48 protein-coding genes (1 of these 48 running past the window's edge) are annotated in these 57,671 nt (G+C 40.6%); 21 read left to right on the forward strand and 27 right to left on the reverse strand.

All coding sequences use genetic code 11. The annotated features are described in order from the left end of the window. Positions 1-72 precede the first annotated feature (72 nt). The 3 genes from DRW42_RS25575 to DRW42_RS25585 form a co-directional block, all read right to left on the reverse strand. On the reverse strand, positions 73-1,368 hold the full coding sequence (locus tag DRW42_RS25575; protein WP_113951718.1) for a RagB/SusD family nutrient uptake outer membrane protein: 1,296 nt from the start codon (positions 1,366-1,368) through the stop codon (positions 73-75). A gap of 17 nt (positions 1,369-1,385) precedes the next feature. Then, entirely contained in the window at positions 1,386-4,523 is a 3,138-nt protein-coding gene (locus tag DRW42_RS25580; RefSeq protein ID WP_113951719.1) for a SusC/RagA family TonB-linked outer membrane protein, read from the reverse strand. Between the two features lie 188 nt (positions 4,524-4,711). After that, complete coding sequence (locus DRW42_RS25585) at positions 4,712-5,908, reverse strand: anhydro-N-acetylmuramic acid kinase (protein ID WP_113951720.1); 1,197 nt, start codon at positions 5,906-5,908, stop codon at positions 4,712-4,714. A 152-nt stretch (positions 5,909-6,060) separates the two neighbouring features. Between DRW42_RS25585 and nagB the strand changes: the two genes are divergently transcribed. From nagB to DRW42_RS25605, 4 genes are all read left to right on the forward strand, one after another. Beyond that, positions 6,061-7,986 (forward strand): glucosamine-6-phosphate deaminase, encoded by a 1,926-nt coding sequence (gene nagB, locus DRW42_RS25590; RefSeq protein WP_113951721.1) that lies wholly within the window; start codon positions 6,061-6,063, stop codon positions 7,984-7,986. A 199-nt stretch (positions 7,987-8,185) separates the two neighbouring features. Then, the gene (locus tag DRW42_RS25595; protein WP_113951722.1) at positions 8,186-8,692 is read left to right on the forward strand and encodes a transposase; all 507 of its coding nucleotides are present in this window, start codon (positions 8,186-8,188) and stop codon (positions 8,690-8,692) included. A 218-nt stretch (positions 8,693-8,910) separates the two neighbouring features. After that, on the forward strand, positions 8,911-10,008 hold the full coding sequence (locus DRW42_RS25600) for an acyltransferase family protein (RefSeq protein WP_244215368.1): 1,098 nt from the start codon (positions 8,911-8,913) through the stop codon (positions 10,006-10,008). A gap of 28 nt (positions 10,009-10,036) precedes the next feature. Further along, positions 10,037-11,053 (forward strand): LacI family DNA-binding transcriptional regulator, encoded by a 1,017-nt coding sequence (locus DRW42_RS25605; RefSeq protein WP_113951724.1) that lies wholly within the window; start codon positions 10,037-10,039, stop codon positions 11,051-11,053. Positions 11,054-11,299: 246 nt separating this feature from the next. On the opposite strand, the gene DRW42_RS25610 is transcribed toward DRW42_RS25605, so the two are convergent. Continuing rightward, the gene (locus DRW42_RS25610; RefSeq protein ID WP_113951725.1) at positions 11,300-12,844 is read right to left on the reverse strand and encodes a glycoside hydrolase family 10-like protein; all 1,545 of its coding nucleotides are present in this window, start codon (positions 12,842-12,844) and stop codon (positions 11,300-11,302) included. Positions 12,845-13,047: 203 nt separating this feature from the next. Between DRW42_RS25610 and DRW42_RS25615 the strand changes: the two genes are divergently transcribed. Then, entirely contained in the window at positions 13,048-13,950 is a 903-nt protein-coding gene (locus DRW42_RS25615) for a hypothetical protein (protein ID WP_113951726.1), read from the forward strand. Between the two features lie 40 nt (positions 13,951-13,990). Here the strand turns inward: DRW42_RS25615 and DRW42_RS25620 are convergent, their stop codons facing one another. The 4 genes from DRW42_RS25620 to DRW42_RS25635 form a co-directional block, all read right to left on the reverse strand. Next, positions 13,991-17,662: a sensor histidine kinase gene (locus DRW42_RS25620; RefSeq protein WP_244215369.1), complete on the reverse strand. Its 3,672-nt coding sequence runs from the start codon at positions 17,660-17,662 to the stop codon at positions 13,991-13,993. A 149-nt stretch (positions 17,663-17,811) separates the two neighbouring features. Next, positions 17,812-18,693: an ACP S-malonyltransferase gene (gene fabD, locus DRW42_RS25625; protein WP_208643645.1), complete on the reverse strand. Its 882-nt coding sequence runs from the start codon at positions 18,691-18,693 to the stop codon at positions 17,812-17,814. A gap of 195 nt (positions 18,694-18,888) precedes the next feature. Next, positions 18,889-19,524 carry a GTP cyclohydrolase I FolE gene (folE, locus tag DRW42_RS25630; RefSeq protein ID WP_113951729.1) on the reverse strand — a complete coding sequence of 212 codons (636 nt, stop codon included), beginning with the start codon at positions 19,522-19,524 and terminating at the stop codon, positions 18,889-18,891. Positions 19,525-19,536: 12 nt separating this feature from the next. After that, positions 19,537-19,947: a 6-pyruvoyl trahydropterin synthase family protein gene (locus DRW42_RS25635; RefSeq protein ID WP_025141810.1), complete on the reverse strand. Its 411-nt coding sequence runs from the start codon at positions 19,945-19,947 to the stop codon at positions 19,537-19,539. 158 nt (positions 19,948-20,105) lie between these two features. On the opposite strand from DRW42_RS25635, the gene mqnB reads away from it, so the two are divergent. Together mqnB and DRW42_RS25645 are read left to right on the forward strand one after the other, a co-directional pair. Continuing rightward, positions 20,106-20,729 carry a futalosine hydrolase gene (mqnB, locus tag DRW42_RS25640; RefSeq protein ID WP_113951730.1) on the forward strand — a complete coding sequence of 208 codons (624 nt, stop codon included), beginning with the start codon at positions 20,106-20,108 and terminating at the stop codon, positions 20,727-20,729. A 118-nt stretch (positions 20,730-20,847) separates the two neighbouring features. Continuing rightward, on the forward strand, positions 20,848-21,687 hold the full coding sequence (locus tag DRW42_RS25645) for a menaquinone biosynthesis family protein (protein WP_113951731.1): 840 nt from the start codon (positions 20,848-20,850) through the stop codon (positions 21,685-21,687). A 372-nt stretch (positions 21,688-22,059) separates the two neighbouring features. On the opposite strand, the gene DRW42_RS25650 is transcribed toward DRW42_RS25645, so the two are convergent. The 3 genes from DRW42_RS25650 to DRW42_RS25665 all read right to left on the reverse strand — a co-directional run bounded on the left by DRW42_RS25650 (position 22,060) and on the right by DRW42_RS25665 (position 25,372). Continuing rightward, entirely contained in the window at positions 22,060-22,755 is a 696-nt protein-coding gene (locus tag DRW42_RS25650; RefSeq protein WP_208643646.1) for a response regulator transcription factor, read from the reverse strand. Positions 22,756-22,923: 168 nt separating this feature from the next. Next, complete coding sequence (locus DRW42_RS25655; RefSeq protein WP_113951732.1) at positions 22,924-24,753, reverse strand: sensor histidine kinase; 1,830 nt, start codon at positions 24,751-24,753, stop codon at positions 22,924-22,926. Between the two features lie 253 nt (positions 24,754-25,006). Then, on the reverse strand, positions 25,007-25,372 hold the full coding sequence (locus DRW42_RS25665; RefSeq protein ID WP_113951734.1) for a DUF3127 domain-containing protein: 366 nt from the start codon (positions 25,370-25,372) through the stop codon (positions 25,007-25,009). 70 nt (positions 25,373-25,442) lie between these two features. Here DRW42_RS25665 and DRW42_RS25670 point away from each other — a divergent pair, with 70 nt between their 5' ends. Beyond that, on the forward strand, positions 25,443-26,621 hold the full coding sequence (locus DRW42_RS25670) for a THUMP domain-containing class I SAM-dependent RNA methyltransferase (RefSeq protein ID WP_113951767.1): 1,179 nt from the start codon (positions 25,443-25,445) through the stop codon (positions 26,619-26,621). Between the two features lie 56 nt (positions 26,622-26,677). After that, positions 26,678-27,181: a hypothetical protein gene (locus tag DRW42_RS25675; RefSeq protein ID WP_158544405.1), complete on the forward strand. Its 504-nt coding sequence runs from the start codon at positions 26,678-26,680 to the stop codon at positions 27,179-27,181. Here DRW42_RS25675 and DRW42_RS25680 read toward each other — a convergent pair. From DRW42_RS25680 to DRW42_RS25700, 5 genes are all read right to left on the reverse strand, one after another. Beyond that, entirely contained in the window at positions 27,178-29,433 is a 2,256-nt protein-coding gene (locus DRW42_RS25680; RefSeq protein WP_244215370.1) for a peptidase domain-containing ABC transporter, read from the reverse strand. The genes DRW42_RS25675 and DRW42_RS25680 overlap by 4 nt on opposite strands. Further along, a complete protein-coding gene (locus DRW42_RS25685) occupies positions 29,430-30,635 on the reverse strand; it encodes an HlyD family secretion protein (protein ID WP_113951736.1) in 1,206 nt (401 codons plus the stop codon). The genes DRW42_RS25680 and DRW42_RS25685 overlap by 4 nt, the downstream gene beginning before the upstream one ends. Before the next feature lie 80 nt (positions 30,636-30,715). Next, positions 30,716-30,928: a bacteriocin gene (locus DRW42_RS25690; protein ID WP_113951737.1), complete on the reverse strand. Its 213-nt coding sequence runs from the start codon at positions 30,926-30,928 to the stop codon at positions 30,716-30,718. A 68-nt stretch (positions 30,929-30,996) separates the two neighbouring features. Further along, the gene (locus tag DRW42_RS25695; RefSeq protein WP_113951768.1) at positions 30,997-31,230 is read right to left on the reverse strand and encodes a hypothetical protein; all 234 of its coding nucleotides are present in this window, start codon (positions 31,228-31,230) and stop codon (positions 30,997-30,999) included. 264 nt (positions 31,231-31,494) lie between these two features. Beyond that, positions 31,495-31,728, reverse strand: a complete 234-nt coding sequence (locus tag DRW42_RS25700) for a hypothetical protein (RefSeq protein ID WP_025143589.1) — start codon at positions 31,726-31,728, stop codon at positions 31,495-31,497. A 301-nt stretch (positions 31,729-32,029) separates the two neighbouring features. Here DRW42_RS25700 and DRW42_RS25705 point away from each other — a divergent pair, with 301 nt between their 5' ends. The 10 genes from DRW42_RS25705 (at position 32,030) to DRW42_RS25750 (ending at position 46,225) form a co-directional block, all read left to right on the forward strand. Continuing rightward, the gene (locus DRW42_RS25705) at positions 32,030-32,311 is read left to right on the forward strand and encodes a helix-turn-helix domain-containing protein (RefSeq protein ID WP_113951738.1); all 282 of its coding nucleotides are present in this window, start codon (positions 32,030-32,032) and stop codon (positions 32,309-32,311) included. A 68-nt stretch (positions 32,312-32,379) separates the two neighbouring features. Continuing rightward, positions 32,380-33,024 carry an HD domain-containing protein gene (locus DRW42_RS25710; RefSeq protein WP_113951739.1) on the forward strand — a complete coding sequence of 215 codons (645 nt, stop codon included), beginning with the start codon at positions 32,380-32,382 and terminating at the stop codon, positions 33,022-33,024. An 88-nt stretch (positions 33,025-33,112) separates the two neighbouring features. Further along, positions 33,113-33,643, forward strand: coding sequence for a hypothetical protein (locus DRW42_RS25715; RefSeq protein WP_113951740.1), 531 nt, complete (start codon positions 33,113-33,115; stop codon positions 33,641-33,643). Between the two features lie 90 nt (positions 33,644-33,733). Then, complete coding sequence (locus DRW42_RS25720; RefSeq protein WP_113951741.1) at positions 33,734-34,990, forward strand: putative DNA modification/repair radical SAM protein; 1,257 nt, start codon at positions 33,734-33,736, stop codon at positions 34,988-34,990. A gap of 111 nt (positions 34,991-35,101) precedes the next feature. Next, on the forward strand, positions 35,102-35,866 hold the full coding sequence (locus DRW42_RS25725; RefSeq protein ID WP_113951742.1) for a TIGR03915 family putative DNA repair protein: 765 nt from the start codon (positions 35,102-35,104) through the stop codon (positions 35,864-35,866). A gap of 356 nt (positions 35,867-36,222) precedes the next feature. Continuing rightward, entirely contained in the window at positions 36,223-36,513 is a 291-nt protein-coding gene (locus tag DRW42_RS25730; protein WP_056086646.1) for a co-chaperone GroES, read from the forward strand. Between the two features lie 133 nt (positions 36,514-36,646). Then, on the forward strand, positions 36,647-38,281 hold the full coding sequence (gene groL, locus DRW42_RS25735) for a chaperonin GroEL (protein ID WP_113951743.1): 1,635 nt from the start codon (positions 36,647-36,649) through the stop codon (positions 38,279-38,281). Positions 38,282-38,576: 295 nt separating this feature from the next. Beyond that, positions 38,577-44,525: a PKD domain-containing protein gene (locus DRW42_RS25740; protein WP_113951744.1), complete on the forward strand. Its 5,949-nt coding sequence runs from the start codon at positions 38,577-38,579 to the stop codon at positions 44,523-44,525. Continuing rightward, the gene (locus DRW42_RS25745; RefSeq protein WP_113951745.1) at positions 44,522-45,541 is read left to right on the forward strand and encodes a PorP/SprF family type IX secretion system membrane protein; all 1,020 of its coding nucleotides are present in this window, start codon (positions 44,522-44,524) and stop codon (positions 45,539-45,541) included. The genes DRW42_RS25740 and DRW42_RS25745 overlap by 4 nt, the downstream gene beginning before the upstream one ends. Positions 45,542-45,565: 24 nt before the next feature. Further along, complete coding sequence (locus DRW42_RS25750) at positions 45,566-46,225, forward strand: MgtC/SapB family protein (protein ID WP_113951746.1); 660 nt, start codon at positions 45,566-45,568, stop codon at positions 46,223-46,225. 25 nt (positions 46,226-46,250) lie between these two features. On the opposite strand, the gene DRW42_RS25755 is transcribed toward DRW42_RS25750, so the two are convergent. Then, on the reverse strand, positions 46,251-47,252 hold the full coding sequence (locus DRW42_RS25755) for an energy transducer TonB (protein ID WP_113951747.1): 1,002 nt from the start codon (positions 47,250-47,252) through the stop codon (positions 46,251-46,253). Between the two features lie 42 nt (positions 47,253-47,294). Continuing rightward, positions 47,295-47,786 (reverse strand): RDD family protein, encoded by a 492-nt coding sequence (locus DRW42_RS25760; protein WP_113951748.1) that lies wholly within the window; start codon positions 47,784-47,786, stop codon positions 47,295-47,297. Positions 47,787-47,897: 111 nt separating this feature from the next. Here DRW42_RS25760 and DRW42_RS25765 point away from each other — a divergent pair, with 111 nt between their 5' ends. Both DRW42_RS25765 and DRW42_RS25770 read left to right on the forward strand, forming a co-directional pair. Continuing rightward, on the forward strand, positions 47,898-49,325 hold the full coding sequence (locus tag DRW42_RS25765; RefSeq protein ID WP_113951749.1) for an L-serine ammonia-lyase: 1,428 nt from the start codon (positions 47,898-47,900) through the stop codon (positions 49,323-49,325). Between the two features lie 112 nt (positions 49,326-49,437). Further along, complete coding sequence (locus tag DRW42_RS25770) at positions 49,438-50,631, forward strand: C1 family peptidase (RefSeq protein WP_113951750.1); 1,194 nt, start codon at positions 49,438-49,440, stop codon at positions 50,629-50,631. A 199-nt stretch (positions 50,632-50,830) separates the two neighbouring features. Here the strand turns inward: DRW42_RS25770 and DRW42_RS25775 are convergent, their stop codons facing one another. The 9 genes from DRW42_RS25775 to DRW42_RS25820 all read right to left on the reverse strand — a co-directional run. After that, positions 50,831-51,742 carry an AEC family transporter gene (locus tag DRW42_RS25775; protein WP_113951751.1) on the reverse strand — a complete coding sequence of 304 codons (912 nt, stop codon included), beginning with the start codon at positions 51,740-51,742 and terminating at the stop codon, positions 50,831-50,833. Positions 51,743-51,915: 173 nt separating this feature from the next. Further along, positions 51,916-53,136 carry a DEAD/DEAH box helicase gene (locus DRW42_RS25780; RefSeq protein WP_208643647.1) on the reverse strand — a complete coding sequence of 407 codons (1,221 nt, stop codon included), beginning with the start codon at positions 53,134-53,136 and terminating at the stop codon, positions 51,916-51,918. Between the two features lie 173 nt (positions 53,137-53,309). Then, a complete protein-coding gene (locus DRW42_RS25785) occupies positions 53,310-53,762 on the reverse strand; it encodes an Hsp20/alpha crystallin family protein (RefSeq protein ID WP_113951752.1) in 453 nt (150 codons plus the stop codon). A gap of 51 nt (positions 53,763-53,813) precedes the next feature. Further along, complete coding sequence (locus DRW42_RS25790) at positions 53,814-54,206, reverse strand: glycosyltransferase (protein ID WP_113951753.1); 393 nt, start codon at positions 54,204-54,206, stop codon at positions 53,814-53,816. A 4-nt stretch (positions 54,207-54,210) separates the two neighbouring features. Continuing rightward, positions 54,211-54,444 (reverse strand): hypothetical protein, encoded by a 234-nt coding sequence (locus DRW42_RS25795; protein ID WP_113951754.1) that lies wholly within the window; start codon positions 54,442-54,444, stop codon positions 54,211-54,213. A 3-nt stretch (positions 54,445-54,447) separates the two neighbouring features. Then, positions 54,448-54,714: a hypothetical protein gene (locus tag DRW42_RS25800; protein WP_113951755.1), complete on the reverse strand. Its 267-nt coding sequence runs from the start codon at positions 54,712-54,714 to the stop codon at positions 54,448-54,450. Positions 54,715-55,023: 309 nt separating this feature from the next. Beyond that, positions 55,024-55,377 (reverse strand): hypothetical protein, encoded by a 354-nt coding sequence (locus DRW42_RS25805; protein ID WP_113951756.1) that lies wholly within the window; start codon positions 55,375-55,377, stop codon positions 55,024-55,026. 10 nt (positions 55,378-55,387) lie between these two features. Beyond that, positions 55,388-55,939, reverse strand: coding sequence for an RNA polymerase sigma factor (locus DRW42_RS25810; RefSeq protein WP_113951757.1), 552 nt, complete (start codon positions 55,937-55,939; stop codon positions 55,388-55,390). Between the two features lie 1,143 nt (positions 55,940-57,082). Then, a protein-coding gene (locus tag DRW42_RS25820) for a TolB family protein (RefSeq protein WP_113951759.1) crosses the window boundary here: on the reverse strand, positions 57,083-57,671 show its 3' portion. It continues 347 nt past the right edge of the window; only the last 589 of its 936 coding nucleotides appear in the window; its start codon lies off the right edge, out of view — the gene reads right to left on this strand; it ends in the stop codon at positions 57,083-57,085.

The raw sequence follows: 57,671 nt of genomic DNA on the forward strand, positions 1-57,671 counted from the left end.
TACTCCTTAAATTAAGATCAAAACAAATCTAAAGGACGGCAGTCTGTCAATGGTAGCTTATCGAAGGAACTGCTAAAAAGTCGGATCGGCTGGGGTATTGGTATTGTTATCACGTTCCTGGAAGGGATAAGGGAAAAAGTTCCTTTTCCGGTCGGTTAATGGCTGATTAAATCTTCGCATGTCTTCAATTTTTAAACCTGAGGCATACAATTCAATCGAGCGGTGTTTGTAAATCAAATCGAGTAACTGCTGCTGCGTATAAGGTCCAACCAATGGTGGCAATGCTGCTGCTACCCCAAAAAGGTCGGAACTTTTGGTTACCACTTTGTTCAGTTCGATGAGTGAATTGGTTAAATCCGGCTGGCGGGCCAGCGCCTCGGCTTTAATCAAAATGATCTCGCCGGGCAGGTAAATCGGGAATGGACTTGCCGTTGCTGCTGCAAAGCCATTCATACGTAGTGTTGCAGGGCTGCCAGCCATCAGGGTATAAAAAGGAATCCTTTTATCAGCCGCATCGGGTACATTTACCCCTGTAAGCCCCAGGTTTGCATTTAATGGCTGAAAAACATTATTGGATGAAATGATGCTGAACAGGATATTCGGCGAAGTGGTATCAAACTTGAAAAATGATGCTTTTGTTAGATCAACAGCATTTGCCTCCGTTAAAGCAAGGGTATAATTGCCCGAAAACAATGCATATCTGGCTTTTAAGGCATGTATGGTGTTTATTATATTTACATCAGCAGGTACATTACCTAAAAAGCTGGCCGAAATTGGATTGGCCGCAATAACTGTTAGGGCATTATCTAAAACAGCAATGGCTTTGGTAAATCCGGCAGCGCGGGTAATATAGCTTACGTTTTTACCTGTACCATCGGGAATTTTCTCCCAGTATTGTGCCATATTGCCAATTGCCAGGGCTTTAAATATGCTCGAATAAGCAATTAATCCTGCAGCATAGCCCTTATCACCCAAATTATTGGCATTGCTGATCACCAGGTCTGCATCATAAACTATTTTATTGGCGCTGGCCCAAAGGTTAAACAAAATGGTATTTGTTCCATCTACAGCACTCCCCCCGGTACTCAGTTGTAATTCGGGAATATTTCCTGAGTTGAGCAACCTCAGCTCGTTGGTTACAAAGCCATTTGCGGCTACAGCGCTGAACATTACACCGGTTCTGCTCAGGGTATAAACCCGTTGCAAGCCAATGGCTACGGCGGTTAAGCCCTGTTGTGAGCCTAAAGCTACATCGGTTTTTGCCCTTGAGGGGTCCTGATATTCTTTTGTACACGAGGCCAAGCACAGTGTTAACAAAAATGTTAATGAGGCTATTTTTGTCGAAATATGATTTCTTAAAATTTTCATAAAAATTTCTTTAGCGATTATAATTTAACTTGCAAACCCAAAGTAAAAGTGCGTGGAATAGGCACCGAACCAAAATCTATATTCCGTAATATGGTCGATTGTCCGCCAGAATTTAACTCCGGGTCGTAACCTTTGTAATTGTCCCACGAAAAGAGATTTCTTCCGCTTACCGATACGGTAAGATCCCTTAAAAACTTGAGTTTCCCTACATTGTAGCTTAACGAAATCTCCCTCAACTTCACAAATGATCCGTCATCTATCCGCCACTCTTCAATGGCATAAACACCGGCAACATATCCTCTTGGCAGTTGCCCCAGTTGTTCCTGCTCGGCCACCTTACCGTTTCCAACGCCCTGGCGGGTCCTCCAATCGGCATTCCAGACATCTCCTCCTTGAACGGCATCAAACTGCACATGTAAACTCAGTTTTTTATAGGTAAAATCGTTCACAAACGACATGTTATAATCCGGATTCGGGTTACCGATTACTTTACGCAGTGTGGTTCCGGTAGGCATGCCATTTGCATCGCGCTGTGGCGTAAATGTGGTAGCAGAGTTCTGGATCCCCTTCTCGATCTGCGGAATACCCGCAGCATTGGTTAACAAACTGCCATCAGGATTCCGGGCAAAAAAAGTTCCATAGAAAACACCGATTGCTTCGCCGTTAATAATGGCAACAGGAGCGCCCGGGTTTGTACTGAATAACCTTAAACCACCCACATCCAATGCTTTATTTCTGTTTCTGTTGAAAACAACTGCAGTATTCCATTTAAAATCTTTGGCATTCACAGGTGTTCCGTTCAGTACCAGCTCAATCCCTTTATTTCTTAACGAACCAATGTTATCCAGCAAGCTCGAAAAGCCGGTTGAAGGTGCCTGCACACTGGCAATCAACAGATCGCTAACTTTTTTATTGTACCAGTTAAACTGAAGGCCCAGTCTGTTTTTAAAGAAAGAGAGATCGGTTCCCAGCTCCAGTTCGCGCTGGCGCTCGGGTTTAACATTTTCGTTTGCCAATGTGGCGCTCGAGAAAAGAGAAGCCCTGCCCAAAAAAGATTGTGTGGAGTAAGCGTTAATCCTATCGTAAGCACCAATACCGGTTAAGTTGCCCGATTCGCCATAAGCGGCCCTGATTTTAAAAGCATCCCACCAATCGGAAACACCAAATTTTTTCCAGTAATCGGCCGAAGAAAGCACATAACTTACACTTCCTTTTAAATATTCCTGCGTACGGTTGGCCGATCCGAAAACTGAAGACTGATCTACCCGTAAGGCGCCGGTAACAAACAGATGGTCTTTGTATTTAAAGTTTTGTTGAATATAACCCCCGCTAACCGAAAGCTCGGTACGGCCATCAACACTTGGCAGTTGTGTTGCCGCAGCATTTACTGTTTCGATCAATGGTGCCAAACCCCTTCCGTTTACCAGTTGATACCTGGTTTTTTCGTACTGAAAGGAATAACCAAGCTGTGTTGTTGATGAAATCAGATTGGATAATTTAGCCTGGTAAGTGGCATTAAACTCATTGTTAAACTGAAAAGCATTGTTTGTTGCTGCACTGGCATAACCATTTAATGTGCCATCTAAAGCGGCGCCTCCGCCATAAAAATCGGGGTTTACATTGTAGGCAAAAGGCGGAATGTAAGTTGAACCGCTCTGGCCCGAATTATCAACCCCCAAAGTAAAATCCAATGTCAGGTTTTTTACCGGATACAGTTTTAAATTGGCATTGGCGATAATGCGGTTGGTTTCCTGCCGCTGTTTAATATCTTCGATTACCGAAACCGGGTTTACCCTGCCACGCTCGCCCACTGCGAGTAAATTACCATTGGCATCTCTTGCAAAAATATCGTGGAAATTACCGATGATGGTTACCGAGTTCATGGGCGAGAAGAATGAGTTTCCATCGGGCTTTTCGTTGGCAGAACTGCGGATATAATTTAAACCGGCACTCAATTTTGCCCATTCGGTAATTTTCTGATCAATATTTGCCCTGAAATTGTATCGTGTAAAATCGGTGTTTTTGATAATCCCCTGATTACTGAAATAAGCAGCCGAGGTATAATATTTGGTGTTTTCATTACCCCCTGAAACAGAAATGGTATTATCGGTACCCGTAGCCGACTGAAAAATATAATCCTGATAATTGTAACGGGTTACAGGTGTGGTATTGGTGAGCAAAACTGCCGGATCGCCAACCGTTTGGATCACATCCTGCGTGAAGGAATTAACCGATCCGCCAAATTTTACAGGCGATTGGTTTACTTCAATCTCCTTGCGTAAATGGCTTAGCGTTAAACTGGTGCTAAAATTAACCTGTGCTGCTCCGCTTACCCCTTTTTTGGTAAAAATCTGGATTACTCCCGAATTTGCCCGCGAACCGTAAATGGCAGCAGCAGCAGCTCCGTTTAAAACCTCTATACGCTCAATATCTGCTGGATTGATATCAACCATTCTGTTTTGGCCGATACTGCCCACAAAGTTTCCGCCATCGTAATTGCTTGAAGTATTGGTAACCCTCGTGGTAGAATTGTTTACAATAACCCCGTCAATAATGTAAAGTGGTTCGGATGATGAGTTAACGGAGCTGATTCCCCTCAAACGGACAGATAAGCCGCCGGCTGGATCTCCTGAATTCTGACTGATTTGCGCACCAGCCGTTTTACCCTGTAAGGAGGATAGTACGTTACCGCTGGGCGCCTTATTAAGGTCGTCGCCTTTAACAGTACTCACATAACTTCCCAGTTCTTTCCTGGTGGTTCCCTGCGATGTTCCGGTAACAATTACCTCATCCAGCCCAACCGCATCGGCACTAAGCGCAGCACTTAATGAAACCTGATCGCTACCGCCAAGATCAATCATCTCTACTTTGCTTTTGTAACCTACATAAGAAAACTGAACCTGGTATTTACCCGGGGCCAGATCAACTGCAAAGCTATAACCACCGTTACTATTGGTACTGGTAGCCAAACTTGTATTGAGGATTTTAACCACTACGCCAGGAATGACTTCCTTATTTGCGGCATCGGTCACTTTTCCGCTAATATTATAACGTTTATTCTGTGCCTGTACCGTTTCCGAAAACAGGAGCAGCAGAAATGGGATCAACAAAATCGCAAAAAATCCTGTCGACCATTTGAGGTAACTTTTTTCCATAAAATTTGGTTTTGTGTTAGAAGATTAGTGTTAAAACAAATTTAACAAAATACCGCACAATGCAAATTTTAGGTTTCGCTTTATTTTGAAGGTTAAATGTTTAAAGGTTATAAAGTTGGAATGTTATAACGTTGATTTCACCGACCGATAAGACTATTGACTTCAGACTGTAGGATAAGGACTCAATATTAAGAAGGCAAACTAATCTTCCCCATACAAACCGAAGGCACGCCCTGCCTGTTGCCAAAGTTTATCGGTTTACCGCTAAGTGTTTCGTTGGCCAGCACCGCAAATAAAACGGCTTCTTTAGCATCAGGATTGATATTTAAATCGTTGGTGGTTAAGAATTCGCAATACGGCAGTTTATCCCTTAGAAGCTGTACCAACAATGGATTATGCATGCCGCCACCGCTCATAAATACTTTTGCATTGGCGTTCTCCCCGAAACAGCGTTTTATGGCATTGCCAATGGTTTCGGCTGAGAAATGGCATAAAGTAGTCATTACATCTTCCCTGTTGATATCGGTTGTAGAAGAAACTTCCTGCGCTTTTGTTAAATAATCAAGATTAAATAATTCAGGACCTGTGGTTTTAGGAAAATCCAGATCAAAGAAACTACAATCCAGTAAGGCTGATAATAAGGGAATATTTACTTTCCCTTTTAGGCTTACAGCAGCATTTTTATCGTAAAACAGATTGAAATGTTTTTGCATGTACTGGTCCATCAGCGTATTACCCGGACCAACATCTGTTGAAAAAACGGCACTTGCATCCATACTACCTGGCAGATAGGTAAAATTCGCAATCCCACCAATGTTCAGCATTACGCGGTCTTCGCCAGCTTTCGAAAATATCAGGTAATCGCCATAAACAGCCAAGGGAGCACCTTCGCCACCGGCAGCGAGGTGTTTCTGTCGAAAATCGGAAAGGGTAATGATCCCGGTTTTAACCGCAATATGATCACCATCGCCAATCTGTAATGTTCCGTTAGGGTAATCGGTCAATTGATGCAAAGATTTTGGGGCATGGAAAATCGTTTGTCCGTGGCTGGCTATAAAATCAACATCTCCATTTTTAACTCCCCACTCTTTTAAAGCTTCGTTAATCAGTATTGCATGTGTATTGGCAATATGTTCGTTCATGAGGCATACCAATTGCAGGTCGACTTCTTTTTTAGAAAAAACAGCTTTTATTTTCGCCCTGAAATCATCTGTATAGTCGCCGGTTTTAAATTTCAATACGCGAACATCAGTTTCGGCACCACTATTTTTAACTGAGCAGAGCGCAATATCCAATCCATCCATAGAAGTACCGCTCATTAAGCCGATAATTAAACGTTCTGGTTTTGCTGCTTTCGAATACAATTTTTCAATCTGTGCGTTCATATTGATTTTTATCTTGAAAAGATCAAACGTTTGTCTGCCCTGTTAATCCGATTTTATATAAATAGTTCCAATAAAAGTAAATATCCTTTGTTACAAATTGGGCATTACTCTCTATATTTACTGCTCCGTACATTAAAAACCATATAAAAAAAATGGCTAGATTAAATCTACTGGAGGAGACACGTTTCGAAAAACTACCCGTTAGCGTGTTCGAAAATCCAAAAATTGCTTCCATTAATGTTGCACACCGTATTGCGGAGCTCATTAAATCAAAACAAGCAAACAACACACCTGCAGTACTGGGCTTAGCAACAGGTGTTACCCCAATTGCAGTTTATGCCGAACTGGTTAGACTGCACAAAGAAGAGGGTTTAAGTTTTAAAAACGTAATTACTTTCAATTTGGATGAATATTATCCAATGGCGCCAACCGCGGTACAAAGTTACGTTACCTTTATGAACGAGAACCTCTTCGACCATATCGATATCGATAAAAACAATGTTCACATCCCCGATGGCACGCTTGCTTTAGAAGACATTCCGGCATTCTGTTTGGAGTATGAAAAGAAAATCGGTGATCTTGGCGGATTGGATATCCAGATTCTGGGTATTGGCCGTACCGGTCACATCGGATTTAACGAGCCGGGCTCTGCGCCTAACTCGGGCACCCGTTTGGTTACTTTGGATGATCTTACCCGCCGCGATGCTGCACGCGATTTTGGCGGAAAAAGCTTCGTACCAACCAAAGCCATTACCATGGGTATTGGTACCATTTTTAAAGCAAGGGAAATTATTTTAATGGCCTGGAGCCGCAAAAAAGCTTCAATCATTAAAAAAGCTGTTGAAGGCGAAATTTCTGGCGAAGTACCTGCAACCTACTTACAGCTTTCTGAAAATGTAGAGTTTATCCTCGATGCTCCTGCTGCTTCAGAACTAACTCGTTTTGATACACCATGGCTGGTTAAAGATTGTGTTTGGACAGATGCACTGATCCGTAAGGCAGTAATCTGGCTGGCTAACACCCTTAAAAAACCAATCTTAAAATTAACGGAAGACGATTATAACAACAATGGTATGGCGCAACTGGCTACCGAAAAAGGGCCGGTTTACAACATCAACATCCATATCTTTAATAAATTACAGCACACCATTACCGGATGGCCGGGAGGAAAACCAAATGCAGATGATTCGCAACGCCCGGAAAGGGCTGAGCCGGCTAAAAAACGCGTAATTATCTTTTCTCCACACCCTGATGACGATGTAATATCGATGGGCGGTACTTTTTTACGTTTGGTAGATCAGAAACATGATGTACACGTAGCCTATCAAACGTCAGGTAATACTGCCGTTTGGGATGACGATGCATTACGCTTTGTAGAGTTCAATGTAGATTTTACAGAAAAAATGGGTATGGACAATTCGCACCTGAAGGAACTTTACAACAAAATGAGGACCTTTATTGAGCAGAAAAAGCCAAACCAGGTAGATACTCCGGAAATCCAGACGGTTAAAGGACTGATCAGAAAAGGAGAAGCGATTGCGGGTGCACGTTACTGCGGACTTGAAGACGACCATATCCATTTCCAGGCGCTTCCTTTTTACGAAAGTGGCAAAGTTCAGAAAAATCCGGTAACCGATGCCGACATCGAACTTACGATAGAACTGCTACAGAAAGTTAAGCCGCAGCAGGTTTATGCCGCCGGCGATTTTGAAGATCCACATGGTACACACATCGTTTGTTTCAATATTATCCTTGCAGCACTAAAACGCTTGCGTAAAACTGAAGATTGGGCAAAAGACTGCTGGTTATGGATGTACCGTGGCGCGTGGCATGAGTTCGAAACTTATGAAATCGAAATGGCCGTTCCAATTTCTCCGCAAGAACTTGAACGCAAAAGAAATGCGATCTTTAAACACCAAAGTCAGAAAGACAGGGCCGTTTTCCCTGGTGATGATGCAAGGGAATTCTGGCAACGTGCCGAAGACCGCAACCGCGATACCGCAAAAGCTTATGATGAGCTTGGTCTGGCCGAATACGAAGCTATGGAGGCTTTTGTACGCTGGAAGTTTGAAGACTAAGTTTTTTACCTGCGAAGTCTAAAAGGCCCAGCGCCAGGAAAGACTTCGCAGGTTTTTAAAAAAAGTTAATTAAACCTATAATCTATCCGATAGCCTTATCTTGGCTAACTTTTAAACCGTTTTACGGTCAATTCTCAAAATAAATATTTAACTTTCTTATCAATTAGTCGTCCCTAACTATTATTCAAATCATTAGAATATGAAAATAGAGGAAGGCTGCTGTTATCACATTTATAATCGGGGGAACAATAAGGGTAAAATCTTTTTCGATGATAGAAATTATCACTTCTTCCTAATGCAGTTTAAAAAATACGTTTCCCCATACGCTGATATCTTTGCCTATTGTTTAATGCCAAACCATTTTCATTTTTTTATCCGGGTAAATGATAAACTGAATTTTGAGAAAGGAATTAAAAACATGTTTATTTCTTATGTTAAAGCAATAAATTTAAGTTATAACAGAGTTGGCGGCTTATTCCAGGGAAGGTATAAAGTAAAAAAAGTTGAGTCTGAATCTTATCATTCGAGAATTATCACTTATATCCACCAAAATCCGTTAGCATCGAAACTGGTTGAACGAATGGAAGACTACAAATACTCTTCTTTTTGCGCTTATTTATCCACCGAGCCGACGGCGGTTAATAAATCTGAAGTTTTAGAGTGGTTTGGAGGTTTAGAGGGATTTATCGCGGATCATAAAATTTAGGAGATCACCTGGCTCAAACTTCCGAAGTGTCCCCCCGCCCTTTCCCTTCCAAACTTCGGAAGCACCCTACATCTCCCCTCCAAAGCTCATTTTATTTCTCTTTCTAAAAACAATACTCTAAATTAGTTAGCTGAACCCAAATCAACCAAACCACCATGACCGAGCCTAAACAACGATTACTTTCGCTAGATTTTTTTAGGGGATTAACTGTAGCTGCAATGATTTTAGTAAATAATCCGGGCAGCTGGGGTCATATTTATGCTCCTTTAGAGCATGCCGAATGGAATGGCTGTACGCCCACCGATCTTATTTTCCCGTTCTTTTTGTGGATTGTTGGTGTATCCATCGCTTTTGCCATGAGCAGCAGCAAAGCTGATCCAGCCACACATCAAAAAACAATTATCAAGGCTGTTAAACGTGGTATCATTCTGTATTTACTCGGTTTCTTTTTGGCTATTTTCGGCAAAATCATCAGTGCCATTATCGATGGTAACGCTATATGGGAAGCTTTCCAAACGGTTAGGTTATTGGGTGTACTCCAAAGGATAGGCATCGTTTTCATCATCAGCAGCATCATATTTCTTAAAGCTTCCAACAAAACCATTTTCAAAACATTCATTGTAATCCTCGCCGTTTACTGGGCATTAATGACATTTATCCCCGTTCCCGGCGTAGGTTATCCCAATATGGAAAAAGAAACAAATTTAGCGGCCTGGATAGACCGTGGAATTTTAACCGAAGCACATACCTGGGCCTCTTCAAAAACATGGGATCCTGAAGGTATTTTAAGTACATTACCAGCGGTAGGCACTTGCCTTTTTGGTATTCTCGTTGGCGTTTGGATGCGCAGGAAAGATGTAGACAATCCAACCAAAGTAGCCTGGCTTTTTACCACGGGCATTACGGCCGTTATTTTGGGCTTACTCTGGGATTTACAGTTCCCGATTAATAAGGCATTATGGACAAGTTCTTATGTGCTCTACGCTGGCGGATTGGCCTCCATTGGCTTAGCACTTTGTTATTGGATAATCGATGTGCAGGGCTATAAAAGATTTACCACACCATTTGTGGTGTATGGCGTAAATGCCATCACGGTTTTCTTTTTGGCGGGATTGGCTCCGCGGGTACTCAACCTGATCCAGCTCACCAAACCTGACGGCACTAAAACCGGTTTGTTGGTCAGGTTTTACGAAACCTATTATACCCCGTTTTTTAGTCCGATAAATGCCTCGCTGGTGTGGGCCATTACCTATGTACTGGGCTTTTATGTGCTGTTATATTTTATGTATAAAAAGAACATTATAATTAAGGTTTAGTAATTTTACGCATTATTGAACCTAACTATTGAAAAAGAAGACAACCATATACGATATTGCCAAAGCCTTGAATATTACGGTATCAACCGTTTCGAGGGCGTTAAGTGGCTTCCCGGCCATAAGCGATACCACAAGAAAGGCCGTGGTAGACATGGCGAAAAAATTAAACTATAGTCCAAACAAACTTGCTTCGGCCTTAAAATCGGGCAAAACCTATATTATCGGCGTAATTGTACCCAGTGTACAGGCCCATTTTTTTGCTTCGATTATCCACTGTATTGAAGATGGACTAAAAGACAGCGGTTACCGGGTAATTATCTATCAATCTAATGAATCGGTAGAGAACGAGATTAACGGGGTAAGAACATTGCTGGAAGCGCAGGTAGACGGCATTATGGCCTCTTTATCTTTAGAAACTACAGATGTTTCGCACTTTAACGAAATTATCGAACAGAATAAACCCCTTATATTATTCGATCGTGTAAATACCGGTTTAAAAGTACCCACCATTACCCTTGATGATTTTAATGCGGGATACATCGCCACCAAACATTTAATTGATAAGGGTTTTAAAAAAATTGCTTTTGTAACCACGGCCCGGCAGGTTAAAATTTTTAACGACCGTTTAGAGGGTTACAAAAAAGCACTTTCAGATCATAATTTCCCTGTTATAAACGAACATATTGTTTTGGGTGGTTTATCCATTAAAGACGGTCGCTTTGGTGCTGGTAAACTGATGCGTGCCAACAAACCCGACGCCATTATTGCCGGAGATGATTTTACAGCCCTGGGTGTGATCCAAAAACTTAAAGAGATCAATGAAACACCACCGGAAATTGGGGTGATCGGCTTTGCCAACGAGGCTTTCTCAGCATACATTACGCCAAGCCTGTCTACCATCGATCAGCACGCTGCGCAAATGGGCAAAGAATGTGCTAAGATGTTCCTTAAAATGATCAGTCAACAGCATCCTTATGACAAAATCGAGCATGTTGTACTCAACCCAAGCATTATTGAAAGGGAATCGACGGATAAGAGAGGTTAAAATAAACGGCGTCATCTCGACTGAAGCATAGCGGAATGGAGAGATCTATCTTGCATAAAAGACCCTGAAACAAGTTCAGGGTGACGATGCGCTTGGGAGCTCTACCTCAAGATAGATCTTAATAAAAAGGGGCGTCATTGCGAGGAGGAACGACGAAGCAATCTTACAACAATCGCTATAATCCATATTTTAAAGATTGCTTCGCCGGCTGAAAAGCCTTCTCGCAATAACGTATATCCGTGACTTCTATTCCTTTGCCAAAGGCACCTCTATCCCAACAGGGCCGCTGGGTTCACTTTCATTTTTTAAACGATCGAGTGTGGTTACCAGGTAGCTGTAACGTTTTCCGCTTTCTACACTGGTATCAATAAAAGAAAGATAATCTTCAAAACTTATTTTGATGATATATTTAGGATCGAGTACCGAAATTTTTTCGCCTTCGCTAAAACGGTAAATCACAAAACCCGAAGCCGTTTCGCCATCTTTAGCCTTTAACGGCAGCTGCCATTTTAAATGTACGCCATCTTTTAACGCATCGGCAGTTAATGCCTGTGGTTCATTTGGTGGTACCTCATCCAGCCAGGGCATTTGTGGAGGCAAAGCCGGGTATTTATAAAAATCGTTTTTTAATGAGTCGCCAACTGCTTTTGCAACGGTACTTAATGATTTCGAACTAAAAAATACACTTCCCTGAATCCTGTTATTATCCCTCAGGTACCTGATCTGGTTCGGGATTTCGCTCAGATTTTTCCATGCGGCCTCTGCCCTTGAGTTTACCAGGTAAGCACCCTGACCAATGTACACATGCCTGCCATAAGTATTATTGCTCCACCAATCAACCAAAATGCCATAAGGTGCTACCCTGCGCGTAAACGTAAAATAAATCTGCGGATTGATATAATCTACCCATCCTTCCCTCACCCATTTACGGCTATCGGCAAAAAGTTCGGCATAATTGGATAAACCACTGGTGGCAGAGCCTTCGGGATCTTCATATTTATTTTTCCAGATTCCAAACGGACTGATCCCGAATTTTACCCATTTTTTATAATGATGGATACTATCATCCAGCTGTTTAATCAGCAAATCGACGTTATTTCTACGCCAATCTTTAATATCAGAGAAATTATTAGGGTATTTATAAAAAGTATTGCCATCATTAATGGTTTGTCCCTCTACTTTATATGGATAAAAATAATCATCGAAATGGATTCCGTCAACATCATATCCTTTTACTACATCCAGAATTACCTGTACAATATATTCCCTCACATCAGGAATGCCCGGGTCGAATTGTTTTTTGCCGCCATAAGTAAAAAACCAATCCGGATGTTTGCGGTAAACATGGTCTTCGCTCAATACTGCCGAACTGCTCATGCTTGCCCGGTACGGATTAAACCAGGCATGCAGTTCCATTCCCCTAAAATGTGCCTCTTTAATGGCAAAAGCCAGTGGATCGTAACCCGGAGCAGGTGCCAAACCCTGTTTCCCCATCAGCCATTGGCTCCAGGGCTCGCGCGATTTTGCATAAAAAGCATCAGCAGCAGGCCTAACCTGCAAAATAATGGCATTCATGCCCTGGCTTTTATGACGTTCTAAAATCCCGATCAGTTCCTGCTTCTGCTGATCGATACTTAAACCGGGTTTTGATGGCCAGTCGATATTGGTAACCGTAGCTACCCATACGCCTCTAAACTCCCTTTTTGGTGCAATTTTTGATAAAGGTTGTGCATTTAATATATAAGGTAGTACAGTTAAGGATAAAAGTGCGTATAGGAAGTTTTTAAGCATTATTTCTGTCTTATTTTTTATTCAGGTTGTGTGTTTTGTTAATTTGAATACAAACGAACATTAGCAAGTAAACGATTTTTTTTAAAAACTCTTATAAGTTTATTAAAAATTTTAATTTGCGCCTCCTAAATTAATTGTGTACCCCCATTTACCTATGGAAGAACAAAAGTATATTAATTTAAAGAAGATACAGCGTTATTAAAATGGAACCACAAAAGATTAATAAGGGTGACAGGAACAAAATTTATTTCCTCGTTATCGTTATAGCGGCTTTAATCGGCACAAATGCTTACCTGTTTTTTAAAGACCGAAAGCAGAGTGAAAGGTTTGTAACGGTAAGTGCGGAAAAAGATAAGTTGAGGCTCGAGGTGGAAAAGATTGAGGTAGAGTTGGATAAGGTAAATGCTTTAAACCTCGATCTGAATGATAAACTGGTTGAGGAGCAGAAACTGGCCCGTGTTAAAATCGAAGAACTTAAAGCCTCTTTAGAAAAAGCACAGATTACCCAGGTGGAGCTAGACAAAGCCAACAAACAGATAAATGAACTTAAAACTTTTGTAAAAAGTTATAACGAACAGATTATCCAGCTGCAAAAAGATAACCTTTTTTTAAAAAATAGTCGCGATAGCCTGCAGAATACGCTTAAAAACATTAGCAACAAAGCTTCGAACCTGGAAAACGAAAACTCCAGTCTGAATGCAAAAGTTAAAACAGCAGCAGTATTAAAACTTCAATCGGCCGAAATTATCGCCTTCAGAACCAAATCGAGTGGCAAAAAAGTAGAAGTAACCCGCTCTTCAACGGCCGAAAAATTAAGTGTACGTTTCACCGTTATCCCTAACGAAATTGCAGAAAAAGGCCATCATAATATTTACCTGAGGGTATTTGATCCGGCAGGAAATTTACTCGCCGACGAAGGCAACCGTTTTGAAGCGGATGGACAGGAAATGCAGTATAGCCACTCTATCTTTATCAATTATAATAACGATAACAGTACTTATGTTATCGACTGGGCCAACCCAAAGCCATTTATCAAAGGTATCTACACCGTAATTTTATATGCCGATGGCAATACGATGGGCAAAGCCCAGGTAGAATTGAGGTAAAAACCTGATCGTCTCCTATAAATCAAATACAATTTATTATTTATGCCCTCGGGAAACTTAAATAAAAAGTCGTTCCCATATTGGCAACCGAGCTAAACTTAACCGTTCCGCCTGCATTTTCTACTGCCTGTTTTACAAAAGCAAGACCTAAGCCTGTACCCGATGTTTTGGTGGTAAAGTTGGGTACAAAAATCTTATCGTGCAGTGCCGGTGGGATACCTTTTCCATTATCTTTAATTTCGATATAAGCGTTTTGCTGATCCACATAAACAATAATGGTAATGCAGCAAAGTGATTCTTCATCAATGGCTTCGATGGCATTTTTAAGCAGGTTATTAAACGTTCGCAATAACTGATCATGATCGGCCATCACCTCAATATCCCCGTCACTCTTATTGATCACATCGATGGTAACATTACCAGTGCTTTTAAATACTTCTCTTGCCTGCTCGATTACAGGAATTAATGATTGACGCTCCAGATTGGTATCGGGCATCTTCGCAAAATTGGAGAATTCGGAAGCAATTTTCGAGAGGCTGTCAATCTGTTCAATAAAAGATTTACTGAATTTGTTAAATTTCAGCTCAAAGTTCGGGTCTTTCTCTTTCCACGATTTTTCTAAAAGCTGTACGCCCAGTTTTAAAGGCGTTAAAGGATTTTTAATCTCATGTGCCACCTGTTTGGCCATTTCGCGCCAGGCACTTTCGCGCTCAGATCTGGCCAGTTTTAACGCACTGGCCTCCAGGGCCGAAATCATATTGTTATACTCCTTAATCAACACACCGATTTCATCATGCCTGCGCCAGATAATCGGCTCGTTGCGTTGCCCTATTTTGGTTTTACTGATACTTTCCTGTATAAATGTTAACGGGCTGGTGATCTGGTTAGCCAAAAACACAGCCAGTACGCCGATCGCCACAAAAACCAGGGCATAAATATTGATCAGGTTACTTACAAAAAGTGCAATCTTATCGCTGTATTCTTCCTCGTTTGAGTAGTTTGGCAGGCCGATATAGGCTATTGTTTTGTTCTGTGCATTTCTGATAGGTGCATAAGCGGCAGCATAGGTTAGGTTGCCTATTTTTTCATTGGGGTTGATATATTCAGAACGATGTAAGTTATTTAAGGCTATATAGGCCAGCGGTCCCATTTTCCGCCCGATAATTTTGTAATTGTAGAGTTTGGGATAAGTAGTCATAATCAGATTACCCCTCAAATCGTACAAATTCAAATCGGCATTATTGATATCGGCAAAATTATTAAAATCGGCTATAGCATTTTCATCATTCGAAATAATACCGTTATTAAAAACCTGTTTTTCAAAATTCTGCTGAACCTTACGGATCTTCTCTTTCAATAAATCCCCCTGCTGTCCACGATATTCGAGGTTCATATAATAGTAGGTTACCCAGCCTACAATTACCAGTGTAGCTACCACCGAAAGCACAATTGAAACCTGGATCCGTGTTTTGTAAAGGATTTTATTGGCATTAATCATTAATGAGCGGTTTATGCTAAACCAGCCTATTTTATCGTCATCAAGGTTTTTAATTAACCAGATCAATCCATAAAGCACTAAAGAGAAAATAATAAATACCAGAAAAAAGAACGATAATGCCGCTAAACGTTCTACATAATCTATTTTTTCTTTACTGATTACCACCATTTTACTGGCAGAGGGTTTATAAATTAAATGGCTGTAACGCAAATCGTTATCACTGGTGGTTACAAAATCATCCTTTTTACCTTTAAATATGCTGCCATCAAGCGGATAGGTATAATTTCCGGTCTGGTTAAGCAATTTGTTGTTATTATACAAAGCGATAGAATAACCCTTAAAATCCTTGTCTTTTGCCAGTTTCTGATCGCCCAGAAGATCGGGCAGGCGGTTGTTGTAATTATATGGCTTAGACCGGAGCTCGATAACCAGGGTGCCGAGCAGGTTACCGCGATCTACCACCGAAATGATCCCAAAATAATCCTGATAGCCAAAAGTATTGTTCACCTGGTAAAAGAAATTGGATCCGTCTATTTTAACTGAGCCTACCTCAACCAGTTCCTTATATTTATCAATAGGCGGACTATCGGCATTACCTATTTTCGCACCGGTTTTATCGTAAGGATAAATCTGATAATCATAACGGCTTAAATAACCGTCGACATAATCTTTAATATGGTTTTTAAGTACAGCATAATTACCGGCACGGGCCTGATAAAAATAACGGGAAAGAAAATCATCCTTTACGAGTTCGTTACCCAGGCTACCCAGGGCCACAATGGCATTTGGGTCGTCAGAAGATTGTACCTTTTGTGCCAAAGGTTCGCGCAGGCTCCGTTCTTTAATATCCTTATACCTGGTGTATTTAATTGAGGTATTGAAGGCCAGGCAGAAAAAAACAATGGCAAATAAACCGATCGAAAAATGTTTCTCTTTAAGATAAACCGCTCTGCCAACGATAAACAGTACCAGCGCGAAAACAATAAAAAAGGCGTTAAAATCAACAATCAGCTTATAGGTGAAAACCCCTGCAAAACCGATCAGGAAAATAATCAGTCTTTCTTTATTGGTTACATTAAGCTGGCTGCTTACAGTTGCCGAAATAACGGTAATCAGGTAAATCTGGAACCATGCCAAACATAAAATCACAATCCCAACCCAGCTGGTTCCACTCAGTTTAAGGATATTTACAATGTCGAAATTGATTTTGGAATTAAAAATAAGCCCGAAAAAGATGTCGTCAGTATCCCAAACAATCTGCCCGATCAGCACCATTAAACCGGCCTGGATAAGGAGGCCAACAGCTTTATTTCTTTTAATCCACTCCGGAAATTTATACTGCTCTTTGTGGTTGTACATAAAAAGCAGCAGCCAGGTAAGTACAATTACGTTCAGCAGGAAATCGCCGAGTGAGGGCATCAGGAAATTATCGGCATAGATCCGCGGATCGAACAGGTCAAGGATAAACCTGTGGTTAAACCAGCCGTAATACAAATCCGACAGGCGGAAAGCCAGAAAGAAAAAGAGCAGCAAAAAGGTTCCCCAGGCGATATGTCCACGGCGTGCAATCAGCGAGCTTAGCGAGTTAAAAAACATGCAGATACACAACATCCCCGCAATAAACAGCCACAACTGCATACCCGAGTAATAAGTTTCGGCATAACCCGGCTTTACTTTTAACCCGAACAAAAATTTATTATCCAGGCTTTTTATTACGTAAACATCCTTATCGGTAAAGGAGGCAAAGGTTAATAACTTTGAGGATGACAAAAGCGGGTCGATATCATTTTTAAAGTATTGCGTTTCTTTAAAAGGATACTGTGACTGGATGGCAATTAAAAAAATTAAGTTAAATCTGCCCTGAGTATGCTTAATAACCTCGTACCAGCCATTAGAAAAAAACAGTACCGAGCTGCCTTCCCTGATTGTACTTGGATCGATGTCGGAAATCTTAACTGTACTCCAATATTTCAGGTCGTTATTTTCGTAGGTTAACAGGTTTATACCGCTGTTTTTACGGTAGGTATTGATAAAATCGGTCGCATTTTTAGGGTTATGATGAAACTGCCTGGCCTTTGCTACCTGTTGTTTATCGGCAAGAAAAGCCTGCACCAATCTTTCTTTAGATAAGAGATTCTGCTGTATTTCTTCCGCATCATGTTCCAGCAATTCGCTTTTGGTTGTAAAACGGCTTAACGAAATAGACGTTACCATAAGGCAACAGCCCAAAACGAGCAATAGAAACCTAATTTTTACACCAAAGCTCATATTCATACACGATAAAGATATTAAATATTGCTAAAAAGCAACGCCATAAACTTGGGGCTTATGGCGTTGGCATTATTATATTTTACAAAACAAAGTTATGCTATAGCGGCGCTGCTGGTTTGTACCTCGCGGCTCACTTTTTTAACCAATCCCTGCAATACGTTGCCCGGACCAACCTCAACAAATTCTGTTGCGCCATCAGCAAGCATATTACCAACTGTTTGTGTCCAGCGTACAGCTCCCGTTAGCTGTTTGATTAAATTCGCTTTAATCTCTGCCGGATCAGTATAAGGTTTGGCATCAACATTCTGATAAACCGGGCATACCGGTGCCGAAATGTTGGTGGCTTCGATAGCAGCCTGTAATTCGATTTTAGCCGGCTCCATTAAAGGCGAGTGGAATGCACCACCAACGTTCAATTTCAATGCTCTTTTTGCTCCTGCTTCGGTTAATTTGGCACAGGCCAGGTCGATACCCTCAATACTGCCCGAAATGACCAATTGCCCCGGGCAGTTATAATTTGCAGGTACTACTACCGCATCAATTTCTGCACAGATTTTTTCTACTACCTCATCGGCTAAGCCTAAAATAGCAGCCATGGTTGATGGCTCTGCCTCGCAAGCTTTCTGCATGGCATTTGCACGGGCAATAACCAGTTTTAAACCGTCTTCAAAACTTAATGCATTTGCGGCAACAAGTGAAGAAAATTCGCCTAAAGAGTGACCAGCAACCATATCAGGTTTAAAATCATCACCTAAAACCTTGGCCAAAATAACCGAATGCAAAAAAATTGCAGGTTGGGTTACGTTGGTCTGTTTTAGTTCTTCATCTGTGCCTCCGAACATGATATCGCTGATGCGGAAACCGATAATTTCGTTGGCCTGTTCAAATAATGCTGCAGCTTTCGGGTTTTCGTAAAGATCTTTACCCATGCCTACAAACTGTGCTCCCTGTCCGGGAAAAATATATGCTTTCATTATAATTAGTTTAGCGTATCGGGTTTGGCGGTTAGCGCTTCATATCCAACCACTTATCTCGATACTTTCTACTTGATACTTTCTACTTAATACTTGATACTATTTTATCTGATACTTATTCTCCTGAACTTGATACCAAATACTTGCTACTTGATACCAAATACTTGATACCTAATACCAAATACTTGATACAAACTAATCCAGACTCGCTGTAATTAACCTTAAAAACTCAGCTCTTGTTTTGTCGTTGCTTAAAAAAGTTCCGGTAAAGGCCGAAGTTGTAGTAACCGAGTTCTGTTTCTGTACACCGCGCATCGACATGCATAAGTGCCTGCATTCCATCACCACGGCTACTCCCATTGGATGAAGCGTATTCTGGATACAATCTCTGATTTCGTTGGTTAAACGCTCCTGTACCTGTAAACGGCGCGCAAAAGCATCAACAACACGAGGGATTTTACTTAAACCTACAATGTGTCCGTTTGGGATGTACGCAATATGCGCTTTACCAAAAAATGGCAGCATGTGGTGTTCGCACATCGAATATACCTCGATGTCTTTTACCACTACCATCTGGCTGTAATCTTCTTCAAACATGGCCGATTTAAGGATTTCATCGGGTTTTATATCGTAACCATGCGTTAAATATTGGAGGGCTTTGGCTACGCGTTCTGGCGTTTTTAGTAAACCTTCGCGCCCTGGGTCTTCTCCCAATTGCCCTAATATATCTTTATAATGTGTAGCTACTGCTTCAATTTTTTCTTCGTTGTAACGGTCTACTTTTACATAACCGCTTACCGGCTCGTCATCAAATGCGTCGTTATTGCTCATTAATTCAGGTTTTTAACCAAAGTATTCAACAAAATTATTTTCAGTTTCGTATATTTTTACGCAATGTAAAATGGCTCCGCTTTCTGCAATCGGTGCCTCTAACTGCTTCCAGATTTCGATGGCCAGATTTTCGGTAGAAGCCAGTTTGCCTTTCATAAAATCGACATCAAGGTTTAAGTTTTTATGATCAACTTTATCTACTACGTAGTCGTTCATTACTTCTTTAAGCCATTTTAAATCAACAAGAAAGCCCGTTTCCGGATTCACCTCGCCTTTTACTGTAACATACAGCCAATAGTTATGGCCATGCCAGTTGGGATTGGCACATTTACCATAAACTTCACTATTTTTATCATCATCCCAATCGGTACGCGCCAGTTTGTGCGCCGCATTAAATGATGCTTTTCTCGTTATGTAAATCATTACTATAAAATAAAATGCAAATATACGGATAAAGGTATGGAAAATGTATAAGGGATGATGGGTGATGTAGAGCCGCTGTCAATTTTACATTTACTCCATTCCACCTTACATCATACATTTTCCATCTTACATTCTTTCCGTTTCCTTAACTTTACCTTATGAAAACTTTAGTTGTTGCCGCTACCAAAGCCGAACTGGCCTTCTTTTACCAACATTTTAACCTGCCGGAAGGCGATTTTGTGGAAAGTAAAAATTTCGACCTGCTGATTACGGGTGTTGGCATGGTGGCAACGGCTTTCGCGCTGGGCAAACACCTTTCGCATAAATACGATCTGGTGATCAATTTTGGCATCGCGGGCTGTTTCGACCGGAATGTGGCACTAGGTGCGGTACTGAATGTTATCGAAGATACTTTTGCCGAATTAGGCGCCGAAAATGGAGAGGAATTTATAAGTATAACCGATTTAGGCTTCGGGGAGAATTATTTTACTGCCAGAACACAGCGGAAAGTGGGCTTACCCCTGGCAAAAGGCATTACCATGAACTGCGTAACCGGAAGTGAAAAAAGTATTAAAAGCCTTGTTGAAAGATTAAACCCTACTACCGAAAGCATGGAAGGTGCAGCTGTTTTTTATGCTGCCAAACAATTAAACATTGATTGTTTGCAGATCAGAAGCATATCCAACTATGTTGAACCCCGCAATAAAGACAATTGGAAAATTGGCCTTGCGGTTAAAAATTTAAACGACTGGGCCATTGCTTTTATTGGAGAAATGAACTGATTATGACGGATTACTCTAGCACAGTAGTTAATTTTGGTTGATGAACCCGACACAATTAAAATAATTAATTTAATTGTCAGAGGCTCCGTCTAACAACTGAAAACAAAAAAATAAATAGATGAAACTTACACTTGGATTTTCTCCCTGCCCTAACGATACTTTTATTTTTGATGCTTTAATTCACCATAAAATTGATACTGAAGGCTTAGAATTTGAGGTTTTTTATGATGATGTGGAAACCCTGAACCAAAAAGCCATGAGGGGCGAACTGGATATTACCAAATTAAGTTTTCATGCTTTTGCTTACGTAGCCAACCAATATGCTTTATTGGATGCCGGTAGCGCCCTTGGTTTTGGTGTCGGCCCATTGTTGATCAGTAAAAACCATTTTAACGATGCTGAGCTCCAAACTCCAAACTCGGAACTTAAAATCGGGATACCGGGGAAATATACTACGGCTAATTTCCTGCTGGGCATTGCTTACCCTCACTTGCAAAATAAACAGGAACTGGTTTTCTCTGAAATTGAATCTGCACTATTGAACGATCAGATTGACCTGGGCCTGATTATCCACGAAAACAGGTTTACCTACCAGGATAAGGGACTAAACAAAATTGTTGACCTGGGCGATTACTGGGAAAAGCTAACCGGTTGTGCCATCCCATTGGGTGGTATCGTAATTAACCGTACTCTAGACCGCGAAGTGCAGTTAAAGGTTAACCGTTTGATCCGCCAGTCTGTCGAATTTGCTTTCGCACATCCAAAATCGGGTATCGATTTTATCCGTCAGCATGCACAGGCGATGGAAGAAAGTGTGATGTACAAACACATTGAACTTTACGTGAATAAATACAGCATCAATCTCGGTGAAGAAGGCCGCAAAGCAGTTGATACCTTATTTAAGCTGGCACAGGAAAGAGGCATTATCCCCGCGATTCAGGAGAATCTTTATATTTAAAGTGGTTGAAAGGTTGGAGGGTTAAAAGTTGGAAAGTTGGTTTGAGGGAATTGTATTAAATTGCAAAAAAATCTATAAACTTTAGTTAGATAAATATTGATGTGCTTTCATCAATTTTAGCCAACTTTTCCTAATGCGGTCGTCATGCTGAATTTAATTCAGCATCTTTCCAGCTATAAAGACCCTGAAACAAGTTCAGGTTGACGAGTGGATGGAGAAATCTGTACCTCGATATATTTGTCGACTGCGCTGCACCAGATAGCTATCGGTCCTCTCGAAGATAACTATACGGTTTTAGGATGTAATCGACATAAATTTGATACGCCAGAACGGTGTAACATTAAAATCTTACAACATTCCAACTTGTCAGCCCTATCCTACCAGTAGTTTGTAACCCTTACCATGCACATTAATAATCTCTACAGCAGGGTCGGCTTTAAGGTATTTACGTAATTTACTTAAAAACACATCCATGCTGCGGCCGTTAAAGTAATTATCATCATGCCAGATACTTAACAAAGCTTCTTCGCGGGTTAACACAGTATTCTTTTTTAGGCACAATAAACGTAGCAATTCTGCTTCTTTGGTAGAAAGTTTCTGCTGCTGGTCGTTATTGGTAATAATCTGTGTGGTATAATCGAAATGGTACTGGCCGATAGAAAACTCTGTTTCCGCAGTTTCATCGTTACTGTCAGTTTTATTGGCAACACGCTTAAACATGGCATTTATGCGCAACAAAAGTTCTTCGATACGGAAAGGTTTGGTAATGTAATCATCCCCGCCCAAATCGTAGGCAGCAGATTTATCTTCAAGCATGGTTTTAGCCGTTGCAAAAATGATCGGAACCTGTGTATTTACCTTCCGGATGTCTTTACCGAGTGTAAAACCATCTTTTTTGGGCATCATCACATCTAAAATACATAGATCGAAATTCTGTTTGTTAAAAGTTCTTAATCCATCTTCGCCATCAGTGCATAACACCACATCAAACTTGCCCTTTAGCTGCAGATAGTCCTGTAACAATAAACCTAAATTCGGATCGTCCTCTACCAGAAGTATTTTTTTCATTTTCTTAATTTTATTCACGTATGTAGCATTACCTACAGTGAAAGTTTGATTCTGAATATGCATAACGGTTTAATTTAGGTTGCAGAATAAATTAATACGCTGCTATATTAGGCAAATTAAACCAGTAATATTTTAATGTATCGATAAAGCCACCTTTTGTACCGATGGTTAGCCGTTATATAAAGGTAAAGATATTTCGAACGTTGTTCCCTTATCTTTTTCGCTACTTACCTTAACTGTTCCACCTGCTTTTTTAATAATATCCTGAACATAGTTTAAGCCCAGGCCAAAGCCCTTAACATCGTGCAGGTTACCTGTAGGCACCCTGTAAAACTGGTCGAAAATCCTTCTTGAATGCTCTTTCGTCATTCCGATACCCTTATCTGCAATTTCGATAATTAAATGTTTATGGCTATTGCGAGTGGTAATGGTAATTTCTGGTGTATCGGTGCTGTATTTATTGGCGTTGTCGATCAGGTTATAAATTACGTTTGATAAGTGCAGTTCGTCTCCATACACCACCGAGTTTTCTGCATCAGTATTTACATTGATGATTGCATTTCTTTTCTGCAGCTGCAGCTCCATACTATCCAGCACAATCACAATCAGATCGTTTACATCTACCTCGGTATTCTCCATTTTAAGTTCGCCTTTTTCTAAGCGGGCAATGCTTAAAACACGTTCTATATGGCTTCCCAGGCGTACATTTTCGTCATAAATAATACCCGCCAAACGTTTTAAGCGTGCTTTATCTTCTGTTACTTCGGGATCTTTTAAAGCTTCGCTGGCAATCATAATGGTGGCTACCGGTGTTTTAAACTCATGCGTCATATTGTTGATGAAATCCGTTTTCATTTCCGACAGTTTTTTCTGCTTTAAAATAGCATAAAGTGTGTAAGAAAAGATAAAAACAAGCACCAGCAACAACCCCACCGATGATGCCAGCGTAACGCTCAAATTGGCCACAATAGCTGAGTTTTTATTCGGAAAACTAACAAACAGCATCCCCGGATCGCGAAAGATATCGTTGCCGAACAAAGGGGTTTTATAGGTATTTTCGGGCAAAAATTCTCCTTTTACATTGGAGGCCGTCATAAAAATGGTTGAATCTTTTTTAGCCAGCGAAATGCGGTAAGATGGCTCCAAAGTAATGTTGTGGGCCAGCAATTCGTCTTTCAACAGGTTCCCCAGGGCATCGAAATTAATACGTTTAACAATAGGGATTTTAGTTTCCTGCAATTCCTTCGATACATCCTCAACCACACTTAACCTGGTATACGAAAAGGTATCTTTACCCAATGCCGCAATTTTTAGCTCCAGCTGTTTTTTGGCAATCTCATCTTCACGCTTAAATTTTTTCTGTAAATCGCTCGGAATTTTCGGAACATTGGCAAAACCCGGGCTACCGTCTCGTGGGTCGAAAACCAGATACCTCAATGTATCGGGCAAACTCTGCAAACTTTTAAATTCAAATGCTTTTGGCGGTGTAGCAAAGGGCTTGGTACGCATACTGTAGCCTTTAATGATCAGGCTTTTCATATCAATAAAAGCATCCATCTGCAGATCGAGCTTATCGCCGTTTTTTGAACTTAACGAACTAAATTCCTTTTCAGAAATTACTGCAGGCGCGCGGTAAGTATTACGAATAATACTATCCTGCTGGTTCAGGTAATTTTCGATCTCATTTTCCCGTTCAACCTCTTTTAATTCACTTTGCTGAAGATATTGTTGTCTTAAATCTTTAATATCCAAAGTGCGCTGCCGCGAATCCTGAAGTTGTTTCAATTTGTTTTCGGCATCCTTGCGGTTCAAATGATCGGCTACATTTCTACGTTGTATTTTATTTACCACCGTAGTTAAGGTTTGGTTTACCTGTTCATCAAAAAGCTGCGATTTTAGCTTATACGATTCCCTGATGTAATACAGCTGCATTACAAGAACACCCAGCAAAGCCACCGTCATTAAAACGGTAATTAACCAAAAACTCTTTTTCTTCATTGAACCGGAATGGTTTTAATTTAAAAACCCGAATACAAACTTTTAAATCTAAACAGGTATCAAAAATACTGAATAGCAAAGCTAAGTGTTTGTTTTTAACATATTTTAACAGCGGTGATGCGGGGAGACTTCCGAAGTTTTGCGGAGACACAAGCCCGGCTAACTTCGGAAGTCTTGGGCAAAAGGCAAAAAAAATGCCGAGACTAAAGCCTCGGCATGGTTCAAAATTGTTTGCTTAAAAAAGATTCTTTATTTAAAAAGGCAAATCATCGTCTTCGCCTGGTGCACTGCTTACATCAACCGGAGCTGCATAAGCCGGGGCTGCTGCCGGAGCGCCTGCTGCTACAGCGTTGATACGCCAAATTACCAAACTGTTAAAATATGATGTTTTACCTTGTTTATCTGTCCAGGGGCGACCACGTAAATTAAAGAACACTTCAACCTCATCACCTGCCTTAAATGTATCTAATAATGCAGTTTTATCTTGTAAAGCCTCAAAACGGATATATTCTGGGTATGTTGGATTTTCTGCGTATTCTACTATTAAATCACGTTTTTTAAACGTTTCACTTACTTGTTGTGTGGCACCTACTTCGTGTACTTTTCCTTTAATTTCCATATCAATACTACTTATTGTACTATAAACATCAAATCTCTATAATTTTATTGATAACTTCGCATATATTATGATGCAAGTTTTCCACAATAAAAGCAGGGTAATTATTACCTGCAACAAGCGCCTTTCTCCGTATCTTCAGGACGAAGTTACGGCTTTAGGCTATACGATAGAAAGGGCTTTCGCCACCGGTGTAGAGCTCAACATTACCCTTACAGAGTGTATTAAGCTTAATTTAAACTTGCGTTGCGCCAGCCAGATCCTTTATGCTATAAAAAGTTTTAAGGCCGTTACGCCAGATGATTTATATAAAGAAATATCGGCCATTGAGTGGGAAGAACTGATCGATTTTGCAGGTTATTTCTCCGTTACCTCAAATGTTGATAACCCAAATATTACCACACCTCTTTTTGCCAACTTAAAAGTAAAGGATGCGATTGTAGACCGCATGAAAGAGAAAAAAGGCATCCGCCCCAATTCAGGATCAGATGCCAATAAAGCAGTGGTACATTTATACTGGAAAGATGCAGATGCAGATGTATTTATAGATACTTCAGGCGAAACCCTTGCCAAACACGGCTACCGTAAAATTCCCGGGAAAGCTCCAATGCTCGAAGCTTTAGCCGCCAGTGTGATCCTGGCCTCCAACTGGGACAGAAAATCGCCTTTTATCAACCCTATGTGCGGCTCGGGAACTTTGGCCATCGAAGCTGCTTTAATTGCAACCAACCGTGCACCGGGTTTATACCGGATGAATTATGGTTTTATGCATATATTGGGTTATGATGAGCAGGCTTTTTTTGCAGAACGCCGGATTTTAAAAGATCAGGTTATCAAAAATGCCGACCTTAAAATTATAGCTTCCGATCTTTCGGAGGATGCCGTTGAAGTTACCCGCAGAAATGCAAAAACAGCTGGTGTAGATACTTTAATCGAATTTGAAGTATGCGATTTTGAATTAACACCGGTTCCGGAAGATGGTAAAGGTGTGGTGGTTTTTAACCCTGAATATGGTGAGCGTTTAGGCGTACACAGTAAGCTTGAGTTAACCTATAAACGCATGGGCGATTACATGAAAACCAAATGTAAAGGTTACTCTGGCTATATTTTTACCGGAAATCCCGACCTTGCAAAAAAAATAGGTTTAAAAGCATCAAAAAAAATTGAATTTTATAATGGTAAATTAGATTGTCGTTTATTGGAATACGAATTATATGATGGCTCGCGCAGGGCACCATTAATTGAGGCATAATTTTTCATTGAAAATTGATATATTACGCTCTCTTACGTACCATAACGTAGAAAATTTTGAAGAATATGGAATTTGATGACATGGATCATATGCCCGAATGGGAGCATTTTAGCCGTTTTGGCCGCGATGACGAGGATGAAGAAGGCCTATCGATTGATGACGCGGAAAAGGTTAGGCTAAAAGCAACCAGGGCAAAAACCCTTTATAACCAGGCAAGGGCAGTATATAAATATGCGGCCCTGTTCTGCGAAACGCTTGAAGGCGAAATGGCCGAAATGACGGCCAACCTGATTATGCAGAACGCACTGATGCTCTGTCCGAAAATTGTTGGAGCCGAAGGTGCCGATATGTATATCTTAAGGATGGAGAATGCTTCCATTATCCGTACCAATTGCCGCGAGCTCGAAACTCAGGTAAGGGCAGCAGATATGTTCGAAATATGCACGCCAGAATATAAGGACATTGTTTTAGATGAAATGGAAAAGTTCCGCCTGTTGTTTATAGAGTGGGTGAAATATTTCGAAAAAGACGAATTTGAGGATGACTGGGGGTTATACTAATCCTTGGCATCTAAATCTTCGGTAGCTTTTTTTCTTCCTTTTTTTATCGGCAATGCATCAGGGGGAAATTGTTTATGCCACATGCCGGTATACATCCCGTCGAGTTTTATAAGCGCTGTATGTGTTCCCTCTTCTATCAGCTTGCCTTCTTTTAAAACCACAATCTTATCCGCATTTACCACTGTACTTAACCGGTGTGCAATCAGAATAATTGTTTTCCCATGCTCCCTTAACAAAGAAATGGCATGATGGATATGTTCTTCTGACGAGGAATCAAGTGATGAGGTTGCCTCATCCAGGATCAGAATTTCAGGTTCACGGTACAAAGCCCTGGCAATGGCCAAACGTTGCCGCTGTCCGCCTGATAAATTGGTCGCATTTTCGCCAAGATACGTTTCGAAACCATTAGGAAGCCGTTCGATAAAATCAATGATATTCAACTGGCCGCAGATACGGATAATTTTTTTCATATCAGGCTCCATTTCCCCAATGGCAATATTATCGATTACATTGCCTGCAAAGAGGTGTACATCCTGCGGAACAACGGCAACAAGTTTCCTTAAACTTTCGTTGGTAAGATAATTAATATCAAATTCGCCGATCATAATGTTGCCGGATTGTAAAGGATAAATATTCTGAAGCAGCGACAATAATGTCGTTTTTCCTGAACCACTCTCTCCTACCACTGCGGTAATTTTACCTTTCGGTACCTGCAGGTTAAACCCATCAAACACCGTTACCCGTGTACCGTACCTGAAATTTACATTTCTGAATTCAATATCTCCGATCATATCGGGTGTGAGGTCAGTCTTATTTTCAGTTTTTTCGCGTTCAAGGTCCATAATTTCAAATAACCTGTCTGCAGCGATGCGCGCATCCTGAAAAACCTTGTTCATTCCGATCAAACTGATCACCGGCCCGGTAAAATAACCTATTATAGCATAAAACGATAAAAGTTCTCCAGGTGTAATCATATTCTGGAGTACAAAACTTGCACCCGCCCATAACAGGATCACGGCAAAGATGCTTGAAATAAACCCGCTCGCGTTGCCCACCAAAAGTGAATTCGTACCAGAAGTATATACCGTTTTTAACAGATTGATAAACCTGATTTCGGTTTTGAGGTTCGAAAAATTTTCCAAGCCGAAACGTTTGATTGTACTCACTGAATTTACAGATTCTACCAATTGATTTTCCAGTTCGGCACTTTTCTCCATCAACTGGCGCTGTGTGGTTTTATTAAGCCGGTTAGATACATAATAAACTAGCGCATATAAAGGAACCACGGTTAGCATAATTAAAGCCAGTTTCCAGTAATAGGTAAACATTAAGGCGAAGGAGAAAATCAGGATGAAAACGTTAACGGCAAAACCAACCAGCACATCATTTATAAAAGCCCTGATTTTAACAGCATCGTTCATCCGCGAAATAATTTCACCCACCCGCATGGTATCAAAAAAAGACTGCGGAAGTTTTAAAAGATGTTTATAATAGCCCAAAATCAACCTGGCATCAATCTGCTGTCCGGTTTTAATAGTCAATAAGGTTTTGGCATAATTGATAAAAATCTGCACTAAAATGATGATGATCATCACTGTGCCCATTAAATTAAGGAGGTTCGTATTTCCCTCCGGCAACACATTATCTACAATTTTCTGAAGAAAAATGGAAGTAGATAAACCCAGTATGGTGTAAAAAATAGCACCGACCAAAACCTGGATCAGCACCGATTTATGCGGCATTAACAGATAAACAAAACGTTTTTCGAGCGAAATTCGTTCCGTGCCGGCCGTAAAATCATCTCCCGGCAAAAGCATAATTAAAACTCCCGTCCATTTTTGCCTGAACTCATCAGGTGTTAATCTTTGCATTTCGCCATAAGCGGGATCCATTACTTCTACATATTCTTCTGTAATTTTATACAGTACAATGTAATGGGCAATATTATTGTGGTTTACATGGGCAATAACCGGCAGCGGAATGGAAAAAAGATTATCATAAGTGGCTTTTACGCCCTTTGCCGAAAAACCAAGCCTGGTAGAAGCTTCGATCAGCCCGAGCACATTGGTACCTTTTTTATCGGTAGAGGCATACTGACGGATTCGTGCAATGGGCATATCAAGGCCATAATGTATGGCAATTGATGCCAGGCAAGCCGCACCACAGTCGGTAATATCATGCTGCCTGATGATGGTTTTCTTTGCTTTTTTATTTGATTTTAAAGCATCGAAAAATTGCTTAATGGTTTTCATAGGCCTGTTACCTGGGTTTCTTTACTTGGTGGAATTACATTTGGGTTTAACCAATCATCTGCCTTATCATATAACAATTGGAAAAGTGTTCTTCTGGTAACAAAAAAGCGGGCCTGTAAAGTCATTCCCTTTTTTATTTTACCAATGTAACCGTTACGGAGTTTTAAGCTGTTTTTATCGAGCAGGCACCTCACCTTAAAAAATGGCTGCGCGCCATTTTGCATAAAAACATCGCTCGAAATTGAAATTACCTTACCGGTGGCCATGCCCCATTCATTGTAGTTGTAGGCATCAATCTGAAACCTGGCTTTTGTACCCACGCGTAATAAACCAATATCTTTAGGCTGCACATAGGTTTCGGCGATCAGGCCTGAATCAGGCGAAATTTCACCCAAAATTTCATTTGCCGAAATCGAACTTCCCGGCTGTATCCCTTTTAACTGTTGTACTGTTCCGGTTAAAGGTGCTTTAATGGTATAAAACTCTTTTTCTTCCTCATACTGCTTATCGCGCGAGCCCAGTTGCTGGCGCTGGATATTTAACTGGTTAAGTTCGGTTTGCCATTTACTGCCCTGCTCCTCTCCGATTAGAGAAAGCTCGTTAAATACATTATCCTTTTTAAGCTTAACTTCATCAAATTCTAAAGCCGAAACCGCCCTTCTCTTATACAGATAAGCATAACGGTCGTAATTTTTATAGGCAAGCTGATAACGTGCCTTGGCCTCGGTAACCCGCTGCATAAATAAACTATACTGCTGGCCATAAACACCCGATTTTAAAGGAAGTTTTTTCGACCAGTCGTTTCTTTTATAAGCGTTGATCAATAAGCCGAGATCAAATAATTGATCTTCAACGTCTGTTTGTTGAAACCGGTTAAGGGCATCCTGACTTTCAATATTTTCTTTTTTAATGGTAAGTAAAACCTGACCGGCTTTAACATGCATGTTTTCTTTAATAAAAAGAGAATCGATACGCCCTGCAATTAAGGGTTTAATTTCGTTCCGTTCAGCAGTAGGCCTGAAAAGTCCGGTACTTTTAACATTAACATCAACCGTTATAAGGAACATGGCCAAAAAAGCGACAATTAATACGGCAAGCATTACCTGATAAATAATTTTAGTATACGAATTGTGGGTATGAAAATGGTATTCAGCCGTATTTTCAATTACTTCTTTCGGAAAAATATATTTATCGCTGTCCATATCTAAAAATTATATACGCATTTAAGCCAGTTTAGTTTTATACCATAAGAAAAAGCTATGAGTAGTTATGCCTAATGCTATTATTTTTGACCTGGTAAGCCCAGGTATAAACCAATATTATTTCCCACTGAAAGTGTTGTTGTACTTTTATAATCGCCATCACTCCTGGTAAAAGAAATGCTTAGCAAGCTATCGGTTGAGGCAGTAAGGGATATAGCTGTAGTGCCTGTATTTCCATCAAATACACCACCACCGTTAATGGCTGTAAGTTCGTTTTCTGATAAATTTTCCATATTCCTGATTTAAATTCAACAGAAAAAGGAGGATAAATAATTATCCTCCTTTTTCAACAATAATAATATTACTTGCTTAAACTATCGAATAAGCCACTTAAGCTACCGCCAATGTTGTTACCAATTGATAACGAACTTGCACTGGCTTCATCACCATCTTTACTGGCAGTTTGGAATGATAATAAGTTACCAATTCCGATTGATCCCAATAAGCCGCCGGTATTCGACGAATCGTTGCTACCAAATAAACCACCACCATTAATCTCTTTCATTTCTGTTAAATTCAATTCCTGCATTTTCATAATAAATAGATTTAATAAGCTTACTCTGTTATAGGTTTTCAGCATCCCCTGATAAAGGCTTGTATAGCCATTTAATTAATAAACGCATTAGTATGATGATCAGATTTTGTAAAAACGGCGTTTCAAACAACGGCACAGAATACAATAAACTATTTGGTTGTCAATTAATTAAAACAATTTTAAAACTCAAAACGTTAATGCAAACCACATAAAAAAAGGACTTCCGTAGAAGTCCCTTTTTTATAAAAGAATTGATAAGTCAAATTAGCTGGTTAAGCTTTTAAATAAACCTTCAAGGCTTCCACCAATGTTATTTCCTAAAGAGAACGAGGTTTTACTCGATTCATCTCCGTCTTGTGTTTCATTTGAAAATGATAACAGATTACCAATTCCGATTGATCCTAACAGACCGCCTGAATTTGACGAATCATTACCACCAAATAAACCACCACCGTTGATTTCTTTCATTTCGTTTAAATTTAACTCTTGAAGTTTCATAACGTTTTCTAATTTTAATAATGCCTACTCTGTTTGAGGTTTTCGGCTACTCCTTTTATAAGCCGGCCTTTATTGCCGGGGTTATTTAAGAAACGATGCCAGGCCCTTTAAAGTTTTCATAAAGCCTTGATTAACAACTCACAATTCGAATACATTAAACATTTGGGTTGTTCCTTTGTTGTAATAAAAAAATCTTTCTTCCGTTCGCGTAATTCCTATAAGTGCTAAAAAATCACATTTTTAAATCTGAAGGAATAAAAGTTTCGTAAATACAGGAGAACATTAAAAAATTATCCCTTTTATGGAAGATGTATTGGCTTTAAAGACGAAGAATGTTGCCGGGAATATCAGGAAAATTAGAGAATACAGAGACTATACTCAAGATTATCTGGCAGCGAAACTAAAAATTTCACAAAATGCCTACAGCAAAATTGAGCTTGGCTACAGTAAGCTTACTATAGACCGCTTATTTCAGATTGCAGCAATTTTAGAAGTAGAGGTAGCACATTTGCTTACGCTTAACCATAGCGATCTGATTAAAATTATTGCAGATGACGAGAACCGGGCAGCTGCGGCAAGTTAAATCATACTGTTGATATCATTTTTTTATCCCTGCCGATAATTCCGATACCTTTGGAAAAATTTAGGATTATGCAGGTTGCCATTCAAAAAACCATTGATTTTGTAAAAGAGACTTTAGCCCATGCTGAAGCCGGACATGACTGGTTCCATATTGAGCGCGTTTTTAAAACCGCTCAAACCATCAATCAACAAGAAAATGGCAATGAACTTGTAGTGGCATTTGCTGCATTATTGCATGATATTGCTGATCCAAAATTCAACAATGGAGATGAGGAACTGGGGCCGAATATGGCCGCATCATTTCTGGCATCAATTGCTGTAGATGCCGCCGTTATTGACCATGTTAAACTGATTATCCAGAACATGTCGTTCAAAAACAGTTTTGATGGTGCTGGTTTTACCTCAAAAGAAATGCAGATTGTACAGGATGCCGACCGTTTGGATGCAATTGGTGCAATTGGCATTGCCAGGGCTTTTACTTACGGTGGTTTTAAAAACAGGGTGCTTTACGATCCGGCTATTCGGCCAGAAGCGCATTTAACCAAAGAAAGTTATAAAAATACAACTGCGCCAACCATTAATCACTTTTACGAAAAGCTGCTTCTGCTAAAAGATATGATGAATACCGAAAGTGGTAAAACCATAGCCGCTGAGAGGCATCACTTTATGCTGCAATACCTGGATCAGTTTTATAAAGAATGGGAAGGCAAGTAAACCTACAGCCGGTCTGTTAAAAAATTACCCATTAGTAAGTATTTTGGCGCACTTCATAAGGACTTAACTTTAGCAAAAATTAATCCTTATGCAACCATACAAACTAAAATACCATAAAAACAGTGTTTTGTTGATTGCCATGGTTGGTATTCCGGTATTTTTTATATCGCTGATGTTGTATTGTCTTTTTAATTTACCAACGTCACTTTCTGAACCTTCAACATTAATCCTGATCTGCTTATCGGTCATTTTTATGGCCACTACACTTTTATGGATTACCCGAACACAGATTTTTGTAACCAGCAAAGTCCAGATCAACGAGAAAGGTTTCAGGTTTAAGCTAAAAAGAACTTCATTTTTATACAGGAGAACAAATTTTTTCTGCCATTGGGATAATGTTACCAGCGTAACCGAAATGTTCGATAACCACAATGGCGGATATTTTTATAAGGTCGTGTTTAAAAACCCGCATTTCGTGGGTTATTTCAGCCCGTTAAAAAAATACGAAAAAGAAGCAGACCGTTTTTTTACTGAATTGCAGTTTTATAAGGAAAGTTATAATATTCCGCTTCAGCTGCCATTGGATATAAAATTGAAGCCGACCAAAAGTTTTGAATAAGATTATTATTCCATAAACGAGTAGATTAATCGGGCTTATTACTAATATTTTTAGTTATTTAAACTATATTTGTTAGTAAATTTCAACCCTATGTCTGATCGAATCCGTGAAAAGCTGAATATTCTTGCTGACGCCGCTAAATATGATGTTTCTTGTTCATCAAGCGGCGGCACAAGAAAAAATACAAATAAAGGCCTTGGCGATAGTCACTCGTCAGGTATATGCCATACTTATACCGAAGATGGCCGATGTGTATCACTGCTAAAAATTCTTTTAACCAATCATTGTATATACGATTGTTTATTCTGCGTTTCGCGAAAAAGCAATGATATTAAGCGCGCCGCCTTTACTGTTGATGAAGTGGTAGATCTTACCATGAATTTTTATCGCCGTAATTATATTGAAGGTTTATTTTTAAGCTCGGGTATTTTTAAAAATGCCGATTTCACGATGGAACGTTTGCTCCTGGTGGCGAAAAAATTACGTTTAGAGCATAACTATAATGGTTATATCCATCTTAAAACCATTCCGGGCGCCAGCGATGAGCTGATTAAGGAAGCCGGATTATATGCCGACCGGATGAGCATTAACCTCGAAATGCCAACCGAAGCCGGCTTAAAACTTCTAGCACCGGAGAAAAACCATGCAGACGTGATTAAACCGCTTGCCTTTGTACAACAGCAGATCACCCAGTTTTCGGCAGATAAAAAACTGATCAAACACATCCCAAAATTTGTCCCGGCGGGACAAAGCACCCAAATGGTAATTGGCGCCACACCCGAAAGCGATAAGGATATTATGTACACTGCCAATGCATTTTATAAAAATTTTGCTTTAAAAAGGGTTTATTATTCGGGTTATGTACCCATCAGTAACGATACCCGGATGCCTGTTTTGGGCACTCAACCACCATTGTTAAGGGAGAACCGATTGTATCAAACCGACTGGCTGATGCGTTTTTATGGATTTAAGGTACAGGAAATTTTAAATGATGCCAACCCAAACCTTGATGTAGATATTGACCCTAAATTAAGCTGGGCCATTCGCAACATGCAACATTTCCCGGTAGATATTAATACCGCAGATTATAAAATGATCCTCCGCATCCCCGGAATAGGTGTAATGTCCGCACAGAAAATTGTACAGGCACGTAAATTCGGGAAATTAAGGATTGATCAGCTGAAAAAAATCGGTGTGGCTTATAACCGGGCGAAACATTTTATTACCTGTTTAGATACTCCTTATCAACTGAAAGATTATCAGGGCACGCAGATCAAGGCGTTTATTTTGGCCGAAAGCCAGAGTAAATATTTAAAAACAGATAGTAATCAGATGATTTTGTTTTAAATCCCCCCGCGATCGTCATTTCGAGCGGAGTGTAGCGCAGTCGAGAAATCTATTATAGATCTCTCCGTTCCGCTGCGCTTCAGTCGAGATGACGATCTAATAAACAAACCCATGACCTACATTTTCGACAACTCCCTCCAAGGCCTTTTAACAGCAGTTTTCGAATGGTTTGAGCGCAAGCCTGGAAAAGCAGTGTTAAAATCGGCCAGAATTTTCCAACCCGAAGCTTTTGTAGAAAGTTTTACGGTAATTACCGATGCCGAAAAAGCAGACCGTGTTTGGGCTGGACTAGAAAAGAAAATTAAAAAGGATTGGTTACGCAAATTCTATTGCAGTTACCTATCCGAAATTCCAGAAGCTTACAACCATCTTTTTCAGTTTAGCATTTATGTTTTTCAAAATTCGGCAGGAGCAGAAAGCAATTATGGCAACGAACACGTAATTGCACTATCGAAATATGCAAAAAGTGTAGAAAGGGAAAAACACCGTATGGAAGCCTTTATCCGTTTTCAGAAAACAGGCGATGGAATTTTTTATACGGGCATTGATCCCGATTTTAATGTGCTGCCTTTAATTTCCAATCATTTTAAAAACCGCTATGCCGATCAGCAATGGGTAATTTACGACCTGAAAAGAAAATATGGATTGCACTATAATTTAACAGAAGTTGAAGAAATTACCATCAGTTTTAGCCATGGGGTAAATAAGCAAAATCCTGCTCCTGTTTTAATGGACGAAGGTGAAACACTTTATGCCACGCTCTGGAAAGATTATTTTAAAAGTGCTAATATTGTAGCCCGTAAAAACACGAAACTGCATGTGCAGCACGTCCCCAGAAGGTACTGGAAATATTTAACGGAAAAGGCGGTACTTTGAGTTTTCAAGTCGTCACCCTGAATTTATTTCAGGGTCTATCTTGCAGGGAAGATGCTGAAATAAATTCAGCATGACGACAGCGAGGAGGAACGACGAAGCAATTTTAAAACAATCGCTATAACCCATAGCATTAAGATTGCTTCGTCGGCTGAAAAAGCCTTCTCGCAATGACGAGTAAGAGATAAACCTGGCTCAAAATTTAAAAACTTACTGCCATGCTGACACGCTGCATTCCAATTAGCGCATAAAGATTGACAGTTTGGTGAAAATTTGTCCCTCAAAACCACTTGGCATAAAAAGTGTTAATTGTATGCTTAGTTAAAAAACAAAATCAAAATAAAAAAATAATAAAAGTTATGGCGTTAAACCTTAAACCAATTGCTGGCAGTTCGAACAGAGTAATAGTTGAACCGGCTGCGGCAGAAGAAAAAACTGCATCGGGTTTGTATATCCCTGATACTGCTAAAGAAAAACCATCTAAAGGAACTGTGGTTTCTGTTTCTGAAGAAGATTCTGAAGGTAAAAAAGCAACTGTAAAAGTTGGCGATGTTGTAATTTATGGTAAATACGGTGGTACCGAATTCCCTTACGAAGGTAAAGATTACCTGATTATGCGCGAAACCGATATTTACGCTGTTGTTGGGTAAGTAATGAAGATTGAATGTCTGAGTTTCGAATGAGTGAATTCAGCATAAATCAACAAATAAAATAATAATGTTAGGATGAGGAAAGCAGGAGCTCGATCATTCTCTCATACAATCAGTCAAAATTTAAAAAGTAATGTCAAAACAAGTAAAATATAACGTAGAAGCACGCGACGCCCTGAAAAGAGGTGTTGATATTCTGGCAAATGCAGTAAAAGTAACTTTAGGTCCTAAAGGCCGTAATGTAATCATCGATAAAAAATTCGGTTCTCCGGCAATCACCAAAGATGGTGTTACTGTGGCTAAAGAAATCGAATTGAAAGATGCAGTTGAGAACATGGGTGCTCAAATGGTTAAAGAAGTAGCTTCAAAAACAGCTGATATTGCTGGTGATGGTACTACCACTGCAACTGTATTGGCCCAGGCAATTATTACAACCGGTATTAAAAACGTTGCTGCAGGTGCAAACCCGATGGATTTAAAACGCGGTATTGATAAAGCGGTTGCTGCTGTTGTAGAAAACTTAAAAACTCAATCACAAACTGTTGGTGAGGATAACAACAAAATCAAACAGGTTGCGTCTATCTCAGCTAACAATGATGAAGTAATTGGTGCTTTAATTGCTGAGGCAATGGGCAAAGTAGGTAAAGATGGTGTAATTACTGTTGAAGAAGCAAAAGGTACTGAAACTGAAGTAAAAACAGTAGAAGGTATGCAATTTGACAGGGGTTATTTATCTCCTTACTTCGTTACCAATGCAGATAAAATGGAAGCAGAATTAGATAATCCTTACATTTTAATCTACGACAAAAAAATCAGCAACATGAAAGAATTGTTGCCTGTTTTAGAAAAAACTGTTCAAACCGGCAAACCATTGGTAATCATCTCTGAAGATTTAGATGGCGAAGCTTTAGCTACTTTGGTAGTAAATAAAATCCGTGGTTCGTTAAAAGTTGTTGCGGTTAAGGCTCCGGGCTTTGGCGACAGAAGAAAAGCAATGTTAGAAGACATCGCAATCTTAACCGGTGGTATCGTAGTATCAGAAGAAAGAGGTTATAAATTAGAAAATGCTGATTTAACTTATTTAGGTTCTGCTGAGAAAGTTGTTGTTGATAAAGACAATACAACTGTAATTAACGGTGCTGGTAACTCAGAAGATATTAAATCACGCGTAAGCCAGATTAAATCTCAGATCGAAACGACTACATCTGATTACGATAAAGAAAAATTACAGGAGCGTTTGGCTAAATTAGCTGGCGGTGTTGCAGTTCTTTACGTAGGTGCAGCTTCTGAAGTTGAAATGAAAGAGAAAAAAGACCGTGTTGATGATGCTTTACATGCAACCCGTGCTGCTGTAGAAGAAGGTATTGTTGCCGGTGGTGGTGTTGCTTTCATCCGTGCAGTAGCTTCTATCGCTGATTTAAAAGGTGCTAACGAAGATGAAAACACTGGTATTCAGATCATCCGTCGTGCAATTGAAGAGCCATTACGTCAGATCTGCGAAAATGCAGGTATCGAAGGTTCTATCGTGGTACAAAAAGTTAAAGAAGGTACTGCTGATTTCGGTTACAATGCCCGTACAGGCGTATACGAAAACTTAATTGGTGCTGGTGTTATCGACCCTACTAAAGTAAGTCGTGTAGCATTAGAAAACGCAGCATCTATTGCAGCAATGTTATTAACTACCGAAGTTGTTTTGGCAGACGAACCTGAAGAAGGTGGTGCTCCAATGCCTCCAATGGGCGGCGGCGGTATGGGCGGTATGATGTAATATCATCCCCTTAGCGAAAGCATTTCGTGTAAAAATATTCCCCCGACACCTTCAGGTATCGGGGGTTTTTTATGCCCTCTACTGAGCAGAAACGAAACCTCAACCCATTTCTAACCTACTCATTTAGTTGCGTTTGGTGTAAAAAATTATGAAATGTAATTCGATAATTACGTTCTTTGTACCGAATATTTATTGGCGCGTCTTAGGGCTGGTACTCATTTCTGAGAACAGGCAAAAGCTGAATCACTAACAGCTTCCGGAACGCAATAAAATCATTCCCTAGTGTTAGAGATTTATGAAGATTCGTTGTAAAAGGAAATGGCTTTGTTTTGCCCTATTTTTTGGGGCATTTTTGTTCACGTCAAATGTTTTAGCCCAGGTAAACATTGGCACCGTAGATCCGGGGCCTTATACACCCGGCAGTACGATCGCAGTTCCGTTTAAAGTACCGTCGAGCTGTATATCACAGGGAAACCAATTTCAACTTTATTTATCAGATCAGAACGGAAACTTCAGTACCGAAACACGTATTGGTACCTATGATAGTTTTTATAGTACCTATATCAATGGATTGCTCCCTGCAGGGCTTACGCCAGGCACGGGTTACCGGGTGAGGGTAAAAACAACTGTACCAGCTACGGTAAGTGCTGCTTCTACGCCCTTTGAAGTTAAAGCCGGAGCGCCTGTTGAAGCAAAACTTACCTCAAACTATTTAAATAATAGCAATAAAGAAACTTTCGGTACGTGTACAAGTAAACCGAACAATAATTTTTTAATCAGTAACGAGTCTACCGCCAACAGTACGGTTACGGCAACAATAACAGATGAAGGAAGCGGTGGAGCAACAAGCTCTATAACTTTCTCTACGCCGATACAAACTTTTACCGCTCAACAATCTCATTACACAATATACACTAAAGCAGTAATGCCTGATGGATCGGTTGCTACCAAAGCTTATTTGATCATCAACAATAAAACAGTAACCGCTTTCGCCAACACCGGAAATACGGTAGTTTGCCTGCCCTTGGGATCTTTAACATTTAATGTAGATGTAACTTCAGCCTCGGGTATACAAAACAACTTTCCCGGTGATATTTATACCATTACCTGGGGCGACCAAACTACAACAACTTATACCCTCTGCGAGATTATCAATAACGGGGGAATTGTTGCACACTCTTATTTAAAATCTTCATGCGGGAGTGTTTCTACCTCCAGCGCAGGTACTATTTTTAACGCTTTTGATGTATCTATCAATGTTTCGAACGCTTTTTGCGGCATAATTGGTACACCAGTATCTTCCTCAGCAAAAGTGGTGGTAAAACCGGTAAATTCATTTGTTTTTAATAATCCGGGATGCACAAACGCTGATATTACCTTTGTAAACACTTCTACCCTGGGAGAAAACCCGAATACCAATACACTAGGCTGTACACCTAACGAGGTAACCTATAACTGGTATGTTGATAATGTTCCGGTTAAAGCTAACCAGCCACGATCTTATAATCTGGTGTATAAATTTACAACACATGGCGAACACACAATCAGATTAGAATCTAATAGTTCCGGTTCCTGTAATGCCGATCCGGTAGAAATGAAAATCTGTATCCAGGATCCGCCAAAACCAGCATTCGAGATTTTACCAAATACCATCTGCGCAGGAACAACTGTAATACCAAAAGATCTTTCGGTAATAGACAATATCTGCAATGCAGCCAACAGCTATTCGTGGTCGGTTACACCGGCTGTAGGTTTCGCAGGTGGTACCAGTGCAGCAAGTAAGGAACCACAGTTTATTTTTACCAACCCCGGCACCTACACCGTTACCTTAAGCATCACTACACCGTCATGTGGTCCGGTGGTAAGCCTGCCTCAAACTATTGTGGTAAATGAAAGTCCAAAAGCTGCCCTTTCGCCAGGCATCACCCTGTGTAACCTTACTACCTACGATTTTAACAATACCACCACTGGTCCAACCAAAACACTGATCAGCGGAACAACACAGGATCTTGCCGATACCTATATCTGGGAAGTCATCCCTTCAGGATCGGGCACCTATAGTTTTACCGGTGGCACTACGGCAAATTCTAAATATCCATCAATTAAGTTCGACAGCTATGATACTTATACCATAAAGGTTACACATAAAAATAATTGTGGTTCTGTAAGCGATTCTCAGATCTTAACCTTTAGCATAGCTCCCGTAGTTAATGCAGGTGCTGACCAAAATATCTGTTTTAATGATCCAAATTTTACTTTAAGCGGAGCGGTAACCGGAGCTACTACCACACAAACCTGGATTGGAGGAGCCGGAACATTTAGTCCGAACAGAAACGATTTAAATGCAGTTTATACTCCAACACTGGCAGAAAAAAGAGCAGGTATTGTTACGTTAACCCTGAGGGTAACCACCACACTGGCTGCGCCCTGTAACCAGATTGATGACGATATTATCTTAAAAATCAAACCCGATATCAGTTTAACAAGTGCAGCAACCAAAACCATCTGTACCGCTAATGGTGTAGCTTATGTCCCAACTTCGGCAGTTGGAGGCGTTACCTACACCTGGACAGCTACGGGAACAGCCACCGGCTATACCGCAAACGGAACGGGGAATATTAATGACATACTCACCAACACCGATCTTAATGCCGATGCAAATGTAACTTATATCATTACGCCGCACTTTGATGGTTGTGATGGTACTCCATTTCAGTTGGTGGTTACTGTTAAGCCTAATCCGGTGATCACAGCTACTCCAAACAATACCATTTGTAACAGAACATCGTCGGCCATTACTTTATCAGCCAATTTAGCCGGGGTAAATTATACTTATACCAGTACCGTAACAGGCAGCATAACCGGTAACAGCACCAGGTCTATTGCTTCTCCCGCAGCGCAGATCAACGATGTTTTGATCAATTCAGGCACTTCACCAGGTACGGTAACCTATACCATTACGCCTGTATCTTCTAATGGCTGTGCAGGTGTACCAATAAATGTAACCATTACCGTATTGCCAAGTGCTACACTTGCAAATGCCGGTCCGGATGAAGCCATCTGTAACCTAAGCACCTATACTTTAAAAGGAAATAGTCCGGTAGTCGGTACAGGCAAATGGACTATTGTTAATGCCCCCACCGCTATAACTTTTACCGATGATACGCAGGCTACAACCGATATAACCGGATTGCAGCCCGGTAACACGTATATTTTAAGATGGACAATTAAGGATGCCAGCTGCTCAACTTCGGGCGATGATGTACAGGTTACCGTTAACCCTTTAAGTGTTGGCGGAACCACCACAGGCGATGCAGATGTGTGTGCCGGTGCCAATGGAGGCAATATTACTTTAACCGGACAGGTGGGGAATATCATCCGCTGGGAACGTTCTATTGATAACGGCGTAACATGGTCTGCCATTATTTCAACAGCTAATCCGTTTGTTTTTTCTAACCTGGCCATTACTACTAAATACCGTGCAATAGTGCAAAGCGGCAGCTGTGCAGAAGCCATATCTACTGTAACTACTATCACTGTTAATCCCGGAACAGTGGCCTCCAACGCAGGCGCTGATCAGAATTTATGTAGCGGAAATGGCATTACCCTAAGTGGAAATAATCCTGCTCCAAACACGGGTAAATGGACGCAGGAATCAGGACCGGCAGTTGTGATTACCGACCCTACCCTGTACAATACTACCGTTACCGGTTTAGTACCCGGACAAACTTATACCTTTAGGTGGACAATTTCAGGCTTCAATGGCTGCCCTCCTTCAACAGATGATGTAACGGTTATTTATTATCCGCCTGTTACCAATAACATCAGCCCTATAACAGCTCCAGCCTGTTCCGGTCAGAGCATTACCATTACAGGCGATACGCCAACAGGAGGCACAGGTACTTTTGCTTATCAATGGCAGAGCAGTGCTGATGGAAACACCTGGGTCAATATTCCTGCCGCAACCAATAAAGATTTAACCTTAACGGTAAGTTTGTCAACCTATTTCCGGAGGCTGGTAAACAGCGCCATCTGTGTTCCATCTAATAGTAATTCGATACAGGTTACCGTTTTGCCGGGTTTAACCAACAACAACATTTCTGCCGATCAGACTATTTGTATCGGTTCTCCTGCAGCCCCTTTAACCGGTACAGTACCCAGTGGTGGCAGCGGTGCTTATACCTACCAATGGCAATCGAGTACAAATGGCACCAACTGGACAGATGTTTTAGCTGCCACAGGAGTTAGTTTTACGCCGGCAACCCCAACCGTAACCACTTATTACAGGCGCTCGGTAACCAGTGGGGCCTGCAGCAACAATTTAAGCAACCAAGTTAAAATAACGGTTAATCCACATGCCTTAGCCGAATTAAATTTCATAAAAAATGTGGATTGCGCCCCTTTTAAACTTGTTGCAGATAACATCACTGCTACTTTGCATCCCGATCGCAATGCCATTTACACCTGGTTTGCCAATGGAACACAGATTGGCGTTGGCCCAGTTTTTCCGGGTTATACCATTGTAAACGGAAATGAAAGCGTAATCATTAAATTAGTAGTAACCAGTAGCCTGGGTTGTAATCCGGATGAGAAAAGCCAGGAGTTTCATACGCTTCCAATAGTTAATCCTTCTTTTACTGCGAGTACCACAGAAGGTTGCGGACCGCTTAGCGTAACCTTTACCAATACCACCACTCCAATTAACGGTGCAACTTACGAATGGATCTTTGACAATGGAACCGTTTCTTTTTCAGCGCAACCACCGGTCCAGATTTTTGAGCCTGATGTAAATGGGGAAGATAAAACCTATAAAGTTACTTTGAGAACAACACCGCAGTGTGGCCCCGTGATTGAAAAAACTGTAGATATTGTGGTGCATGCAAAACCTGTTGCCCGGTTTTTCCCTGATAAAACAACAGGATGTTCCGATTTATTGGTAACCTTTAAAAATAACGGCCCGCTAAGTGCCGGCACCACTTATACCTACGATTTTGGTGATGGAAGTGCTCCTCAATCATTCACCGACCGGAGAGATGTAAGTTATACTTTCAGAACAACGGAGGTAAAAGATTTCGTGGTAAAAATGACCGCTAAAAATAGCTGTGGCGAAACCAATGCAATACCGGTTACCATAAGGGTTTCGCCAAATAATATTATTCCTGCACTGGTAGTAAATGGCAACGAGAAAAGAGGCTGCGCTCCCTGGACCGTAAATTTTTTAAACAATACCAGTGGAGCAAGCCGTTTTATTTACATCATTACCAATGAAGATTCGGGAGAAGCTCCTATCCAGCTTCCAACCAATAGTACCGGCGTTTTCCCTTATACTTTTATTAAGCCAGGGAGATATACCATCCGCCTGGATGCTGAAAATGACTGTTCGAAAAATTTTGCTACAGAAACCGTAACTGTGCTTGCTCAGCCTACGGCAAGTTTCAGTGCCGATAAAACCGTTGGCTGTACTAACCTTGCCGTTAAATTTAAAAATACAAGTGTTGGCGCCATTGGTTATTCCTGGGATTTTGGCGATGGCTCGCCTATATCAAATGAGTTTGAGCCACAGCATACCTACACAGGTTCGGGCATTAGCTATGCAGTAAAATTAACAACGGTTAATGCCGAAGGTTGCAAGAACACCACTACGCTGGCCAACTTTATCAATATTGTAGCGCCACCGGTAGCCATCTTTACGGTAACCCCGGGCAATGAGGTATCTATTCCGAACTATTCATTTGCTTTTAAAGATGTAAGTACCGATGCCGTAAGCTGGCAATGGACTTTCGGCGATGGTGCTGTTTCTACCCTGCAAAATCCAAACCATACCTACGCCAACGAAGGTTCTTACACAGTAACCCTTAAAGTGCTCAATAAAGAAGGTTGCTCTTCTACCACTTTTCAATCGGTGAGGATTATTGGCGTACCCGGAAATCTGAGTATTCCAAATTCGTTTATGCCGGCCAGCACCAAAAATGAAATAAAGGTTTTCAAGGCAAAAGGCAGAGGGATAAAAGAGTGGCAAATGTCAATCTTTAATAAATGGGGGCAGTTATTATGGGAGACGACTAAACTGGACGATGGTTCGCCTTTAGAAGGCTGGGACGGAACTTACAACGGACAAGATCAGCCGCAGGGCGTTTATTACTGGAAAGTAGATATAAAATTTATTAACGGCAGCGATTGGAAAGGAATGACCTACGATTCATCTCCTCCACGGAAAACGGGCGTAATATATTTAATAAGATGATGAGGAGAAGGATAATATTATTTTTGTTTTGGGTGTTGCCGGTAATTTCGCTGGCACAGGACCATATTTATTCGCAGTTTTATAATGCCCCTATTTATTTAAATCCGGCTTTAACAGGTCAGTTTGAAGGCGATATCAGGTTTAATGCCTTATACCGTAACCAATGGACAGGTTTAGCGAGCGACTATTCGTACATGACGGCTTCAGGGGATCTCAATCTGCGGAGGTTTAACAGCGGTGTGGGTATCATCTTTAACCGAAGCAGTGAAGGTACGGCCTACCTGGTTAAAAATAATATTGCGGTAAGCTATGCTTACATTATAGGCGGAGAAGATTTCGCTTTATCTTTCGGCTTACAGGGAGGCATTACCAACCAGAAATTAAACTGGGATAAACTTGTTTTTGGTGATCAGATTGATATTGGCACCGGTTATATCCCGGGTAGTGTTTCGGGTGCAGAACGCCCGAGTATCGATAGCAGGTATTATTTCGACGCCAATGCCGGAGCCAACCTTGTGGTAGGCAAATTTATGCTGGGTTTGGCCACACATCACCTTAACCGTCCCGATGAATCTTTATCTGGTTTTCAGGCAAAGTTACCCATGCGCATTTCAGCAAACTTAAGTTATAAACTTACTTTGGTGCCAGATGAATATGATCGCGACGGCAATTACATTATCCCTTCAATTGTAGCCTACAGACAGGGCAACGTAAGCTCTTTCAGCGCAGGTATGCAATACAAATATGCGGGCATTAATGCAGGTATCTGGTACCGCAACGATGGGAATTCGAACGGAAATGATGCCATTGTTTTTTCTGTAATCTTTGATATTTTCAACAGGCGTACCAATGGCGAAAAATTCAGGTTAGGCATTAGTCATGATGCTACCATATCCAAAATCAATTATTCCAATACCGGCGGTACATCCGAAATTGGCGTAGGTTACGAAAAATATTTTCCAAATAGTTCCAATGGTGGTCGTGCAAATGGCTTAAGATGTTACGATTTTTATTAATTTGCCGATGATAACCCAGGGGCAATGAACGAAATCTTAGATCACGACCATTTTATTACGCAAAGCGAAATCAATAAGTTTTTATTGGCTACCCTGTTATGCGGCATTATTGGTGCCGAACGCGAATACAGAAGTAAATCGGCCGGTTTAAAAACCATGATGATGATTGGTTTGGGCGCTACCCTATTTACCATTTTATCTATTAAAATCGGACCAACAAGTCAGGACCGGATTGCCTCCAATATTGTTACCGGTATTGGTTTTCTTGGTGCAGGGGTAATTTTTAAAGAAGAAAACCGTGTAAAAGGGCTTACAACCGCCTGTATTATCTGGATTGTTGCTGCCATTGGTATGGCCATTGGTTCCGGTTATTACGAACAGGCTGTTGGTGTTACCATTGTGGTATTACTGGCGCTCATTATTTTCCCATTTTTAGAAGAAATCGGTGATCGCCGCTTTACCAAAAGGGTTTACCGCATTGTTAAAAAACAACATACCCACGGCGATCTGGAAAGCTATGAGGAAGTTTTCAGGGAAAGTAAACTTAAACCACAGCGTGGCAAACATCAATTGGTAAATGATATTATTACCGGAAACTGGGTAGCCACCGGAACGCCACAAAACCATCAGAAATTTGTGGAACGTATGCTAAAAGATAATGATATTATAGAGTTTGATTTTTAATCGCTGCTGAAAAAATCAAATTTTCTTAAAAATTAAAATTGAAATTCTGGTTATATTTTACCCTTACCGGAACTCCTCTTTGTTTTCCGGGTTCCCATTTGGGCGAATATTGAAGCACGCGCCTGGCTTCATCATCCAGCGATTGATATACAGATTTTTCAATTTTAACGTCGACAACCTTTCCTTTTCCATCAACCACGAAGCTGGTAGAAACAGTGCCCCTGATGCCATTTTTTTGTGCATCCACCGGGTATTTTGTTGTAGTAGCAATAAACCGGTTCCATTCTTTCTGGCCACCTTTAAATTCCGGAGCCTCCATACTTGCCGTATATTTATAAACAACACCATCTTTTAAACTCTCTCCGGCAATCAGTTTATTGGCTTCATAGGTTTCTTTAAAAGATGTGTTCGCTTTGGTATCATGGCCAATCCACTCACCTGTTTTGAGTCCATCAATGTAATCGCCCTCTTCAACAGATTCTCCTCCTTTGAAAATATTTACATTTTTTAAATGGCCCTTACCATCTTTTATGTTTACAGTTCCGGATGAATCTGCATCGTATATTATTTTCATATTGGTATTAAAAATAAAATCACCTATCGAAGCGCCCTTCCCTATCATCTGATCCGTCCGTGGAGCAACATAACTATACTCAGCTTCTCTTCTTACTTTTCCGTTAGGGAAGAAAGATAAACTTTTTCCGTTCCGCAAACCATCCTTGTAAGCAGCCATTTCTGTTTTTCTGCCTAACGAATCATAGCTCATGCTCGTCCCTTCTAAAACCAGGTTAGGCTCGAATGATTTAACCTGCCCGATTGTTTTCCGATTGCCGTTACTGTAATATTCCAATAATTTAAAATTGGTTTCACCCGAATCGGGTTCTTGTATAATGCGGATAAAATCAGCATCTGCCTTCTCCGTCACTTTTTTACCATTATTTTTAAAAAAGTATACGTTTTGAGCTTTTTGAGCGTAACTGAGGGAAATGGATACTAGTAAAATGAATATTGTTAAGCGTAATTTCATGTTCAAATCTGAAGAGAATCAATAATAATGTTTAAAAAGAGCTTAGAAAGTTTGATTTTTAACCGAATCAAAGAGCTGTGCCCTATTGGTATGTAAAGCAAGTTTCTTCTCGTCGATTACAATGGTATCCGACCAGCGATCGTGCCAGGGATGGCTTGGCGTGCCTAAAGCGCTAAGCGCATTAAAAGGGATCGCCCTTATAATATTCCTGACAAAGGCTTTTTGAAAAGTCAAATCACTCCCATCTTCGTTTACTGCCCTTGTGCCTGTAATTAATTTACCTATCGATCTTCCGTTAGACATTGCTTCTGTCATAAACATCACAATCGCGTAAAATAACAGCGTAATCAAACGCAGTGATAAGTCATCTAAACCCTCTAATAAATCTGGTTTTAATATGCCTATTACGATTCCTAATCCAAAAACAACAATATAAAATACCAGGGTATCGATAATGTAATTGGCAAATCTTTTCCCTGTAGTGGCGCGGCAGTAGTTTAAATCAACTACCTGATAGTTTATGTTGAAATCCATTTTAGAGCGTTTAAATCAGATCTTTCTAAGGTAAAATATTTTGATCATCGGTCAAAATTAATTTAGCCAAAATCATAAAACAATCATAGCTTTGTATAACTTATATTCATAATGATCAAGGAACAAATTTCGGTTTTCGATATCTTTAAAATAGGCATTGGCCCTTCAAGCTCACATACTTTAGGCCCCTGGCGTGCGGCCCAGCAATTTACCTCGTCGCTTACTCAAAATGGCCTGATCAACGATGTTGAAGGCATTAAGATCCTGTTATATGGTTCGCTTGCAAAAACAGGCAAAGGCCACGGAACCGATGTTGCCATTTTATTGGGTTTAACCGGTGCTGATCCGGTAACTTTTGATGTGGACGCGGTTACGCCAACGTTTGAAAGCATTCAAAGAGATAAAAAACTGAACCTTGCCGGCAATCTGATTATCGATTTTGATTATGATGAAGATTTATTATTCCTTTTTACCGAAAGTTTGCCTTTCCATCCCAATGCAGTTACTTTTCAGGCTTTTTTAAATAACGGAAAAGCCTTTTCAGAAACCTATTATTCGATTGGTGGTGGTTTTGTGGTAAAAGAAGGTGAAGATAATAGCAATAAAGCACAGGTAGATTTACCCTTTCCGGTTGAAAAAGCTAAAGAGTTATTACACTGGTGCCTGTCCACCGGTTTAAAAGTGAGCGAGATCGTTATGGAAAACGAATTGGCCTGGCGTACCGAAGCAGAAACCAAAAAGGGCATTTTACAACATTTCGCCGTAATGCGCGATTGTATATACCGTGGCTGCCACACCACCGGCTTTTTACCCGGAGGACTAAACGTTGCCCGTAGGGCTTTCCCTTTGAATAAACGGTTAATCAACAAAAGCGAATATACCAATTACGACGGCTGGATTGATGCCATTAGAAAAGGCGGCAACGGCTTTAACTATACTTTAGATTGGGTAAGCTGTTTTGCGTTGGCAGTAAATGAAGAAAATGCTTCGTTTGGCCGTGTGGTAACAGCCCCTACAAATGGTGCTGCAGGTGTTATTCCTGCCGTATTACAATACTTTATAACCTTTTGTGATGGTTATAGCGAAGAAAAAATCATCCAGTTTATTGCCTGTGCTTCAGAAATAGGCAGTATTTTCAAAAAGGGCGCTACCATATCCGCGGCAATGGGTGGCTGCCAGGCCGAAATCGGCGTTTCATCTGCCATGGCCGCAGCAGCACTTACCGAGTGCCTTGGCGGTTCGCAAAGGCAGGTTTTAATGGCTGCCGAAATTGCCATGGAGCATCATTTAGGTTTAACCTGCGATCCGATTGGTGGTTTGGTACAGATCCCCTGCATTGAACGTAATACCATGGGCGCCATCAAAGCCATTACTGCCAGTCAGCTGGCCCTGCAAAGTAATCCGGATAAAGCAAAAGTAAGCCTCGATGCGGTAGTAAATACCATGTGGGAAACTGCTTTGGATATGAATGCAAAATACAAAGAAACCTCTGATGGGGGCTTGGCAACCAATATTCCGATCAGTTTGCCAGAATGTTAATTCAACATTGTTGCAATTAAATGACGTTTGTTATCGATTTATTACAAACTTTCTGATCCTAAACCAGCAAGTATTTTTACATTCGCTCAATTTTTAATATTATTCATAAAAAATGATCAACTACACCAAAATCAGTGTGATTGGTTTGGCCCTGTCGTTATCTACTATGGTAACTTATGGTCAAGACAATCTTGTTAATTCTTTAAAAAACAACCAAAGCGAAAACAGTGCAGCTTCTTTCAAATTCACAGAAGTAATTAATCTTGCCAATACCCCCGTTCAAAACCAGGGTTCATCAGGTACCTGCTGGAGTTATTCTACCAATTCATTTTTAGAATCAGAAATGATCAAAGCCGGTAAACAACCCGTAGCTTTATCACCACTTTTTTCAGCCCGTAATGCTTATGTAGAAAAAGGTAAAAACTATGTACGTATGCATGGGGCTGTGTCTTTAGGCGATGGAGGTGCTTTGCACGATGTCATCAACATGTACAGAAAATATGGTGCCGTTCCTCAGGAAGTTTACACAGGATTAAACTACGGTACTAAAATCAATAAAACTGCCGAGCTTGGCGATCTTGAAAAAGGTGTGCTGGATGCTGTAGTTAAAAATTCGAACGGAGAGTTAACACCAAACTGGTTAAAAGCTTATACCGGCGTAATTGATGCTTACTTAGGTGCCGTACCAGAAAATTTTACTTATAATGGTAAAAAATATACCCCGCAAACATTCGCAAAAGAAGTGGTGGGTTTAAATCCAGATAATTATGTAGAATTGTCATCGTTTAATGATCATCCCTTCTACAGCAAATTTACTTTATTGGTGCCTGATAACTGGTCGTTCGATCAGGTTTACAACGTTAAAGTAACCGAATTAACAGATATTATCGATAATGCTTTAAAAGGTGGTTATACTGTTGCATGGGCAACTGATGTAAGCGAAAAAACCTTCAGCTGGAAAAACGGTGTTGCTTTTGTTCCGCAAACGCCTTTCGCTGATATGACGATGAAGCAAAAAGCAGATTTGTTTAACGGTCCGCAGCCAGAAATGGAAATTACCCAGGAAAACCGTCAGCTTGCTTTCGACAATTACCAGACTACTGATGATCATGGAATGCATATCGTTGGTTTAGCTAAAGATCAAACCGGTAAAGAATACTATATCGTTAAAAACTCATGGGGAGCAACCAACGACTATAAAGGGTACTTATATGTAACCAAAAACTACGTTAAATATAAAACCACAGCAATTTTATTGAATAAGGCAGGTATTCCGGCTGCAATTTCTAAGAAATTAGCTTTGTAAGAGGATTTAAACTGATTTAAGGAGCCGCAGAAGAGATTTTGCGGCTTTTTTTGTTGATCGCGAAGAGCGCTAAGCGTATGGCGAAACTCCTCTCATGTCGTCATTTCGAGCGGAGTGTAACGAAGTTGAGAAATCTATCTCAAGATAGATCTCTCCGCTCCACTGCGTTCCGGTCGAGATGACGGCACTTTTTGAAATCCTAAACCAGCCCCGAAGACGTCAACACCAGCCACCACAAACCCGTGGTAATAAAAGAAAGCAATATCCCGATCCCAACCACCAGGTTAGAAAGTTTGGGGTTAAGGTTGTACTGATCGGCCACTACCCCTGCGGTTAATAAAGTTGGCATGGTCATTTCGAATATCGTTATTTTGGTAATTGTTCCGCTCATGCCCAAAACAATGGCAATCAGCATTACAACCAGTGGCGCTAAAATCAATTTATATAACAAAGCTGTACTAATGTGCCTGAGTTCGCTAAACCAGCCACCAAATTTGAGCTGCAAACCAATTGAAAACAAGGCCAGCGGACCAACCGTTCCGGCAAGTTTATCAAATAACGGATCAAGTACAGAAACGTTGATAAAACGTGGTATAGTTAATGCCAGAACACAACCGATCAATGGCGGAAAGGTTAATACTTTTTTCAGCACCAGCTTTGCGCTTAATTTCTGATTCTGAGATGAGCGTATGGCTACAATTACCCCAATGGTTGATAAAAGCGTAAAAGTTACCTGATCGCATATAATGGCAATACCCAGTTCTTTTTCGCTAAAATAAGCCACGATTAAAGGGAAACCCACAAAAGAAGTATTACTTAATGAGCTGGTTAATTTTAAACCACCGGAAGTAGCCTTGCTCAGGTTTCTTAGCCGGCTATATATGGTTATGAATAACCAACCAACAAGCCAGATACAAACCGGGGCCAATGCCGGGAAAAGCAGATCCTTCGTCCAGGTAATGTGCGGCAGGTATTTAAACGAAACTGCGGGCAATGCAATGTAAATAATCCAGGCGTTAATGCCCTTGTGTGCATCTTTGGGTAACGATTTGCTCTTCCTGAAAAGAATACCCGCCAAGATGCATAAACCGATAAGAATGAAGTTTGCCATTTGAGTAGCGCAGAATTAATCTAAAAACTTGAACTCTATAATGATTGATTTAAAATAATGTTTTAGCATGAAAGACCCTGAAATAAATTCAGGGTGACGAGTGCTTAAAAAAAATGGACGAATTTCCTATCGCTAGCTAAATCATCCATTTTACATCTTACTTTTTACATTTATTAAGCAGAAGGTTTTGGTTTTTTCTTTTTATGCCAAACCTTTTTCTTGCCTTTATTTTGAGGTCTCTTTTCCTCTACGTGTGTGATTTCCATTGCGGCGATGCTTTGTGGCAAAGGCATCCGCGGAACTTCTTTTTCAATCAGTTTTTCGATGTTATCGAATTTGCGTTTATCCCTTCCGTTAACCAGCGTAATGGCTGTACCTTTAGTTGCGGCTCTGGCCGTACGACCAATGCGGTGTACATAATCAGCCGGATCACCAGGAACATCATAATTAATGACCAGATCAATTCCTTCCACATCAATTCCGCGTGAAAGTACGTCTGTTCCTATTAAAATCGGCAATCTCCTGTTTTTGAAAGCCAATAAAATATCTTCGCGTTCTTTTTGCCCTAAATCAGAGTGAAAAGCCTCCGCTTTAATGCCCAGCCCCTTAAAGGTCTTATACAATGCTTTCACCTTTTCTTTGGTGGAAACAAAAATAATACTGCTTTTATACTGTTCGCTCTTGAAAATATCGGTCAATAAGGCCTGTTTCTGCTGATCGTGAATATTATAAGCCTGTTGATCTATCCCTTCAGCAGGTTTCGCAATCGAAATGGTAATCTGCTTAGGTTCATGCAGAATTTTGCCTGCCATAGTTCTTATTTTCGGTGCCATAGTAGCCGAGAATAAAAGTGTTTGTCTTTTCTTTGGCAAATAACTGATGATGCGGATAATATCGTCGTAAAAGCCCATATCCAACATCCTGTCAGCTTCATCAAGGATGAGATGCTGCAAGTGCTCCAGTTTTAACACGCCAGATGATAAGTGTGCCATCAACCTTCCCGGCGTAGCGATAATAATATCTACCCCCTCGCGCATCGAACGTTTTTGCTGCTCGTACGCAATGCCATCTCCCCCACCATAAACAGCTAAGGAGCTGATATTGGTAAAATAAGCCAATGCTTCAACCTGTAAATCGATCTGCTGGGCCAATTCGCGCGTTGGTGCAAGAATTAAAGTATTATTATGCCTGTCGGCCGCCCTGCTGATTTTGTCCATAACAGGCAAAAGATAGCTGGCCGTTTTTCCGGTTCCCGTTTGGGCACAGGCAATCAGATCGTGGTTATCTAAAATTACCGGTATGGCTTGTTCTTGTATTGGAGTAGCGCTTTTATACCCCATGGCCATTAAGCCTTCGTATAAATCGGGGTTAAAGTTAAAGTCGTTAAAATTCAATCTATTGTATTTATGTCTTTTAGCAAAAGTACCTTAAAATACGGCCAATAGCAAACGGCATTTCAATATCGTTGAGTTTAATCTAAGGCAGCTCCTTTTTTCCGGAATCTGGTTAAAAAAACAGCCCCGGCTGTTCTGAACAACCGGGGCCTGGAAATTATAATAGACGAAACTTAGTCTACCAGAATATCTTTTTCCGGTATATTGGTTTCGGGGTTTTTAGGAAGGGTAATTTTTAGGATCCCATCGGCATAACCAGCCGAAATGTTTTCTGACAAAACCTTTCCGTTTAGGGCAAAAGCCCTTTCGAAAGCACCATTACTATACTCTCTGCGACTGTATTTTTTAGCCGCATCAGCTTCTTCTTTTGGTTGGTAAGAAACAGTTAATACATCATCTTTGGTTACAACTTTTAAGCTTTCTTTAAGCAAAGCCGGAGCAAAAAGCTCGATGATAAAATTATTTTCTGTTTCTTCGATGTTTACCGGTACTTTTCTAAATCCCTGGTTAAACATCCCGAATTTGTGGTGACCGAAAGGTCCGCCGAAATGCCTTCCAAATTTTCCTTCTCCTTCGCCAAACCGGCCGTGCATCCTGCCCTGGTGGCATCTATGTTCTTTGTACATTTTACTTAATCTAATTGTTATTTATTTTATTAATTCACAGGATTTAACCAATTAACTGGTAACCGCCTGCTCGGTTTTGGGTATGCCCAATAGTTGTGTAATAATATTTGCATAAGGATAAGCGGGCGAAAAAACGGCATAATCAAATTTCAATCCCCTTATCTGCACCAAAATATCATCAATAAACTTCATCGGTTCGAGTAAGGCACTGATCAATCCCGATTTCGGTTGCTCTTCTTCGCCTGTATCATTTTTCGCCTGAAAGATATTTACTTCCTGATTGTAGGCTCTAAAGTCAGCACCAATTTCCTCAATAGGGCTTTTAAATTCATCAGAACTGAAAAAAGTTACCTTTTCGCCACGGCTGATCAGTTCGTTGGCCATCCCTAAAATCGGACTCACATCTGCCTGTGATGGATCGCTTAAAAAAAGTACCTGCGACATAACCTTATCTTTTTGTAATGTTAACACTATCTACCGGTGCAATTAAGGCATCAGTGGTTTTTCTATTGTGATGACTGAAAGCATGACGTCTGTTATATTCATGGTCACAATCTTCATTGTAATGCCTGTTTTTAAAGTCAAGGCGATCGCGGTATCCGTTTTGAACCGCCAGTACATTTAAGCTGTAAAAAGTTCCTGCGGCAACAGCCAGTGCCAGTAATATCCTGAATGTTCTCATGGCTTAATAGTTAATGTTGATGTTATTCACTGGTCCATTGCCCTCTACATTTGGTTTGTACCATTGGTTATCGATTGGTACAATCGGGTTAAAATGGTTTTCGAACCCATTGTATCTGCTATGAAAATAATGGCGTCTCCTGCCGGCAAAGGCCCTGAACATAAAACCGATCAGCACCGCAGCCAATATAAATTTGAATACAAACGGGATAAAGAAAGCGGCCGCGCCGAGTATAATCCCAAATCCTATAGCTTTTAATATTTTTTTCATCTTCTTATTTTTTAAAGGATTTAATCAATTCACTGTAAGCAAGTTGACCATTAAATCCTGTTGTTTTCGTTATTTATATAGGAAGACGGGGCAGCTTTATTTTTACTTTAAATTATTTTGATTTTTTTTAAATCTGGAGCGTCACCCCCTCGTTATGTCATCCTGAGCGTAGTCGAAGGATCTTTAGCTGGATCAAATTAATGGTCAGTGAGATACTAATAAAACAAGTCGTTATTGCAATGACGAGCGTTGGTTGGCGGGACACCAACCAATAAACAAAAAAGCCCCGAATTTCTTCGAGGCTTCTAATTATTCTTTGTTCCGGTGGTGGCCCCATCCGCCACACCTTCGTTTATATTCTTCTTTAAATTTCACCCGCTCCTCATCGTTCATGGTTTCCCATTTGGCACGCATGGTTTTTGCCCGCTCACGGAAACCTTCATGTCCGCCGTGGCCACCTTTTTTAAAATTGCCAAAAAGCAACCGGCACAGTACCAGTAAGCCCAGTGCCTGCCAATAAGTTAGTTTGCCTGCATGTGCCACCTCAGGTAAAATCCAGTTCCATAAAAACATAACCACATACCCCAAAACCGCTGCAATAAGCAGGGCTACGGGTAAAAAGAAAATAAATTTCTTGCGCCGATTAAAATTTCTATTCATCATGTCTGCAAATTTAATAGTTAATAAATTCCTGATATAAATTTTGTAAGCGGTTACGCAGGTGTTTTACCGCATAACCTTTTCTTGATATTAATGTTTTGATATTCTCTCCGCTTTCATCGGCCAGCTCCTGAAAAGTGCGTTCTTCCAGTTCATTCTGTACAAATACATAACGTTGATTTTCGGGCAGTTCTTCGAGCGCCAGGAAGAGTTGGTCCCAGAATAATTTTTTTAAGCTTTCCTCTTCCGGTGAATAAGCCTCGGCAAGCAAAATCTCCTTGAAATTGATTTCGCCATCCTCTCCCTCAAAACTAAAATCTTCCAGCGATTCTTCCTTTTGTTTCCGGTATTTATCGGTAATCTTATTTCTGGCTACCCGGTAGAGCCAGCCGCTAATCTGCTCGATGGTGCCTACCTCCGGCTGATTACTCAGCTGGAACCAAACATCCTGTAAAATATCTTCCGCGTCCTCATCGGTATTCACCCTTCCACGGATGAAACTGAAGAGGCGTTTACCATAATTGGCAACCGTTGAAATGATATTTTGAGGTTCGTTTGTTGGCACTATTTATTGCGTATAAAGCAGTAAACGGATGAAACTCAATATTACTTTAAATTTTCGTTATTTTTTTCGGCATCTTTCGAAGTTTAGCAGTGGGAATGGGCAGGGCTAACTTCGAAAGTATTAAAAAGCCTTGTGCAATAGTTTATGATTATTCTCCTTTTGGAAATGAAAGGACCGGTGTTATTGGCGAAATGCAGTCCCGCTTTTGGTACAAGTCCCGATGAAAAATCGGGAGCTTTCCCCGTCAATCGGGTTTAGACACAAAGTTGGTACACCCTGCTCCCTTCAAAATGACTGATATAAAATGTCGTCATCTCGACTGTAGCATCGCGGAACGGAGAGATCTAACTCGAGATGACGTTATCAATTAAATTTTCGTTATTTTTTTTCGGCATATTTCGAAGTTTAGCGATGGGAATGGGCAGGACTAACTTTGAAAGTATTAAAAAAGCCTCGTGCAATAGTTTGATTATTATTTTTTTGGAAATGAAAGGACAGGGGCTCTTGGCGGGCTGCAGTCTCGCTTTTTGGTACAAGTCCCGATGAAAAATCGGGAGCTTTCCCCGTCAATCGGGTTTAGGAACGAAGTAAGTGCACCTCCAAAATGACTGATATAAAATGTCGTCATCTCGACTGTAGCATCGCGAAACGGAGAGATCTAACTCTAGATAGATCTCTCGGCTCCGCTCGAGATGACGCTATCATTTAAATTTTCGTTATTTTTTTCGGCATCTTTCGAAGTTTAGCAGTCGGAATGGGCAGGGCTAACTTAGAAAGTATTAAAAAGCCTTGTGCAATAGTTTATGATTACTCTCTTTTTGGAAATCAAATGACAGGTGTTCTTGGCGGGCTGCAGTCCCGCTTTTTGGTACAAGTCCCGATGAAAAATCGGGAGCTTTTCCCGTCAATCGGGTTTAGGCACGAAGGAGGTACACCTCCAAAATGACTGATATAAAATGTCGTCATCTCGACTGTAGCATCGCGAAACGGAGAGATCTAACTCGAGATAGATCTCTCGGCTCCGCTCGAGATGACGCTATCATTTAAATTTTCGTTATTTTTTTCGGCATCTTTCGAAGTTTAGCAGTCGGAATGGGCAGGGTTATCAGTGAGTAACCATCTTGCAGACTTCGGAAGTTCCCGTTATTTCTGCGCGCCGGTTGGGTTACTCCCTTTATCAACCACCGTTTTAGTATTTCCATTTAAATCGGCTACGTAAATTCTACTCTGCGTATAAGGTTTTACTTCGCCACTGTAAAAAATACGATCGTCGGCAGTTACAGAAAGAAAGGGAACATGCATTCCTTTTGGTGAAAGTGGTGTTACTTTTTTACTGGCCAGATCCAGGATGTAAACCGCATCGGCCATCTCGTGTAACTCCGGCAGTACCTCGCCACCCGCGGCATTAAAGATTAGTTTTTTACCATCTTTACTATAAAAGAAATTGTTACTGCTCGAGATGTTATATTCACTTCCAATTAAAGTTTTTATCAGTTTCGTATCGATCAGTTTTCCTGAAAGATCAAAGGTGTAGAGGTTTTCAAGATCGTGCGCAATAATTTCTTTTTCGTTTTTCCAGTTGGGCCCAAAAGCATTAATTTTTGATGTGCTATCCAGCATGATGTAACCGGAATTATCAGCCTTAATCACACCTACTTTCCAAACACTTTTGTTGTTGAATACGCTGAAAGCAATACTGTTACCGTCAGCAGACCATACCGCCCCGTAATAA

This window comes from Pedobacter miscanthi, from assembly GCF_003315595.1.
Classification (GTDB): domain Bacteria; phylum Bacteroidota; class Bacteroidia; order Sphingobacteriales; family Sphingobacteriaceae; genus Pedobacter; species Pedobacter miscanthi.

Coding starts and splice junctions, on each gene's coding strand:
- DRW42_RS25575 (WP_113951718.1), bottom strand. CDS start 1,368: ATGAAAATTTTAAGAAATCATATTTCGACAAAAATAGCCTCATTAACA.
- DRW42_RS25580 (WP_113951719.1), bottom strand. CDS start 4,523: ATGGAAAAAAGTTACCTCAAATGGTCGACAGGATTTTTTGCGATTTTG.
- DRW42_RS25585 (WP_113951720.1), bottom strand. CDS start 5,908: ATGAACGCACAGATTGAAAAATTGTATTCGAAAGCAGCAAAACCAGAA.
- nagB (WP_113951721.1), top strand. CDS start 6,061: ATGGCTAGATTAAATCTACTGGAGGAGACACGTTTCGAAAAACTACCC.
- DRW42_RS25595 (WP_113951722.1), top strand. CDS start 8,186: ATGAAAATAGAGGAAGGCTGCTGTTATCACATTTATAATCGGGGGAAC.
- DRW42_RS25600 (WP_244215368.1), top strand. CDS start 8,911: ATGATTTTAGTAAATAATCCGGGCAGCTGGGGTCATATTTATGCTCCT.
- DRW42_RS25610 (WP_113951725.1), bottom strand. CDS start 12,844: ATGCTTAAAAACTTCCTATACGCACTTTTATCCTTAACTGTACTACCT.
- DRW42_RS25615 (WP_113951726.1), top strand. CDS start 13,048: ATGGAACCACAAAAGATTAATAAGGGTGACAGGAACAAAATTTATTTC.
- DRW42_RS25620 (WP_244215369.1), bottom strand. CDS start 17,662: ATGGTAACGTCTATTTCGTTAAGCCGTTTTACAACCAAAAGCGAATTG.
- fabD (WP_208643645.1), bottom strand. CDS start 18,693: ATGAAAGCATATATTTTTCCCGGACAGGGAGCACAGTTTGTAGGCATG.
- folE (WP_113951729.1), bottom strand. CDS start 19,524: ATGAGCAATAACGACGCATTTGATGACGAGCCGGTAAGCGGTTATGTA.
- DRW42_RS25635 (WP_025141810.1), bottom strand. CDS start 19,947: ATGATTTACATAACGAGAAAAGCATCATTTAATGCGGCGCACAAACTG.
- mqnB (WP_113951730.1), top strand. CDS start 20,106: ATGAAAACTTTAGTTGTTGCCGCTACCAAAGCCGAACTGGCCTTCTTT.
- DRW42_RS25645 (WP_113951731.1), top strand. CDS start 20,848: ATGAAACTTACACTTGGATTTTCTCCCTGCCCTAACGATACTTTTATT.
- DRW42_RS25650 (WP_208643646.1), bottom strand. CDS start 22,755: ATGAAAAAAATACTTCTGGTAGAGGACGATCCGAATTTAGGTTTATTG.
- DRW42_RS25655 (WP_113951732.1), bottom strand. CDS start 24,753: ATGAAGAAAAAGAGTTTTTGGTTAATTACCGTTTTAATGACGGTGGCT.
- DRW42_RS25665 (WP_113951734.1), bottom strand. CDS start 25,372: ATGGAAATTAAAGGAAAAGTACACGAAGTAGGTGCCACACAACAAGTA.
- DRW42_RS25670 (WP_113951767.1), top strand. CDS start 25,443: ATGCAAGTTTTCCACAATAAAAGCAGGGTAATTATTACCTGCAACAAG.
- DRW42_RS25680 (WP_244215370.1), bottom strand. CDS start 29,433: ATGAAAACCATTAAGCAATTTTTCGATGCTTTAAAATCAAATAAAAAA.
- DRW42_RS25685 (WP_113951736.1), bottom strand. CDS start 30,635: ATGGACAGCGATAAATATATTTTTCCGAAAGAAGTAATTGAAAATACG.
- DRW42_RS25690 (WP_113951737.1), bottom strand. CDS start 30,928: ATGGAAAATTTATCAGAAAACGAACTTACAGCCATTAACGGTGGTGGT.
- DRW42_RS25695 (WP_113951768.1), bottom strand. CDS start 31,230: ATGAAAATGCAGGAATTGAATTTAACAGAAATGAAAGAGATTAATGGT.
- DRW42_RS25700 (WP_025143589.1), bottom strand. CDS start 31,728: ATGAAACTTCAAGAGTTAAATTTAAACGAAATGAAAGAAATCAACGGT.
- DRW42_RS25705 (WP_113951738.1), top strand. CDS start 32,030: ATGGAAGATGTATTGGCTTTAAAGACGAAGAATGTTGCCGGGAATATC.
- DRW42_RS25710 (WP_113951739.1), top strand. CDS start 32,380: ATGCAGGTTGCCATTCAAAAAACCATTGATTTTGTAAAAGAGACTTTA.
- DRW42_RS25715 (WP_113951740.1), top strand. CDS start 33,113: ATGCAACCATACAAACTAAAATACCATAAAAACAGTGTTTTGTTGATT.
- DRW42_RS25720 (WP_113951741.1), top strand. CDS start 33,734: ATGTCTGATCGAATCCGTGAAAAGCTGAATATTCTTGCTGACGCCGCT.
- DRW42_RS25725 (WP_113951742.1), top strand. CDS start 35,102: ATGACCTACATTTTCGACAACTCCCTCCAAGGCCTTTTAACAGCAGTT.
- DRW42_RS25730 (WP_056086646.1), top strand. CDS start 36,223: ATGGCGTTAAACCTTAAACCAATTGCTGGCAGTTCGAACAGAGTAATA.
- groL (WP_113951743.1), top strand. CDS start 36,647: ATGTCAAAACAAGTAAAATATAACGTAGAAGCACGCGACGCCCTGAAA.
- DRW42_RS25740 (WP_113951744.1), top strand. CDS start 38,577: ATGAAGATTCGTTGTAAAAGGAAATGGCTTTGTTTTGCCCTATTTTTT.
- DRW42_RS25745 (WP_113951745.1), top strand. CDS start 44,522: ATGATGAGGAGAAGGATAATATTATTTTTGTTTTGGGTGTTGCCGGTA.
- DRW42_RS25750 (WP_113951746.1), top strand. CDS start 45,566: ATGAACGAAATCTTAGATCACGACCATTTTATTACGCAAAGCGAAATC.
- DRW42_RS25755 (WP_113951747.1), bottom strand. CDS start 47,252: ATGAAATTACGCTTAACAATATTCATTTTACTAGTATCCATTTCCCTC.
- DRW42_RS25760 (WP_113951748.1), bottom strand. CDS start 47,786: ATGGATTTCAACATAAACTATCAGGTAGTTGATTTAAACTACTGCCGC.
- DRW42_RS25765 (WP_113951749.1), top strand. CDS start 47,898: ATGATCAAGGAACAAATTTCGGTTTTCGATATCTTTAAAATAGGCATT.
- DRW42_RS25770 (WP_113951750.1), top strand. CDS start 49,438: ATGATCAACTACACCAAAATCAGTGTGATTGGTTTGGCCCTGTCGTTA.
- DRW42_RS25775 (WP_113951751.1), bottom strand. CDS start 51,742: ATGGCAAACTTCATTCTTATCGGTTTATGCATCTTGGCGGGTATTCTT.
- DRW42_RS25785 (WP_113951752.1), bottom strand. CDS start 53,762: ATGTACAAAGAACATAGATGCCACCAGGGCAGGATGCACGGCCGGTTT.
- DRW42_RS25790 (WP_113951753.1), bottom strand. CDS start 54,206: ATGTCGCAGGTACTTTTTTTAAGCGATCCATCACAGGCAGATGTGAGT.
- DRW42_RS25795 (WP_113951754.1), bottom strand. CDS start 54,444: ATGAGAACATTCAGGATATTACTGGCACTGGCTGTTGCCGCAGGAACT.
- DRW42_RS25800 (WP_113951755.1), bottom strand. CDS start 54,714: ATGAAAAAAATATTAAAAGCTATAGGATTTGGGATTATACTCGGCGCG.
- DRW42_RS25805 (WP_113951756.1), bottom strand. CDS start 55,377: ATGATGAATAGAAATTTTAATCGGCGCAAGAAATTTATTTTCTTTTTA.